The following is a 54,762-nucleotide window of genomic DNA, read 5'->3' as shown; positions in this document are numbered from 1 at the left end:
TTTGACGACCACCCGAACGGGCCGGAGTGCCAGCGCCTTGCGCCGGAGCGCCCGGACGACGGTCGCGGCCCTGGTTGTTTTTGTTTTGGTACGGGCTGACGTAATCAGCGCGGTTACCAAAGTTATCCACATCGTCATCACGGAACTCGTCCGGCGCACGGTTGGCGTCGGCACGAGGGGTTGGCTGACGCTGCTCACGGACAGGCTGGGCGCTGCGTGGCTTTTGCTCACGGGCTGGACGCTCGCCGCGTGCCGCTGCAGGTTTTTCTTTGCCCTTGTCTTTGCCTTTGTCTTTACGACCGCCGCCACCGCCCGGATTACCCGGACCGTCGCCGCGTGGGCCACGTGGCGGGTTGCGCGGGTTACGCACATCCGGACGCTCGCGCACTTCAGGCTTTTCAGCTTCTACGGCACTGGCGTCAAAACCCATCAGGTCGCCATCAGCGATCTTCTGTTTGGTCATGCGCTCAATGCTTTTGAGCAGTTTTTCTTCGTCGGGTGCGACCAGGGAAATCGCTTCGCCCGAACGACCGGCACGGCCCGTACGGCCGATACGGTGAACGTAGTCTTCATCTACGTTCGGCAGTTCGAAGTTGACCACGTGCGGCAACTGGTCGATGTCCAGGCCACGCGCTGCAATGTCGGTGGCAACCAGAATGCGCACAGAACCGGCTTTAAAGTCGGCCAGGGCTTTGGTACGCGCGTTTTGGCTCTTGTTACCGTGGATGGCCACAGCGCTCAGGCCGTGTTTGTCCAGGTATTCAGCCAAACGGTTGGCACCGTGCTTGGTACGCGTGAACACCAGCACCTGCTCCCAGGCACCTGCGGTGATCAAGTGGGCCAGCAAGGCACGCTTGTGGGTCGCAGGCAGGCGGAAAACACGCTGCTCGATGCGCTCAACCGTGGTGTTGGGCGGCGTCACTTCAATGCGCTCAGGGTTGCGCAGCAACTTGCCGGCCAGGTCGGTGATGTCCTTGGAGAACGTCGCCGAGAACAGCAGGTTCTGACGTTTGGCAGGCAAACGCGCGAGGACTTTTTTCACGTCATGGACAAAGCCCATGTCGAGCATCCGGTCGGCTTCATCGAGCACCAGAATTTCTACGTGAGAGAGGTCAACGCTGCCCTGGCCACACAGGTCGAGCAAACGACCCGGGCACGCCACCAGCACGTCAACACCGCGGGACATGGCTTGAACCTGCGGGTTCATGCCGACGCCGCCGAAGATGCAGGCACTGACGAACTTCAGGTCGCGGGCATAGAGCTTAAAGCTCTCGTGCACTTGGGCTGCGAGTTCGCGAGTCGGGGTCAGGACCAGCACGCGGGGTTGGCGTGGGCCGTGACGCTGGGATTTGTCCGGGTGGCCGTTGGGAAACAGCTTTTCCAGAATCGGAAGAGCGAAGCCGCCGGTTTTACCAGTACCTGTCTGGGCCGCAACCATCAAATCGCGACCTTGCAACACGGCGGGAATGGCCCGCTGTTGCACCGGAGTAGGCTCGGTATAGCCCGCATCTTCAATGGCGCGGACTAAAGCCTCGGAGAGACCGAGGGAAGCAAAGGACATGAGTAATCCTGTTCTAGTTAGGGCTTGGCCCAAAGGGATAGTCTTGCCTGGCGTGAATGGCGTTTAAGGTGACGCAATCCCGTCCGGTCCTGCTCCAGTCCTGAGGCTCATTCACATCGCTCGCGCGGGCTGGAAGCTGCGCAGTCACGGGGTTGAATGCCGGGTACAAGGACGAGCGGCCGGGCGTAAGCCTGGCGGAAAACCCGGAGTATAACAGAGCAATCACGGCGCGCCGATTTCATGCTGCTCAACGGTTTTGTAGGGGCACAAGCCACATAACCCGTGGGAGCGGGCTTGCTCGCGATGGTAGCACCACGGTTTATCAGCAAACCGGGTGACGCCTATCGCGAGCAAGCCCGCTCCCACAAGGGCAATGCGCTGTGGATCAGCGTGGCAGCTTCAGGTTGTTCCAGATCGCCAGGCTCGGCTCAGACTGGTTCAAGGTGTAGAAGTGCAGGCCCGGTGCGCCGCCATCGAGCAAACGCTCGCACATTTCGCTGATCACTTGCTCGCCAAACGCCTGGATGCTGTTCGCATCATCGCCGTAGGCTTCCAGTTGCTTGCGAATCCAACGTGGGATTTCTGCACCACAAGCGTCCGAGAAACGCGCCAACTTGCTGTAGTTGGTGATCGGCATGATGCCCGGCACAATCGGGATCATGACGCCGGCGGCACGTACGCGCTCAACAAAGCGGAAGTAGCTGTCGGCGTTAAAGAAGTACTGGGTGATCGCACTGTCGGCGCCAGCGTTGGCCTTGCGCACGAAGTTGCTGATGTCGTCTTCGAAATTGCGTGCCTGAGGGTGCATCTCAGGGTATGCCGCCACTTCAATATGGAAATGATCGCCGGTTTCTTCACGAATGAAGCTCACCAGGTCATTGGCATAGCGCAACTCACCGCTGGCCATCCCCATACCCGAAGGCAGGTCGCCACGCAGCGCGACAATACGTTTGATACCTGCACCCTTGTACTGGGTCAGCAGGCCACGCAAGTCGTCCTTGCTGTCACCGACACACGACAAGTGCGGGGCGGCAGGGACCTTGGCTTCGCTCTCCAGTTGCAGCACGGTGTTGATCGTGCGGTCACGGGTCGAGCCACCGGCACCGTAGGTGCAGGAGAAAAAATCCGGGTTGTAGGTCGCCAGCTGGCGAGCCGTGTTCATCAGTTTTTCATGTCCAGCATCGGTCTTGGTCGGGAAGAACTCGAAGCTGTAACGACGGTCTTGGGACATGGTCAAATCCTTGGCAATACAAAAGCCGAATACAAGCCCGCCCCCATCAGGGGGCGGGCTTGGCGATCCAATCAGTAACGGTACGCTTCAGGTTTGAACGGACCTTCAACCGTCACGCCGATGTAGTCGGCTTGTTGCTGGGTCAGTTGAGTAACCACGCCACCGAAGCCGCGAACCATTTCCAGGGCCACTTCTTCGTCCAGTTTCTTCGGCAGTACTTCTACGGTCAGACGCTCAGCTTGCAGTTCAGCAGGCAGGTCAGCGTATTTTTGGGCGAACAGGAAGATCTGCGCCAGAACCTGGTTGGCAAACGAACCGTCCATGATGCGGCTTGGGTGACCTGTGGCGTTGCCCAGGTTTACCAGACGGCCTTCGGCCAGCAGGATCAGGTAGTCGTCGTTCTGTGGGTCGAACTCGCCAGCGCCAGTGCGGTGTACCTTGTGCACTTGTGGCTTCACTTCTTCCCATGCCCAGTTTTTGCGCATGAAAGCGGTGTCGATTTCGTTGTCGAAGTGGCCGATGTTGCACACCACAGCGCGTTTTTTCAGTGCAGCCAGCATGTTCTTGTCGCACACGTTGACGTTACCGGTGGTGGTCACGATCAGGTCGATCTTGCCCAGCAGGGCCTTGTCGATGCTCGCTTCTGTGCCATCGTTCTGGCCGTTGATGAACGGCGAAACCACTTCAAAGCCGTCCATGCACGCTTGCATGGCGCAGATCGGGTCAACTTCGGAAACTTTAACGATCATGCCTTCCTGACGCAGGGACTGGGCCGAGCCCTTGCCCACGTCACCGTAGCCGATCACCAGCGCTTGCTTGCCGGACAGCAGGTGGTCAGTACCACGCTTGATCGCATCGTTCAGGCTGTGACGGCAGCCGTACTTGTTGTCGTTTTTGCTTTTGGTCACCGAGTCGTTCACGTTGATCGCCGGGATCATCAGCTCGCCTTTGGCCAGCATGTCCAGCAGACGGTGTACGCCGGTGGTGGTTTCTTCAGTCACGCCGTGGATCTTTTTCAGCATGGCCGGGTATTTCTTGTGCAGCAGCTCGGTCAGGTCGCCGCCGTCGTCGAGGATCATGTTGGCGTCCCAAGGCTGGCCATCCTTCAAGATGGTTTGCTCCAGGCACCACTCGTACTCTTCTTCGGTCTCGCCTTTCCAGGCAAATACCGGGATACCGGCAGCAGCGATAGCGGCAGCGGCCTGGTCTTGAGTCGAGAAGATGTTGCACGACGACCAACGCACTTCGGCACCCAGGGCAACCAGGGTTTCGATCAGCACGGCAGTCTGGATGGTCATGTGGATGCAGCCCAGAATCTTCGCGCCCTTGAGCGGTTGTTCTGCGGCATACCGACGACGCAGACCCATCAGGGCCGGCATTTCGGATTCAGCGATGAAGGTTTCGCGACGGCCCCATTGGGCGAGGGACATATCAGCGACTTTATAGTCGGTAAAACCTGCAGGCGTGTTTACAGCGCTCATTAAGAGCCTCCATTCGTTTAATCGCGAATGGGCGCCGTTGTGCGTTTAGTGCTTGCCCAGGGAACCCTGAACAAACAACGCCCCATCCGAGCCTGACAGGTTAAACCTGCTGCAGCGCCCCTCGGACAGGTGGCGGGAAAACGGTACCGGGTGAACATGACCGTTTTTGAAGCGAGGGAGATTATAGCCATCCGCGCCTGGGTTCCCAAGGGTTTATCCAAGGCTTTTTTATTTGCTTAATCGAGACCATAGTCCAAGGTTAATAGAGCTGAGGGCCGAGGTCTGACATCATGGCCGGCATCTAAGGCAAGACGGTCAGGAGCGAACATGAATTTTCACACCCGCAAATGGGTTAAACCCGAAGACCTCAACCCCAACGGCACCCTGTTCGGTGGCAGCCTGCTGCGCTGGATCGACGAAGAAGCGGCGATCTACGCCATTGTTCAGTTGGGCAACCAGCGCGTCGTGACCAAGTACATCTCCGAAATCAACTTTGTCAGCGCCTCGCGCCAGGGCGACATCATCGAGCTGGGCATCACCGCCACCGAGTTTGGTCGCACCTCGATCACCCTGACCTGTGAAGTGCGCAACAAGATCACCCGCAAAAGCATCCTGACGGTCGACAAAATGGTCTTCGTCAACCTCGGTGAAGACGGCCTGCCAGCACCGCACGGCCGCACCGAGATCAAGTACGTCAAAGACCAGTTCCAGGATGAAAATCAGGCCTGATTACCTTTGATCTTGTCCCCGCTGCCGCGGGCTGCGGCAGCGATTACAGGTTTTCAGTGAACAGCTACCGATGGCGCGTGTCGTACGCTTATACACGCCACCGGTCATGCGCTCATGAACACTGAAAACAGCGGTAAAACGCCCAATCTGTCGCCTGATGAAAAGCACGACATCAGCAAAAACCAGCCACCGCGTGCCGCTGTCCTGCACGAAATCATTCGCCTGCAAGGTGATCAGGAGCTGGAGCGCAGCATTGCCGCCCTGTTCTGGTCAGCCCTGGCGGCGGGCCTGACCATGGGCTTGTCGTTAATGGCCATGGGCTTGCTCAACTCTCGCCTGCCCGACGCCGAAGGGTTCAAGGTCATCGCCAGCTTTGGTTACTGCGCGGGCTTTTTGGCGGTCATTCTCGCTCGCCAGCAATTGTTCACTGAAAACACCCTGACGGCGGTATTGCCGATCATGAGCAAACCCACTCTGAATAACTTCGGGCGGTTGTTCCGGCTCTGGTCCGTGGTGCTGATCGGCAACCTGATGGGTACTTTTCTGGTGGCCTACGTGATGCTGCATTTGCCGATTTTCGATACCCCGACCGACGAGGCCTTTCTGGAAATCGGGCGCAAGGTCATGGAAAACGACGTCAGCCAAATGTTCGCCAAAGGCATTGTCTCGGGCTGGATGATTGCAACCATGGTCTGGATGATCCCGTCCATGGAGAGCGCCAAAATGTGGATCATCATCCTCATCACCTACCTGATGGCGCTCGGTGACTTTACCCACATCGTGGTCGGCACCGCTGAGGTGTCCTATCTGGTCTTTGCGGGCGAATTGCCGTGGAAAGACTTCTGGCTGATCTTTGCCGGTCCGACACTGGCCGGCAACATCGTCGGCGGCAGTTTTATCTTCGCCCTGATCAGCCACGCGCAAATCCGCAGCGACACCAAAAAGCCGCTGAAAAAAGCGTAATACGGCCTTTTGATCTTGGCTATTGAGCGGGTTTACGGCCGCTGCGCGCCCGATCGCAGCACCGCAAATCGGTAGGAGCGAGCTTGTCTCGCGATCTTTTGATCTTTTTAAAAGTTCACAAGACAAGCGGGCGCCTATAGTCGTCTAAATCACGTAATGCGCGATGGCCACAAAGTGCAGCTGGCTGCCGCAGATGACGAACAAGTGCCAAATGCCGTGGGCATGCCGCAGGCGGCGATCGAGGGCAAAGAAGATAATCCCCACGGTGTACATCACCCCGCCCGTGGCCAGCCAGATAAAGCCCGCGGTCCCTAGTGCAGCCAGCAAAGGCTTGACCGCCACCAGCACAATCCAGCCCATCACCGCGTAAATGACGATCGACAAAATGCGCGCTTCAGAACGCGGCTTGATCTCTTGCAGCATGCCGATCACCGCCATGCCCCAGACAATCCCGAACAGCGACCAGCCCCACGGCCCGTGCAGCGTCACCAGGCAAAACGGTGTGTAACTGCCGGCAATCAACAAGTAAATCGACAGGTGATCAAACTTCTGCATGATCACCTTCGAACGCCCACGCACACTGTGGTAAACCGTCGACACGCTGTACAGCAGCACCAGCGTCACGCCATAAATGGCCGCGCTGACAATTTTTTGCGGACTCCCGTCCAGACACGCCACCACCAACAACCAGATACTGCCTGCCGCAGCCGCCACAGCCCCCACCAAATGGGTCCAGGCGTTGAGCTTTTCCCCGTGATACATGTGCAACATCCTCAATAGCCGATAGTGCGACGGTGCCACTTGTTACAACATAAGGGCCAAGGTCGTGACCTTAAAGGGCAAGGGGTGATCCTCAGGCGCCACACCTGAACGGGCGCCACTTAACTGGCCCGCAGGCCAGGCTTTTGAGCGATTGAACGATCACCGTCAATAAGTCTAACTACCAAAAGTCTGACTCTTTAACCCCGTGACCCGTTCAAGCAGGTGTTGAGTGCTGCTGATCAAACCCTGCAGCAATGCCTCATCTTCATCCATGTAGCCTTCGTATTCAGCGAGATTGCGCCTTTCATGACACAAGGCAAAAAGTCGGACCTGCACTTTGTCTGTGCCTGCGGTGTGAATGAGGCTTTGAAAGACTAAATAACGTCGGTCTGACCGATAGCCACAGAGGCGCAAAGCGGTGAGCGCAATGCCATGGGCTGCGTTGTACGCGAGGTCAAAGCGGCTGGAAAACGACAGTTGTGCATTGCTTGCATCTTTCAGGCGATCAATTGCAGAACGCATCAGCCCTTCGCACTCTTTGCCGTCGGGTGGTTCAGCTTTCAGCCCTCCACTGCGTACGAGATTTTCCAGACTGTCATTTTTCTCCATCCTTGGGCTCCAGTGGATCTCGACCTATCAGCGTGATTTTTTCCTGCTGCCCTACCCGCTGTACAAAACTGTTCCCCGCAGCCATTTTGGCGGCCCAGTCTTGCGCGCTGTAAAGCGTAGGATTGATGGTGCGACCGAGCGCTTCTTCAAGCGGCATCAGGCACTCCATAACGTCACTGTAGTGCAGGTCTTCACCAATGAGCATGAGGTCAATATCGCTGGCCGCATGGGCCTGGTCCTTGGCAATCGAGCCATACACAAACGCCCATTGCAGTCGCTCGAAAAAGGGCTCAAGGGCTGCACGCAGCGGATCAGAGAGCCCGGCAGTCTTGCGCACAATGCCCAGCAACTCATTGAAGATGGGGCACAAAGCATTTGCCTGATAGTGAGCCTGATTTCCTCGGCGGGTGACCGTGAGGATTCCTGACTGCTCAAGACGTGTTAGTTCACGCATCAAGCTGCCTTTTCCTACCTGCGCCCAACGCGCTATTTCATTCACATAAAAACTCTGGTCAGGCTTGCCAAACAGCAAGCCCAATACTTTCTGTTGCGTATTAGTAAACAGCGCATCGCTTAGAGACAACATGGTTACAACCCACAATAAGTCCCAAAAAGGGAACGATAGGTCCCTTTTTGGGACTTATCAAGTCGCCACTTATGGTTTAAAGACTGCACAGCCCCCTGTAGGAGCGAGCTTGTCTCGCGATCTTTTCAACGATCAAAAGATCGCGAGGCAAGCTCGCTCCTACACGGGGTCGGGTGTTTCGGGCTCGCTACCCGACAGCACCAGCCTCTCCAATCCCAGTAAATCCGGGATTTTTGCCACGCTCTCGCCCACTTGCACCGCCGCCCGTTCGAACGGGCTGAGGGGCACGTCGACGAAGCTCAGTTGGCTGTCGAGCCGGTAGGAACGCGGGATGCCTTGCACCACCAGGCCGATGAATTTGAGGCGCGGGTCGCCGCTCAGGGTGTTGAGGATGACGATGCGCGCACGCTCGCCGATGACCAAGGGGCCGCCGCAGGCCGCTTCGAAGCTGATCAGGGGCAGTTCGCGGTCGCGCCAGTTGATTTGCCGGACGTGCCAGGACGGTGAGTCGATGCTCGGCTCGCCACGCTGCCAGTCGATCAGTTCGGCAATCGCCACGTTGGGCAGGAGCAGGTAGCGGTCGGCCAACGGCAAGAGCAAGCAGGTCAGGCTGCCGACGCGGTGATCAAGCATGGAAGTTGCTCCAGTAGGCAATGCGCTCCAGCAACACCGACTCTTGATACGGCTTGCCCAGGTAGTCGTTGACGCCAATCGCCATCGCGCGGTTCTGGTGCTTTTGCCCGGTACGCGAGGTGATCATGATGATCGGCAGGTCTTTGAGACGCGGGCTGTTGCGCACGTGGGTGGCCACTTCAAAGCCGTCCATGCGCGGCATTTCGATGTCCAGCAGCATCAGGTCCGGGATATGGTCTTCGAGCACGCTCATGGCGTCGACGCCGTCTTTGGCCGTGATGACGTTCATGCCGTTGCGCTCGAGCAAACGGCTGGTCACCTTGCGTACGGTCACTGAGTCGTCGACCACCAAAACCAGCGGCGGGCGCACCGCCGGGGTGAATTCAAGTACGCCGTTGGCTTCATTGATTGCCTGCTGCAAGGGCTGACGCGCCTGATGCGCACGCAGGTAGGCCAACAGGTCAAGGATCAGCACCACGCGGCCGTCGCCCAAAATGGTCGCCCCCGACACACCTTGCACCCCGGTAAATTGCGGCCCAAGGCTTTTGACCACGATTTCACGCGAGCCCGCCAGCGCATCCACGTGCAAGGCCACCCTCTGGTCATTGCAATGCACCAGCAACACCGGCTGCGAATGGTTTTGCCCGATCAGTTGGGGCTTACCCACGGTTTGCAGCAGTTCGCCCAGGTAACGCAGGTCGTAATCCTGGCCCGCGTAGTGGTACATGGGCGGGTCGAGCTGGTAATAGTCTTCAAGCTCGTTGGGCATCACGCGCACCAGGCCCTCAACGGTGTTAAGCGCGATGGCGTATTGCTCGTCGCTGCACTGCACCATCAAGGCACGGTTGAGTGACACGCTGAACGGCAGTCGGATCTGAAAGTGCACCCCTTGGCCCGGCACCGAGTCGATGGTCATGTTGCCGCCCAGTTGGCGCACTTCTTCGTGAACCACGTCCATGCCGACGCCGCGCCCGGAAATCTGGGTGATTTTTTCAGCGGTAGAGAAGCCCGGCTGCAAGATGAACTGCAACACGTCACGGTCGCTGACCATCATTTGCGGGTCCAACAAACCGCGCAGGATGGCCTTGCGCCGCACCGCTTCGAGCGGCACCCCGGCGCCATCATCGCGAATGTCGAACACCACGTCGCCGCCTTCGTTGGACAGCTCCAGGGTAATCAGCCCCTGCGCCGGCTTGCCGCTGGCCTCGCGGACGTCGGTAGGCTCAAGCCCGTGGTCCACGGCATTGCGCAGCATGTGCTCAAGCGGCGCGACCATGCGTTCCAGTACATTGCGGTCGATTTCAGCTTCGGCGTTGATCACGCTGAACTCGACCTGCTTGCCCAGCTCGGAGGCCACTTGGCGCACCACACGTTTGAGGCGCGGCAACACCCGTTCGAACGGCACCATGCGGGTGCCCATCAGACCTTCCTGCAATTGAGTGTTCACCCGCCCCTGTTTCTGCAACAGGCTGTAGGCGTCCTGATTGCGCGCCGCCAGGGTGGCCTTGAGGTCGAGCAAGTCCGAGGCTGACTCAAACAGCGCCCGCGACAATTGTTGCAGTTGGGAATGGCGGTCCATTTCCAGCGGGTCAAACTCGTCGTAAGCCAGGCCATCGACTTCGGCGTGCTGACGGCTGTGAATGCGGCTTTGGGTCTCGGTGTCGAGCCGACGCAACTGGTCGTGCATGCGCTCAAGGGTAGTCTGCATTTCGTTGAGGGCGATTTTGCCGTCATTGACCTGCTGCTCCAGACGCCCGCGAATCATCGAGGTTTCGCCCGCCAGGTTGACCAGGTCTTCGAGCAGTTCGGCCGGGACCTTGAGCATGTCCAGCCCCGTGCGCTCGGCTTCGGGAAGCAACCCGGCGGCGGGGTCAGGCTTGTTCACCGCCGGGCTCTGCACGGCTTGCCGGACGCTGCGCTCAACCCGCTGGATATGCTCGATCAACACCTGCGGCGACGGCACCGGCTGGCCGCTGCGCAAGGCGTCGAGCATTTGCGCCAACTGGTCGTGGCTGCGTTGTAGCAAGGTAAACAATTCAGCGCTGGGCGACAGAAAACCCAACGAAATGTCTTCAACCAGGGTTTCCAACTCGTGGGCAAAATCCCCAATGGCGCTGATTTCGACCATCCGCGCCCCGCCTTTGAGGGTGTGCAGGTCGCGCAGCAGGTTTTCGTCTTCAACGGTGTTTTGCGGCTCGGCCTGCCAACGCACCAAGGCCGCACCGGAGCTTTCCAGCAGGTCAAACGCCTCTTCCAGAAAGATATCCAGCAGCTCCGGGTCGATGCCGTTTTGCGGCCCGGCAGGCGTTGCCGCTGGCGTGGCGTTACTCGGCTCTACAGAGGCCGCGCTGCTGTGCCGAAGGGTACGAATGGCCTCGATCAGTTCAGTGGGTTCGTCCAGAGGCGTGTGGTGACGCAGTTGTTCGAGCATCACCAGCAGTTGCGCATGGCAGAGTTCCAGCAGGCGCGCCAGCGTCGGGCTCTCGCTCAAGCGGCGGTCCAGCAGCCCTTCATATAAGTGCTCCAGCTCGTGGGCCAGGTCGCCAATCGGTACGATACCGGCCATGCGCGCGCCGCCCTTGAGCGTGTGCAAGTCGCGTTGCAGCGAGGACAACGGCGCCAGGTTGTCAGGCTCATTGATCCAGCGCCGCAACGCATGGCTGGTGCTGTCGAGGATATCCACCGCCTCTTCGATAAAGATGGCGACGATTTCATCGTCCTGCTCGGCATCCAGCTGCGCCGTGGCGGCGCCCAGTTCTGTGATGTCCAGGGTCTGGTTGCCTTCATGGCGGATCAAGCCGGTGGCGTCCGGCGCCAAGCCTTCATGCAGCAGCGCCTGTAGCGCGTCGATGCGTTGCGGTTGTGGGGTGATCTCTTGCCCGGCGGCCAATTGGTCGAGCATGTTGATCAGCGCTTCCTGGGCCTCGTCGGCCTCTTGAAAGAACCGCTCGCTGACCACCAGGCTGCTTTCTTCTACCGCGCCATACAGGTCGAGCAAGGCTTCGCACAGCGCATCGACGGGCTGCAGGTCGAGCAAAAAGGCCGACTCGCCCAGGTCGGTCAGTTGGTCCAGAAGACGCTTTAGGCCGTCGCGCTCATGGGGGTGTTGCCGCCAGTGGCGCAACAATGTTTCGGCCTCGAACAGAATGTCCATGCTCTGGCCCAAAAACTCGCTGACAAGCTGCGGGTCCCGCGGGGCCGTCAACGTGCCCGAAGGCGCATTCAGGGCCATGTCCAGGCGTTTGCTGACCCATTGCCCGGTGCGTTCGATCAAGGCCCGGGCACCACGGATCTCGGCCAGCGGGTCGAGGTCCAGCTGTTTGAGGCCGCGATGCAGCAAGCTGTCGGCCTCAAGCAGCAAGTCGATTTCTTCGACGTCCAGCTCAAGGTGATGGGCCTTGTACTCACGTACCAGGTAATCCAGCGGCGCCGCCAGCTCGGCCATTCTCAGCACGCCCGCCATGTGCGCGCTGCCTTTGAGGGTGTGCATGGCCAACTGTAAATCGTCATTGGCGTACAGCGGTACGTGCTCGCTGGCCAGGTCCAGAAAGTGGTTGAGGCTGTTGAGGTGGGTTTGCGCTTCCTGGCGGAAGATATCCAGCAATTGCGGATCAAAACTGGCGCTCTGCTGCTCGATCTGCAGCGGCTGCGGGCGCCCCTTGGACAGGCTGTGGGCGCGGGCCGCGAGCTGGTCGACATCGTGATGCTGACGCTGGCTGTGGTCGGCAAATTCCTGGATCAATTGCGGCAAGAGCACCAGCGCCTCTTCCAGCAACTGATCAATCGCAGGGGACGGCGCGACCTTGCGTTCGATCACCCGGTTGAGCAAGTTCTCAACGGCCCAGGCCAGTTCCGCCAGCACCAGCGCTCGCACCATGCGCCCGCTGCCCTTAAGCGTATGAAAGGCACGCCGCAGTTCGGCCAGCGCAGCGCTGTCTGCCGGGTTGGCAGCCCATTGCGGCAAGGCGTCGTGCAGGGCAATCAAGACTTCGTCAGTCTCTTCCAGAAAAACTTCCAGCAGTTCTTCGTCCACCGGTTCTTCGTCTACCGGCGGCGGCAACAAGCTCTGCGGAATATGCTGCGCGGGCGGGTTCAACGGCAGCGGGCCGGCCAAGACCTGCGCCAGGTTTTGCATCACCTGCGGGCCTTGCGAGGTCTGCACCGCAGGCTTGGCCTTGGCGGGAGGCAAACTCAGCGACTCATCGAGCACCAGCACATTGCGCTTGGCGGGCGCGTATCCCAGCGCTGTCAGGCTCTTTTCTGCGCGCTCCAGCACCTTCTCGCTCGCAGCGCCGGGGTCCAGCGCCAAACGTTCCAGGTAGTACTCGATGCTGATCAACGCATCCGCCAGTTGATCAAGCTGCGCGTCGGCGGGCAGCGGGCCCGCCAACAGATGCTCTTCGACAAAGTCGTGGCAGCTGTTGAGCAAGCCAGAAACCCGGCGCAGCGGGATCATCGCCAGCGCGCCACGGATCTGCGTCAGCAAGCCCAGCAACGGTTGCAGGTGCTGGCGGTCGTGGCCGTCAGCCAGAAAATCAGTGATCAGGTCTTTGACCTCTTCAAGGCCAATGCGCGCCTCTTTGATCACCAGTTGGTGAATCTGAATCAGGTCCGTGGTGGGCAGGCGGCTTTCTTCTCGCGAAGACGGCTCGACATTGCCGACCATCCCGGCCAGCGTGGCTTCGACGTACAGCAAGGCGGCGGCCACATCCATCAACACCGCGTCTGTCGGTTCGCGCTGCCCTTGGGCGATGCCCTGAACCACCGCCAATTGGTCGATGATGACTTTTCGCGGCTGGCCAAAACCGAGCACCGCCAAGGTGTCGGCGATCTGGCGCAACGGCGCCATCAGGCTGCTCAACTCGGAGACGTGCAAACGGTCACTGCGCACAAACAGATCGAGGCGTTCCTTGACCCGCACCAGCTCTTCGCACAAGGCCGACACCACGGAACGCATGGCGTCACGGTCTGGCCCCGCCAGCCGCGCCCGTTCTTCGTCGACCATGGCCGCATCGGGCATGGCTTCGTCCAGCTCGTAGCGGTTTTTCAGCGCGAGCATTTTGGTGGTCGGCTGTTCGGCCTTGGCGATGTAAAACAGCAAGCTGGTGAGCAGTTCATCCGGCGCTGGCTGGTTGACGCCCTCAATACCTTGCGCCAGCAAGCGATTGAGCTCTTTGTCGGACTCATTGAGCAGGCTGCGCAACGCCGGGCTATTGGCCACACGTCCGCGCAACATGCCGTCCAGCAAGGCCGAGGCGACTTTCCACAAGGCGTTGATGGGCGCGCCCTGGCACAGGCTTTCAAGTTGGCTGAAAACGTTGGCCAGGCGCTCCAGATTGCCGCGCACATCTTCCTCACCCTGCAAACCGTTTAACGCGGCTTGCAGGGCGTGGCGCAGGGTCATGATCTGGCGCGGCCATTCGGCGGGGATCAAGTGCGCGAGGGCGGCTTGGTCCAGTGTCGGCAATGTCTGTAAATCGGGGCTGAACAGGCTGGTTTCTGACAGCAGACTTTCGCCACGGGCGGTGCGTAAATCGTTGATTAACGGCAGCACCACCAGTGGCCAGTCACGCCGGGCCGTGTGAACGCGGTCCAGGTACAGCGGCAACTGGTTGAAGGCTTGCATCAACAGGCGCAGGGCTTCTTCGCTCTGGCTGACCCGGCCCTCCTGCAAGGCGACCACCAAGTGTTCGGTTTCTTCGGCCAGCAGGGCGGCGCCATAAAACTCCACCATCAGCAGGCTGCCGTGCACCTGATGAATACATGCCAGGCACTGCTCCAGCGCCTCGGCAGAGGGCTGCAAGACATAGTCCTCAAGCGCCGTGCGCGCCTGTTTCAAGGTGTCGGCAATCTCGTCTTTAACCCATTCGAGGGCTACGTAGTCGCGCCGGTCAACCATAACAACTCCAGTCTGAATGTCGCACTACTGCGGCTCTCGGGGTTTTGGCGAGGCGGGCAAGGTGAAACCGGACACCGAGCGGCGCAGTTGGCTGGCCATCTTGGCCAGGTTACCAATGCTGTCGGCGGTGGCGGTCGAGCCGGACGAAGTTTGATGGGTGATTTGCTGAATGACGTTCATGGTCAGGGAGATCTGCGCAGCCGAGCTGGTTTGCTCTTGCGCCGCATTGGAGATGCGCTGAATGAGGTCAGCGAGGTTTTGCGACACCCCTTCGATCTCTTCCAGCGCCACCCCGGCATCGTGGGCCAAGCGCGCACCGCGCACCACTTCGGTAGTGGTTTGCTCCATGGAAATCACCGCTTCATTGGTGTCGGCCTGAATGGCCCGCACCAGCGTCTCGATTTGCCGGGTCGCCGCCGACGAGCGCTCAGCCAGACGCTGCACTTCGTCCGCCACCACGGCAAACCCGCGCCCGGCATCACCGGCCATGGACGCCTGAATAGCGGCGTTCAACGCCAGAATGTTGGTCTGGTCGGCAATGTCATCAATCAGGCTGACAATGTCGCCGATTTCCTGCGAAGACTCGCCCAACCGTTTGATGCGCTTGGCCGTGTCCTGGATCTGGTCGCGAATGTTGTCCATGCCGCGAATGGTGTTGTGCACCACTTCGTTGCCTTTGTTGGCAATCGCCACCGAACGCTCGGCCACCGCCGAGGATTCAGAGGCGTTGGCCGACACTTGATCAATCGACTGCGCCATATGCTGCACCGACCCGGACGCCTCGGCGATCTGCTGCGCCTGATGCTCCGAAGACTCCGCCAGTTGCATGGCCGAGGCCTGGGTTTCCTGCACGGCAGCCGCCACCTGGCCTGCTGTCAGGTTGATGGTGGCCACCAGTTCGCGCAGTTGGTCGATGGAATAGTTGATGGAGTCGGCAATCGCCCCAGTAAAGTCTTCGGTAACCGAGGCGGTCACGGTCAGGTCGCCGTCGGCCAGGTCTTCGATTTCGTCGAGCAGCCGCATGATCGCGTTCTGATTGCGCTCGTTCTTTTCAGCGGTTTCACGCAGTTGCCGATTGGTCTCGCGCACCATCACCAGCCCGATCAGGATGATTGATGCCAGCGCCAGCAAGCCCAGAACGTAGCCACCGATGATGTCCAGCGAGCGACCGTTGGCCAGATTCTCAAAACCGTTGGCCAGGGTTGAGGCTTCATCGAGCAGGGTCTGCGACAGGCTGAAAATGGTGTTGGCCGCTTCACGCACGTGGAACAACTGGGGCGAGGTTTCGAGAATTTCATCCACCGAGCCCGAGACAAACTGGAACAGTTCGGAAATCTCCAGCAGGCGTGCCCGGGCGTCCTTGTCTTCGACTTTAGGAATGCGCAGCCCGTCATTGCCTTCGAGCATGGCATTAAGCACTTGGCCGAAACGATTGGCATCACGGCCAAACGCATCGGCCGCCTGCGCCGCCGTTTCATCGCCCGCCAGCACCGTGTTGACCGCGCCTAATATGCGCTCGGCCAGCAACGACTGGCGCTGGGCCAATGCCACCTGGCTGGCCGGGGCGCCGCGCTGCAGCAAAATTTCGACAACTTTTTCGTACTCAACCTGGAGCTGCGGCACGGTCTCGGCCAAGGTGGCCGCCACTTGGTGCAGCGACAGCACGGTTTGCTCGCTGGCCAGAATCGCGTTGGTGCTGTCCAGCAACTGTTCCCAGTCGCGCTGAACCGACTGCATTTCTTTGTGTACCGCTACCGGCGCAGGCGGCAGTCCGGTGCTGGGGTCACCTTTTTGCAGGTACTCCCAACGCTGGCTGAAGTCGTTGCGCGCATCGCCCAGCAACTTGAACGCGGCGGCTTTGCCAGCGGCAGCTTCGGTGGCGTTTTTGGCGATGCGCTGGGACAGCACGCGCAGCTCGCCCGCGTGGCTGATGTATTGCTTGTCGTAGTTGGACTGGGTGTTGAGGTAAGCAAAGTTGGCGAACAACAGCATGATGAACACGATCAGGGCGATAAAAAGCACGATGATCTGCGAACGACTGCGCGACCCTTCCAGTGGTTTAGCGGTATTGGCTGTGCTCATCAGTCAGGCCTTGGCATCCCGTAGTAAAGCAAAAGGTAAAACGCGTGCCCCACTCACACCGCGACGGCCCAGAACTGGGGCGCCTGGGCCAGCACGAACGGGCTGAACACCCACCACTCTGGCTGGCCGGCAAAGCGTCCCTGGATAAAAGGCACCAACATCAGGTTGGGTAACGCCTGCACCTGGGTGTCCAGCTCAGTTTGGTCAAAGTGCTGCATGCCCAGCACTTCATCCACCTGCAAGCCGACAAACACGTCTTTGTATTCCAGCACCATCACCCGCCGTTGCTTGCGCAGGGGCGACGGCTCAAGCCCGAAAAAGCTGCACAGATCAATGATCGGCAGCAATTGCCCACGCAGGTTGGCCACCCCTTTAACCCACGGCTTTACCCCAGGCAGCAAGGTAAACCGTGGCTCGTGGAGGATCTCGGCGATTTCGCCCATGGGCGCCACAAAACAATGCTCGCCCATCCGAAAACCGATGCCGCTCCAACTCCCGGCCTGTGCCTGCACCGGCGCCAGACCTGCTGCCAAAGCGCGGCAGCGTTGGTCTATCTCAAACAGCAGTTCGAAGGCGGTCAGTGAGTCAGGCATTGGCAGGCCGTCATTGAGGGCGGCTGTCAGCCAGCACGTTCTTGAGCGTCAGGATCAGCTTTTGTTCGTCCACCGGTTTGGTGATGTAAGCCTTGGCGCCCTGACGCGTTGCCCAGACCATGTCGGTTTCCTGGTCTTTGGTGGTCACCATGATGACCGGAATATGGTTGGTTTCCGGGTCTTTGCTCAGTTGGCGCGTGGCCTGAAACCCATTAAGACCGGGCATCACGATGTCCATCAGCACCGCATCGGGTTTTTCCTGACGGGCCAGGGCCACGCCATCTGCGCCGTTTTCAGCCTTCAGCGCAACATGACCATGTTTTTCCAACATACCGGTCAGTTTGAACATTTCGGTCGGCGAGTCATCGACGATCAGAATGCGAGCCATGGTGTTCCCCATCTAAAAGGTAATCGGCCCTCGGGGCCGAGCGTCATTGAACGTTCGGGACGATATCAAAACCCGGTACATGGGCCTTGATGGCATTCAGCAGTTCATCTCTGCTGAAGGGCTTGGTCAAAAATTGATCAGAGCCGACAATGCGTCCCTTGGCCTTGTCAAACAAACCGTCCTTGGAGGACAACATGATCACCGGGGTCATTTTGAACGCCCGGTTGTTCTTGATCAGGGCGCACGTCTGATAGCCATCCAGGCGCGGCATCATGATGTCGACAAAAATAATGTGTGGATGATGATCAACAATCTTGGCCAACGCATCAAAACCGTCGATGGCCGTAATGACCTCGCAGCCCACGTTTTTCAGCAAGGTTTCAGCGGTCCGGCGAATGGTTTTCGAGTCATCGATCACCATCACCTTCAAGGCGCTGGAATGCGTGTCCATATGTGCCCTACCATCGCCACGGCGACCCGTTTTGTTACAACTGTGTCGCCTAAAACCGCAAATCCTTGAAGGACAAGGGCTGTAAGCACTGTGCGAGCCTTTTTAGCACAGTCGCGACCTGCAATACACACCTCTCACTGATCGCTGAAACACATCGTAGGAGCTGCCGAAGGCTGCGATCTTTTGATGTTGGCAGATCAAAAGATCGCAGCCTTCGGCAGCTCCTACGCGGTTTTTGGCCAGCAATCGACACTATGTCGCTTGACCAAGCCCCTGCTCAGCGCCACTCTGGCGCCACTTTTCTACGCCTTTTGCCCACTATTTAATCGAGGAATTTGCCATGAGCGTTCGAGTCGGGATTGTCATGGACCCCATTGCGGACATCTCCTATAAAAAGGACAGCTCGCTGGCCATGCTGCTGGCCGCACAGGCACGTGGCTGGACCCTGTTTTATATGGAGCAGCAAGACCTTTACCTGACCGAAGGCAAGGCCCGCGCGCGCATGAAGCCGCTGAAAGTGTTCGCCAACCCTGAAAAGTGGTTTGAGCTGGAGGCCGAGGCCGACACTGCCCTGAGCGATCTGGATGTGATCCTGATGCGCAAGGACCCGCCCTTCGACATGGAATTTGTGTACACCACCTATCTGCTCGAACAAGCCGAACGCGACGGTGTGCTGATCGTCAACAAGCCGCAGAGCCTGCGTGACTGCAACGAAAAACTGTTCGCCACCCAATTCACCCAGTGCACGCCACCAACCGTGGTCAGCCGTCGCGCCGATGTGTTGCGTGAATTCGCGGCGCAGTACGGCGATGTGATCCTCAAGCCGCTGGACGGCATGGGCGGCACCTCGATCTTCCGCCACCGGGTCGGTGATCCCAACCTGTCGGTGATCCTCGAAACCCTGACTGCCAACGGCACCCAGCAAATCATGGCGCAAGGCTACTTGCCGGGCATCAAGGACGGCGACAAGCGCATCCTGATGATCGACGGCGAGCCGGTGCCTTATTGCCTGGCGCGGATCCCGGCACAAGGCGAAACCCGTGGCAACCTGGCCGCTGGCGGCCGTGGCGAAGCCCGCCCGCTGAGCGAAAAGGACCGTTGGATTGCAGCCCAGGTCGGCCCAACCCTGCGTGAAAAGGGCCTGTTGTTTGTAGGATTGGACGTTATCGGTGAGCACCTGACCGAAATCAACGTCACCAGCCCGACCTGCATCCGGGAAATCGACAACGCCTTTGGTACCAACATCGGCGCACTGTTGATGGATGCGATTGAGCGCAAGCTTGAAGCTGCAAGCCACAAGCCGCAAGTTTAAAGCGGACCGGCTTTAACTTGCCGCTTGTAGCTTGCCCCTTGCAGCTAAAAACCAACATTGCGGTATCATGCCGAACCGCAAAACCCGCGATGTTGGTTTTTTATGACACTCCCCAGCGACCTGCCCCCTGAACTGCGCCACACCGGCGTGCGCGCAGCTGATCGCCTGGGTTTTGCCCTGTTTATCGCAGCCCTGCTGCATATCGCGGTGATTGTGGGCGTGGGTTTCAGCGCCAGCGAGCCCAAGCAAATCAGCAAAACCCTGGAAATTACCCTCTCGACGTTCAAGAGCGAAAAAGCCCCGGAGAAAGCTGACTTTCTGGCGCAGGACAATCAGCAAGGCAGCGGCACGCTGGACAAAAAAGCCGTGCCCAAGACCACTGAAGTGGCGCCGTTCCAGGACAACACCGTCAAAAAGGTCACCCCGCCCCCGGCCGCCAAGCCGGAGCAACCCAAGGCCGCGCCCAAAGCCGCCGTGACCACTGTGGCGCCCAAGCCTAAAAAAGCCCCGAGCGAGCCGCAAAAAACCAAGACTGAGGCGGCGCCCAAGGCCAATATTCCGACGTTCGACAGCTCGCAGCTGTCCAGCGAGATTTCCAGCCTCGAAGCCGAACTGGCCAACGAGCAGCAGTTGTATGCCAAGCGCCCTAAGATCTACCGCATGAGCGCAGCCTCGACCATGCGCGACAAAGGCGCCTGGTACAAAGAAGACTGGCGCAAGAAAATCGAGCGCGTGGGCAACCTCAATTACCCCGAGCAGGCCCGCCGCGAAAAAATCTACGGCAAGCTGCGCTTGCTGGTGTCGATCAACCGCGACGGTTCGTTACACGAGGTGCTGGTGCTTGAGTCCTCGGGGCAACCGCTGCTGGATCAGGCCGCGCAACGCATCGTGCGGCTGGCAGCACCTTTTGCACCGTTTACCGGCGACCTGGCCGATATCGACCGTTTAGAGATCATTCGTACCTGGCGCTTCGGCCCGGGGGATCAGTTGTCGAGTAATTAAGCGGCAATCTTCATCCCCTCAACTTGTCAGTTGCCCTTGTCAGCGCCACACTTACGCCCATGAAAAAGCACACGCCAACGTACCTCAAGCACCAATTGCTGATGGCCATGCCGCATATGGCCGACCCTAACTTTGCCCACACGTTGACGTATATCGTCGAACACACGGCCAATGGGGCCATGGGGCTGGTGATCAACCGCCCGATGGATCTGAATCTGGCGGACATTCTTGAGCAGTTGCGCCCCGACGTGCTTTCGTCGCCTTTGTGTCAGCACATTCCGGTCTACGGTGGCGGCCCGGTGATGGTTGATCGCGGTTTTGTCTTGCACCCCGCCACGATGAACTTTGACGCCACGGTCGAGCTGCAGGACGGGCTGGCCCTGACCACTTCGGTCGACATCCTGTTCAGCATTGCTGACGGTCGCGGCCCGCAGCGCAGCCTGATCTGCCTGGGCTACGCCGGGTGGGACGCCGGCCAACTGGAGGCCGAACTGGCCGACAACGCCTGGCTGACCTGCCCGTATTCAAGCGACATTCTGTTTGCAACCTCCAGCGAACTGCGCCTAGACGCGGCCGCCAAACACCTGGGAGTGAACCTCAATTTGTTAACCAGTCAAGCAGGCCATTCCTGATGGCCAGCCTTCGTTTATTGCTGGGTTTCGACTACGGCACCCGCTCCATCGGTGTCGCCGTGGGCCAGATGGTCACCGGCCAGGCCCGCGAGTTGTGCAACCTGAAAGCCGAAAACGGCATTCCCAAGTGGGAAGAAATCGAAAAGCTGATCAAAGAGTGGCAGCCCGACGCCATGGTGGTCGGCATGCCGCTGAACATGGACGGCACCCCGAGCGAGTTCTGCGCCCGCGCGCAAAAATTTGCCAATCGCCTCAATGGCCGCTTCAATCTGCCCGTGTTTACCCACGATGAACGCCTGACGACCTTCGAAGCCAAGGGCGAACGCCGGTCTCAGGGCGGCCAGCGTGGCAGTTACCGCGACAACCCCGTCGATGCCATCGCCGCCAAACTGGTGCTGCAAGGCTGGCTCGACGAACACCCGGCACCACCTCAAGCCTGACGCTGCGTTTGCCTCACTGACGCGCCCCATTGTTTGCGCCCGCCGCCGCACGCTTTGCCACGCGGGCCTGTTAAGGAGCCACCATGATATTGCCTGTCCCCGCTGAACTGATCTCCCAGATGGCCGTTGACCTCAAAACCCATCTGGAACGTCGCGGCATCACCGAGCCGCGTTTTATCGGCATTCGCACGGGCGGTATCTGGGTTGCTCAGGCGCTGCTGCGCGCGCTGGGCAGCGACTCGCCGCTGGGCACGCTGGACGTGTCGTTCTACCGCGACGACTTCAGCCAGAACGGCCTGCACCCGCAAGTGCGCCCCTCGGACCTGCCATTCGAAATCGAAGGCCAGCACCTGGTGCTGATCGATGACGTGCTGATGAGTGGCCGCACCATCCGCGCCGCGCTCAACGAGCTGTTCGACTATGGCCGCCCGGCCAGCGTGACCCTGGTCAGCCTGCTGGACCTGAACGCCGCCGAGCTGCCGATCCGCCCGAACGTGGTCGGCGCGACCTTGTCACTCAAGCCCACCGAGCGGGTGAAATTGTCCGGCCCGGCGCCGCTGACCCTCGAACTTCAAGATTCATCTCTAGAACCCGCCCTTTAAGAGACCATTGCGATGACGCCTCCAGACGCCAAGCGCCCGCTACAGCTCAATGATCAGGGCCAGCTGCGCCACTTCCTGTCGCTCGACGGGTTGAACCGCGAGTTGCTGACTGAAATCCTCGACACCGCAGACTCGTTCCTTGAAGTCGGCGCCCGAGCGGTTAAAAAAGTCCCGCTGCTGCGCGGCAAGACCGTGTGCAACGTGTTCTTTGAAAACTCGACCCGCACCCGCACCACGTTCGAAATGGCCGCCCAGCGCCTCTCGGCTGACGTGATCACGCTGAACGTGTCGACCTCGTCGGCGAGCAAGGGCGAAACCCTGCTCGACACCCTGCGCAACCTGGAAGCCATGGCCGCTGACATGTTCGTGGTGCGCCACGGTGACTCCGGCGCCGCGCACTTTATTGCCGAGCACGTATGCCCGCAGGTCGCGATCATCAACGGCGGCGACGGCCGCCACGCGCACCCGACCCAGGGCATGCTCGACATGCTCACGATTCGTCGGCACAAAGGCGGCTTTGAAAACCTTTCGGTGGCCATTGTTGGCGACATTCTGCACTCACGGGTGGCGCGCTCGAACATGATCGCCCTGAAAACCCTGGGCTGTAAGGACATCCGCGTGATCGCGCCGAAAACCCTGTTGCCGATCGGAATCGAGCAATACGGCGTGAAGGTGTACACCGACATGAACGAAGGCCTGAAAGACGTCGACGTGGTGATCATGTTGCGCCTGCAACGCGAGCGCATGGCCGGTGGCCTGCTGCCGAGCGAGGGCGAGTTCTACCGCCTGTTCGGCCTGACCACGGCACGTCTGGCGGGCGCCAAGCCAGACGCCATCGTCATGCACCCCGGCCCGATCAACCGTGGCGTGGAGATTGAGTCGGCGGTGGCCGACGGCCCGCACTCGGTGATCCTCAACCAGGTGACTTACGGCATCGCGGTGCGCATGGCGGTGTTGTCCATGACTATGAGCGGGCAAACCGCCCAGCGCCAAATCGAACAGGAGAAGGCCCAGTGAAACTCAGCATTCTCGGCGCCCGCGTCATCGATCCTGCCAGCCAGTTGGATCAAATCACCGACCTGCACCTGGAAGCAGGCAAAATCGTCGCCATTGGCGCCGCACCTGCCGGCTTCACCCCAAGCCAGACCCTCGACGCCAAAGGCCTGGTAGCCGCACCGGGGCTGGTTGACCTGAACGTCGCCCTGCGCGAGCCGGGTTACAGCCGCAAAGGCACCATCGCCAGCGAAACCCGTGCCGCTGCGGCCGGTGGCGTGACCAGCCTGTGCTGCCCGCCACAGACCAAGCCGGTGCTCGACACCTCGGCTGTGGCTGAACTGATCCTCGACCGCGCCCGTGAGGCCGGCAACTGCAAAGTGTTCCCGATTGGCGCCCTGAGCAAAGGCCTCGACGGCGAACAACTGGCCGAGCTGATTGCCCTGCGTGACGCCGGTTGCGTAGCCTTCGGCAACGGCCTCAACAGCTTCGCCAATACCCGCACCCTGTGCCGGGCGCTGGAATACGCGGCGACGTTCGACCTGACGGTGATCTTCCATTCCCAAGACCGTGACCTGGCAGAAGGCGGCATCGCCCATGACGGCCCGATGGCGGCTTTCCGTGGTTTGCCGGGCATCCCGGAAACCGCCGAGACCGTGGCCCTGGCCCGCGACCTGTTGCTGGTTGAGCAAAGCGGCGTACGTGCGCACTTCAGCCAGCTGACCAGCGCACGCGGTGTGGCGCTGATTGCTCAGGCGCAGGCACGCGGCTTGAAAGTGACCGCCGATGTGGCGCTGTATCAGCTGATTTTGACGGATGAGGCGCTGGTGGATTTCTCCAGCGTGTACCACGTGCAACCGCCGCTGCGCACCCGCGCAGACCGCGACGGATTGCGTGCAGCGGTGAAGTCGGGCGTGGTGCAGGCGATTTCCAGCCATCACCAGCCACACGAGCGTGACGCCAAACTGGCACCGTTCGGCGCGACTGAACCGGGCATGAGCAGCGTTGAACTGCTGCTGCCATTGGCAATGACGTTGGTAGAAGACGGTTTGCTGGACTTGCCGACCTTGCTCGCACGCCTCAGCGCGGGCCCGGCCCAGGCCTTGCGCCTGCCCGCTGGCAGCTTGACGGTGGGTGCACCGGCTGACCTGGTGTTGTTCGACCCGGCCGCGTCGACCGTGGCCGGTGAGAAGTGGTATTCCAAGGGCGACAACTGCGCGTTCCTCGGCCACTGCCTGCCGGGCGCCGTGCGTTACACGCTGGTGAATGGGCGGATCAGTTACGAGGGCTAAGGCCCCATCTGACCTTTGTAGGAGCGAGCTCGTCTCGCGATCTTTTGATTGTTTAAAAGATCGCGAGGCAAGCTCGCTCCTACAGGTTTTGGCGTTGGCTTAACGACGATCAGCGTTCTCAATCGAGATCTGGTCGTTCAAGGTCCAGAAGTCATACAGCACGCCAATCAGGAAGAAACCGCCCGTCAGCAGGTAAAGGATCCCGGTGATCCACTTGCCCATGTACATGCGGTGCACGCCAAACACTCCCAGGAACGTCAGCAGGATCCACGCCACGTTGTAGTCCGTGCTCCCCGCGGTAAACCGCAGGTCGGCTTCACGGTCCATGCTCGGGATCAGGAACAAGTCGATCAGCCAGCCGATCCCCAACAAACCAAACGTGAAAAACCAGATCGTCCCGGTCACCGGCTTGCCGTAATAGAAGCGGTGCGCCCCCAGAAAACCAAAAATCCAGAGCAAATAACCCAGCACCTTGCTGTGGGTATCGTGCTGTGTTGCGTCTCGATAGCCGCTCATAAATGCCCTCTTTGCCAGTGATAGAAAAAATTTCTGATTTTTTTTGTGACTTTTTTACTGTCTCGCAACAGGTAAAAGTGTCTTACAAAAAATGGCTCAAAGCCTTGTACTACCTGACCTGTACCGTTTTCCTGTGACAATTTGTCACCGTCCTACGCCCTTTTGACCCTCAAGTCGAGTCGACAAACGGCCTGAGAAAGGACAAAAAAGCTGTTATAAAGTTTCGCGCTAATAACCATTGAGCCCTGCCGAATGCGTCCTTTATTCAAGACATGGCTAACCATTTGCCTTTTAATGCCACTGGCCGCCCACGCCACCAACCGTGAGCAACATCTTCCGTCCGGCTTCACTGGCTACACCGCAAAGTCATCTGCGAGTGCGCCTTATGTTGCCACTAACAGCAAAACCAAGGTTGTATCACGCCCAACAGCGAGTAAAGCCCACCGCAAGGCCCCCGGCAAAATTGCCACTGCTTCTTTGGCAGCCGCCAACAAGCAAAGCAGTGCCGTACTGAGCCGCGCCGTGAACGTGTTGGGTACTCCTTATCGTTGGGGCGGTAGCAGCCCAAGTAAAGGGTTTGATTGCAGCGGTTTGGTGAAATATGCGTTTAACGACGTTAAAGCCGTTAATTTGCCGCGCAGTTCCAGCGAAATGGCCAGCGGCCATGGGCAAAAAGTTGATCGCAAGGATTTGAAACCCGGCGACTTGCTGTTTTTCAACATCAAGAGCCGCAAGGTCAACCACGTCGCCATTTATCTGGGCAACGACCGGTTTATCCACGCGCCGCGCCGCGGTAAGTCGGTGACCATCGACACCCTGAAAAAGCCTTACTGGCAGAGCCACTACGTGGTTGCCAAGCGCGTGTTGCCTAAAGAGACCCTGCGGGTCGCTCAGCGCTAAATCCTGCCTGTAAGAGCGAGCTTGCCTCGCGATCTTTTGACTGTTTAAAAGATCGCGAGGCAAGCTCGCTCCTACACGGTTATATCAAGCCGTTTTCCTTCAGCCGCTTCAGGCTCATCTCCAGTGTCTGCATCCCTGCCGCCGCGCCGGTCTGGATCGCCGAGACCATCTGCGCCACTTTGTTTTCCCGGATCAGGTTACGAATCGCAGGCGTGGCCAGCATGATTTCGTGCGCCGCGACCCGGCCTTCGCCCACCCGCTTGACCAATGTTTGCGCAATCACCCCTTGCAGTGACTCAGACAACATCGTGCGCACCATGGCCTTTTCATCGGCGGCGAACACGTCAATGATGCGGTCGACGGCTTTGGCCGCTGATGCGGTGTGCAACGTCGCCAGCACCAGGTGCCCGGTTTCTGCCGCCGTCAGCGCCAGGCGGATGGTCTCCAGGTCGCGCAGTTCTCCGAGCATGATCACGTCCGGGTCTTCACGCAGCGCCGACCGTAGCGCCGCCGCCACGCTGTGGGTGTCGCGGTGCACTTCGCGCTGGTTGATCAGGCACTGGCGGGGCGCGTGCAGGTACTCAATCGGGTCTTCGATGGTAAGGATGTGCTGTTGGCGGGTTGCGTTGATGTGATCAATCATTGCGGCCAGGGTGGTGCTCTTGCCCGAGCCCGTCGCGCCGGTGACCAGCACCAGCCCCTGTGACAGGCCACAGAGCCCTTTAAACACCTCACCCAGCCCCAACCCTTCCAGGCTGGGGACTTGCGACGTAATGCTGCGAAACACCGCCCCGGCTCCGCGCTGCTGCTCAAAGGCATTGACCCGAAAGCGTCCCAGTCCGGGCACTGCGTACGAAAAATCAGCTTCGTGGGCGGATTCAAAGGCTGAACGCTGCGCGCTATTCATCACGCTGTGGATAAGTTCACGCACCGCGGCCGGGGTCAGCACCGGCAGGTCGCTACGCTGTATGTCACCATCCACCCGCAGCATGGGCGCCACGCCCGCTGACAGGTGCAGGTCTGATGCCCCGTGTTTGACGCTGAACGCCAACAGGTCGGCGATATCCATACCCCCTCCCAATTCCAGTAGAATGCCGCAGACTTTTACAACGGCGGGCTTAATTGAATGTCCACGATAGCAGGCAACATTGCTCAGGTTGAGGCGCGTATCCGTGCAGCGGCAGAGGCTGTGCAACGTGATGTAACGAGCATTCACTTACTCGCGGTCAGCAAGACCAAACCCGCAGCCGCCCTGCGCGAGGCGTACGCCGCCGGCATTCGCGATTTTGGCGAGAATTATCTGCAAGAAGCCCGTGCCAAACAGATCGAATTAACCGACCTGCCCTTGAGTTGGCACTTCATCGGCCCCATTCAATCGAACAAGACGCGTGAGATCGCCGAGCATTTTGCGTGGGTGCATTCCGTAGACCGCTTGAAGATTGCCCAGCGCCTCTCGGAACAACGCCCGGCCGACTTGCCCCCGCTCAATATCTGCATTCAGGTTAATGTCAGCGGTGAGGCCAGCAAGTCAGGCTGCACGCCTGAGGACCTGCCAGCCCTGGCGGCGGCAATCCAGGCGTTGCCACGTTTGACGTTGCGCGGTTTGATGGCGATTCCGGAACCCACCGAGGTGCGCGCCGAGCAAGACGCCGCGTTTGCCAAGGTACGATCATTGCAACAAAGCCTGAACATGGGGCTCGATACACTCTCCATGGGCATGAGCCACGACCTGGAGTCGGCCATTGCCCAAGGCGCGACGTGGGTGCGTGTCGGCACCGCGTTGTTTGGCGCCCGCGATTACGGCCAGGCTTGAGACACTCGCCCAACTTTTATAAGGATCGGTTATGAGCAAAACGCGTATTGCCTTTATCGGGGCCGGCAACATGGCTTCCAGCCTGATCGGCGGCCTGCGGGCCAAAGGTCTGGATGCTGCACAGATCCGCGCCTGCGATCCCGGCGCCGAGACCCGGGCCAAGGTCGCGGCCGAGCACGGCATTGAGGTTTTCGCCGACAACGCGCAGGCCGTGCAAGACGCTGACGTGATTGTGATTGCGGTCAAACCGCAAGCCATGAAGGCCGTGTGCCTGGACCTGCGCCCGCACCTCAAACCGCATCAATTGTTGGTGTCGGTAGCCGCCGGCATCACCAGCGCCAGCCTGCTGAACTGGGTCGGTGCACAGCCGCTGGTTCGCTGCATGCCGAACACCCCGGCCTTGCTGGGCAAGGGCGTGAGCGGTCTGTTCGCCACTGAGTCGGTGACCGCCGAACAGCGTCAGCAAGCCGACGAGCTGCTGTCTGCCGTGGGCATCGTGGTGTGGGTCGACACTGAAGCACAGATCGACGCAGTAACCGCCGTGTCGGGCAGCGGCCCGGCGTATTTCTTCCTGCTGATCGAAGCCATGACCGCCGCTGGCGTCAAGCTCGGCCTGCCCCGTGAAGTGGCCGAGCAACTGGCGCAACACACCTCGCTGGGGGCTGCCCACATGGCCGTGTCCAGCGGCATCGACGCGGCTGAGCTGCGCCGCCGGGTCACTTCGCCCGCGGGCACCACCGAAGCGGCGATCAAGTCGTTCCAGGCAGACGGCTTTGAAGCCATCGTCGAAAAAGCATTGAGTGCCGCCGCGCACCGCTCGGCCGAAATGGCCGAACAATTGGGTCAATAAAGGAGCACATGATGTCTGGACTTAATGGCGCTGCCATTTTTGTGATTCAAACCCTGGGTAGCCTCTACCTGCTGATCGTGCTGCTGCGTTTTATCCTGCAACTGGTCCGCGCCAACTTCTACAACCCGCTGTGCCAGTTCACCGTGCGCGCCACGCAACCGTTGCTCAAGCCGATGCGCCGGGTGATCCCGAGCCTGTTCGGGCTGGACATGTCATCGCTGGTGCTGGCCATTCTGGTGCAGATGGTGATCTTCGCCGTGGTCCTGACGCTGAGCTACATGTCCTTCAACATCCTCGGGCTTCTGGCCTGGGCGTTGATCGGCGTGTTTACGCTGTTTTTGAAGGTGTTCTTCTTCGCCATCATCATCAGCGTGATCCTCTCGTGGGTTGCACCGGGCGGCGCCAGCCCGGCCGCTGAGCTGGTTAACCAGATCACCGAGCCTGCCCTGGCTCCGTTCCGCCGTATGCTGCCGAGCATGGGCGGCCTGGATATCTCGCCGATTCTGGCGTTCATGGTCATCCAGTTGCTGCAAAGCTACGTCATCCCGCCTTTGGCGATGTACGTCGGCATGCCGGTCGTGCTGTTCGGCCTGATCTAACGAAAAAACCTGTAGGAGCGAGCTTGCCTCGCGATCTTTTAAAACATCAAAAGATCGCGAGACAAGCTCGCTCCTACAGAGGTTTGAGCATTGCTTGCCGCTCTGCCCCCCGCTCATTAGACTTACGCCTCATTTGAATGAGAGCAGGGTCAATGCCAGCTGCCTTTCCCCCCGATTCCGTTGGTCTGGTCGTGCCGCAAATCGCGCACTTCAGCGAACCGCTGGCGTTAGCCTGTGGCCGTTCACTGCCTGCCTATGATCTGATTTACGAAACCTATGGCCAGCTCAATGCAACGGCCAGCAATGCCGTGCTGATCTGCCATGCGCTTTCCGGGCATCACCATGCGGCCGGTTACCACAGTGCCGACGAGCGCAAGCCCGGCTGGTGGGACAGCTGTATCGGCCCCGGCAAGCCGATCGACACCAACAAGTTCTTCGTGGTCAGCCTCAACAATCTTGGCGGCTGCAATGGCTCAACCGGCCCAAGCAGCCTCAACCCTGAAACCGGCCGCCCGTTTGGCGCCGATTTCCCGGTGCTGACTGTGGAAGACTGGGTGCACAGCCAGGCTCGCCTGGCCGACCGTCTGGGCATCAACCAGTGGGCAGCCGTGATCGGCGGCAGCCTGGGCGGCATGCAGGCGTTGCAGTGGAGCATCAGCTACCCGGATCGCCTGCGCCATTGCCTGGCCATTGCCTCGGCGCCCAAATTGTCCGCGCAGAACATCGCGTTCAACGAAGTGGCGCGTCAGGCCATCCTCACCGACCCTGAGTTCCACGGCGGCTCGTTCCAGGAACAAGGCGTGATCCCCAAGCGTGGCCTGATGCTGGCGCGCATGGTCGGGCACATCACTTACCTGTCCGATGACTCCATGGGCGAAAAATTCGGCCGTGGCCTGAAAAACGAAAACCTCAACTACGACTTTCACAGCGTCGAGTTCCAGGTAGAAAGCTACCTGCGCTATCAGGGCGAGGAGTTTTCCGGGCGTTTCGACGCCAATACCTACCTGTTGATGACCAAAGCGCTGGACTACTTCGACCCGGCCGCCAACTACAACGACGACCTGGCCAAAACCTTTGCCGGGGCCAAGGCACGCTTTTGCGTTATGTCATTCACCACCGACTGGCGCTTCTCGCCGGCGCGCTCGCGTGAACTGGTGGATGCGCTGATGGCGGCGAAAAAAGACGTTTGCTACCTCGAGATCGATGCACCGCAGGGCCATGACGCCTTCCTGATTCCGATCCCGCGCTACCTGCAAGCCTTCAGCAATTACATGAACCGAATAGACCTGTGAGAACGCCATGAGAGCCGACCTGGAAATCATCCAAGACTGGATCCCCGCTGGCAGCCGCGTACTCGACCTCGGTTGTGGTGATGGCGAACTGCTGAGCTGGCTGCGCGACAACAAGCAAGTCACCGGCTACGGCCTGGAAAACGACCCGGACAACATTGCCGAGTGCGTGGCCAAAGGCATCAACGTGATCGAGCAAGACCTGGACAAAGGGCTGGGCAACTTTGCCAGCAACAGCTTCGACATCGTGGTCATGACCCAGGCGCTGCAAGCGGTGCACTACCCTGACCGGATCCTCGACGAGATGCTGCGCGTCGGCCGCCAGTGCATCATCACCTTCCCGAACTTCGGTCACTGGCGTTGCCGCTGGTATCTGGCCAGCAAAGGTCGCATGCCTGTTTCCGAATTTCTGCCGTACACCTGGTACAACACGCCGAACATTCACTTCTGCACCTTCGAAGACTTTGAAGAGCTGTGCCGTGAGCGCGAAGCCCGCGTGATCAACCGCCTTGCTGTAGATCAACAACACCGGCACGGATGGGCGAGTAAGTTATGGCCTAACCTGTTGGGTGAGATTGGCATTTACCGTGTCAGCAGTCCTGGCCTGCAGGATCATCAAATCGCGGTTTAAATCAGGGTTCACAAGGAGAAGGGCTATGGGTCGGATTGGATTACTGCTGCTGTCGATGTGCTTCGCCGTTCAGGCGATGGCTGCGGGGGCCACCCAGGTGGGCGGCACCGTGGTGAACTACAACGCCTTCATGACCAACTTCCTGAGCCCTGAGATCACCGCCAGGTACGGCCTGCAACGCAGTGACCAACTGGGTGCGCTGAACTTCAACCTGTCCAAAGATGATCAAAAAATAGCCAGCACGATCAAGGGCACTTACCGCGAAACTGGTGATAAAAAAGCTAAACCGCTCACCTTCAAACAGGTGATCAATGACCAGGGGGCGATTGATTACTTCGCCCAGTTCCCGGTCCAGCCCGCTAAAGTCTATGTGTTCGCCATTGAGCTTAAGGTCAACGGTGAAACCAAAGACATCGAATTTTCCCAAGAGGTCGCTCCGCTCCAATGATTAACCTTACGCAACTGGTTTTGGCTAGCCACAACGCCGGCAAACTCAAAGAACTTCAGGCCATGCTCGGCGAGTCGGTGCAGTTGCGCTCGATTGGAGAATTCAGCAGCGTTGAGCCGGATGAAACCGGCTTGTCGTTCGTTGAAAACGCGATTCTTAAAGCGCGCAACGCGGCACGTATCTCGGGCTTGCCGGCACTGGCAGACGACTCGGGGCTGGCGGTGGACTTTCTCGGGGGCGCACCGGGCATTTACTCGGCCCGTTATGCCGACGGCAAAGGCGATGCGGCGAACAACGCCAAGCTGCTCGACGCCTTGAAAGACGTGCCAGAAGCCGAGCGCGGCGCGCAATTTGTGTGCGTGCTGGCGCTGGTACGCCACGCTGACGACCCGCTGCCAATTATCTGCGAAGGCTTGTGGCACGGCCGCATCCTGCACGCGGCCAGCGGCGAGCACGGTTTTGGTTACGACCCGCTGTTTTGGGTGCCGGAGCGCAACTGCTCCAGCGCTGAACTCAGCCCGGCCGAGAAAAACCAGTTGAGCCACCGCGCCCGCGCCATGGACTTGCTGCGTCAGCGTTTGGGCCTGAAATGACCCATGACACCCCTTCACAGCCGCTCTATCTGGGTGCGGCTGGCTTTACTCAGCAGGCGCCGCGCGCGCCGCTGACGCAACTGCCACCCCTGTCGCTCTACATCCATATTCCGTGGTGCGTGCGCAAATGCCCGTACTGCGACTTCAACTCGCACACTGCAAGCCCGGTGTTGCCCGAAGAAGAATACGTCGACGCGCTGCTGGCCGACCTCGATCAAGACCTGCACGCGGTCTATGGCCGCGAGCTGAGCTCGATCTTTTTTGGCGGCGGCACGCCGAGCCTGTTCAGCGCCCAGGCGCTGGGCCGCTTGCTCAAGGGGGTCGAAGCGCGCATCCCGTTTGCCAGCGACATCGAAATCACCCTCGAAGCCAACCCCGGCACATTTGAGCAAGAAAAGTTTGTGGCCTACCGCCAACTGGGGATCAATCGCCTGTCGATTGGCATCCAGAGTTTTCAGCAAGAAAAACTCCAGGCACTGGGCCGTATCCACAACGGTGACGAAGCCGTGCGCGCCGCCGGGATGGCGCGTCAGGCGGGCTTTGATAACTTCAACCTCGACTTGATGCACGGTTTGCCCGATCAGAGCCTGGAAGACGCCCTGAGCGACCTGCGCCAGGCCATTGCCCTCAAACCGACACATCTGTCGTGGTATCAACTGACGCTGGAACCCAACACGGTGTTCTGGAACAAGCCGCCTGATTTGCCCGAAGACGACACCTTGTGGGACATCCAGGAAGCGGGCCAGGCGTTGCTCGCCGAACACGGCTACGCCCAATACGAAGTGTCGGCCTACGCCCAGCCGGGTCGCCCGGCGCGGCACAACCTGAACTACTGGAGCTTTGGTGACTTTATCGGTATTGGCGCTGGCGCTCATGGGAAATTGAGCCATCCTGATGGCCGAATCGTCCGCACCTGGAAGACCCGTCTTCCAAAGGACTACCTCAATCCAGCCAAAAACTTTCAAGCCGGTGAGAAAACCCTGACAGCGGAAGAGCTACCTTTTGAGTTTCTAATGAACGCCTTGCGTCTTACCGACGGCGTCGACTCATCGCTCTACCCGCAGCGCACCGGTTTGCCCCTTCAGAGTTTGAATGAGGGACGGCAGGCGGCAGAACAAAGCGGCTTATTGCAGGTCGAACCGACACGCTTGGCGGCGACCGCCCGAGGGCAGTTGTTTCTCAACGACTTGTTACAGCACTTTCTGATCTAAGGAACGCGAATGGACTTGGTACTTGACCTGCTTGCCACCGTGTCACGCTGGAGCCGCAGCCATCTCTCCGAGATATCCCTGGCCCTGATTGGCTGCCTGCTGGTGCTGTTTGGTGCGGACTTTAAAGGGTGGGTCGAACAGCGTCTGGGCAGCATCGCCGGTGCCTTGCGCGTTCCCTTGATGGCCCTGCTGTGCCTGATCGGCAGCGGCGCCGCCCTGATCTACGCCACCCCATGGGTTGAGCGCGGCCTGAGCCAATTCAACAACTACAGCCTTGCGCCGGTGTTGTTGGTAGTACTGGTGTTGATCGGCGTAGTCGCAGATCGCCGCGGATAACCCCGCATAAACCATCCGTAGCAGCTGCCGAGCTCCGCGAGGCTGCGTCCGATTGCGTAGCGATCGTAAATGCTGAATGCCAGATCTAACTGAAGCACCGTGGCAACCCATTTACGACGACTGCGTCGTCGGACGTAGCCTCGCGGAGCTCGGCAACTGCTACGAGGTTTCTGGCACGTAATACGACTATGGGAGCTGGCAAGCCAGCTGCCTCAGATTTAACGTTTACGCCAACTTCTCGAACTTCAAATCCCACACGCCATGCCCAAGACGTTCGCCACGGCGTTCGAATTTGGTCACCGGGCGCTCGGCCGGGCGCGGGACGCACTGGCCGTCTTCGGCCAGGTTGCGGTAACCCGGCGCGACGTTCATGACTTCCAGCATGTACTCGGCATACGGTTCCCAGTCGGTCGCCATGTGCAGCACGCCACCCACTTTCAGCTTGGAACGCACCAGTTCGGCAAACGATGCCTGGACGATGCGGCGCTTGTGGTGACGGCTCTTGTGCCATGGGTCCGGGAAGAACAGCAGCAGGCGGTCGAGGCTGTTGTCAGCCACGCAGCGGGTCAGGACTTCGATCGCGTCGCAGTCGTATACCCGCAGGTTAGTCAGGCCCTGGGTCAGCACGCCGTTAAGCAGCGCGCCCACACCCGGACGGTGAACCTCGACGCCGATGAAGTCTTGCTCAGGCGAAGCCGCCGCCATTTCCAGCAGGGAGTGACCCATGCCGAAGCCGATTTCCAAGGTGCGCGGGGCCGAGCGACCAAACACCTGGTCGTAATCGACCGGCGCATCGGCCAGCGGCAGCACGTACAGCGGCGCGCCTTGATCCAGGCCGCGTTGCTGGCCTTCGGTCATGCGCCCGGCACGCATCACAAAGCTCTTGATGCGGCGGTGCTGGCGGTCGTCGCCTTCTTCCAGGGTTGGGGTGTCGAGTGATTCAGTCATCAGTGGCTCTTACTTGATCAGACCATCCAGCGGCGAGGAGGCGCTGGCATAGAGTTTTTTCGGCATGCGCCCGGCCAGATACGCCAGACGGCCCGCCACAATGGCGTGCTTCATGGCTTCGGCCATGATGATTGGATGCTGGGCGTTGGCGATGGCTGAGTTCATCAGCACGGCTTCGCAGCCCATTTCCATGGCGATGGTGGCGTCGGAGGCAGTGCCTACGCCCGCGTCCACCAGCACCGGGATTTTCGCTTCTTCCAGAATGATCCGCAGGTTGTACGGGTTGCAGATGCCCAACCCCGTGCCGATCAGGCCCGCCAGCGGCATGACCGCGATGCAGCCCATGGCTTCAAGCTCGCGGGCGATGATCGGGTCATCGCTGGTGTACACCATCACGTCAAAACCGTCCTGGACCAGCACTTCGGCGGCCTTGAGGGTTTCGATCACGTTCGGGAACAGGGTTTTCTGGTCTGCCAGCACTTCAAGTTTGACCAGGTTGTGGCCGTCGAGCAGCTCACGGGCCAGTCGGCAGGTACGCACGGCTTCAACCGCGTCGTAGCACCCGGCGGTGTTCGGCAGGATGGTGTAGCGATCTGGCGGCAACACGTCGAGCAGGTTCGGCTCGCCGGGGTTTTGCCCGATGTTGGTACGACGCACAGCGACGGTGACGATTTCTGCGCCCGAGGCTTCGATGGCCAGGCGGGTTTCTTCCAGGTCACGGTATTTGCCGGTGCCTACCAGCAAACGCGACTGGTACGTACGGCCGGCCAACACGAAAGGCTTGTCGCTGCGAACATTGCTCATCGGGAATCCTCTTCTGATTGTGTGCACTGTGGACAGGAGTGAAGCGGGGCCAGGTGACTAGCCGCCACCGATGGCATGAACCACTTCGACCTGATCGCCTTCTTTGAGCACCGTTTCGCCATGCTGGCTGCGCGGCACGATGTCCAGGTTAAGCTCGACGGCGACACGACGGCCTGTCAGTTCCTGGAGGGCCAACAAGCCAGCGACGGTCTCGCCGTCCGGCAGTTCAAAGGATTCACCGTTCAACTGAATGTGCATGCGCGACGCTGCCATCATTTTTAGGGGTCAGCATTCTAGCCCGATCAGTCAGGGCGACCCAAGCCATTCGTCCTACAGACTTAACTAACGCGCCAGGCGGCCAGCCCCAGGCATAACCAGCCCGCCAAAAAGCCGAGGCCACCGATGGGGGTAATCATCCCCAGCTTGCTGATGCCGGTCATTGTCAGCACGTACAAACTGCCGGAGAACAGCACAATGCCCAGCGCAAAACAGATACCGGCCCACGTCACCAGCCGGCTTTGCAGTTGCGTTGCCAGCAGCGCGACGCCGATCAAGGCCAGAGCGTGGACCAGTTGATAGGTCACGCCGGTATGAAAAATAGCCAGGTATTGCTCACTCAGGCGGCCTTTCAGGCCATGGGCCGCGAATGCGCCGAGGGCAACGCCGGTAAAGCCAAAGAAGGCGGCCAACATCAGGAAAACACGCAACATGGTTCACTCCCTTCAGGGTCATCGAATAGCGCAGGGTCTGTATAATGGCCCGCTCAACGGGTTCGGCCAAGCCATCTATGCTGCGTAATCTTCTACATCGCGTCCTTAAAGCCCTGCTGTGGTTTGCAGCGGGCAGTGCGTTGCTGGTGCTGATTTTCCGCTGGGTGCCGCCGCCGGGCACCGCGCTGATGGTCGAGCGCAAGGTTGAATCGTGGTTCGACGGCCAGCCCATTGACCTGCAACGCAGCTGGCGGCCCTGGGATGACATCTCCAACGAGCTGAAAGTCGCGGTGATTGCCGGCGAAGATCAGAAATTCGCCGAGCACTGGGGCTTTGACTTCAGCGCGATCAGGGCGGCGTTCGTGCATAACGAAAAGGGCGGCACCGTGCGCGGCGCCAGCACGCTGAGCCAGCAGGTGTCGAAAAACCTGTTTTTGTGGTCGGGCCGCAGTTGGCTGCGCAAAGGGCTCGAAGCCTGGTTTACCGGGTTGATTGAGCTGTTGTGGCCCAAGCAGCGGATCCTTGAGGTGTACCTCAATAGCGCCGAATGGGATGAAGGGGTGTTTGGCGCACAGGCCGCGGCACAGCATCACTTTGGCGTCGACGCCAAAAACCTCTCGCGCCAGCAGGCCAGCCAGCTGGCCGCCGTATTGCCCAACCCGCGTAACTGGAGCGCCAGCCACCCGACGCCCTACGTGGCCAGCCGCGCTGCCTGGATTCGCCAGCAAATGCGCCAATTGGGCGGCGACAATTACCTCACCACCCTGAACACCTCCCGCAGCGACAAGCCCTGGGCGGAGTAAACCAACTGGAACTGCCGCACCGTCTTCGACGCCGCGCTGTCGCGCAGCAAACAGGCTACCGACTATCTCTAGCATCCCCCAATCGGTTCCCTCTCCTTCGGGAGAGGCGTGGTGAGAGGCGTCTTAGATCAAGATCAAAAGATCGCGAGGCAAGCTCGCTCCTACAGGGTATTTGCCCACAAACAAAAACGCCCCGATCAGATCGGGGCGTTTTTTGACAGTCGCGTTAAGCGGCGATCGAGAGTTTGAGCTTGTTCATCGCGCTTTTTTCCAGCTGACGAATACGCTCTGCAGACACGTTGTACTTTTGCGCCAGGTCGTGCAGCGTGGCTTTCTCTTCAGCCAACCAGCGCTGATACAGAATGTCACGGCTACGGTCGTCCAACACTTCCAGCGCTTCGTGCAGGTTGGTGTTGGAGTTGTCGGTCCAGTCAGCATCTTCCAGTTGACGCGCCGGATCGTACCGGTGGTCTTCCAGGTAGTTGGCTGGCGACTGGAATGCACTGTCGTCGTCAGCTTCTGCTGCCGGATCAAAGGCCATGTCCTGACCGGTCAGGCGGCTTTCCATTTCGCGCACTTCGCGAGGCTCTACGCCCAGGCTTTCAGCCACGCGATGGACTTCTTCGTTGTTCAGCCAGGCCAGACGTTTTTTCTGGCTGCGCAGGTTGAAGAACAGTTTGCGCTGCGCCTTGGTGGTCGCGACTTTCACGATCCGCCAGTTACGCAGAATGAACTCGTGGATCTCTGCCTTGATCCAGTGCACGGCGAACGACACCAGACGCACACCCATTTCGGGGTTGAAGCGTTTGACCGCCTTCATCAGGCCGACGTTACCTTCCTGGATCAGGTCTGCCTGAGCCAGGCCATAACCCGAGTAACTACGGGCAATGTGTACAACAAAACGCAGGTGGGCGAGCACCATCTGCCGAGCCGCCCCCAAATCCTGCTCATAGTAGAGACTCTCGGCCAGTTCACGCTCCTGCTCAGGTGTCAGCAGTGGAATGCTGTTCACCGTGTTGACATAGGCCTCCAGGTTCGCACCGGGGACCAACGCATACGCAGGTTGCAAAGAAGTGGTCATACGAATAAACCTCCGTCTCACATAACTCGTGCAGTTCAGCACTGCGAAAGTTGACCGGAAACTGTGAAAAAAGTTCCGAAAAAAGCTGAAAAGGTCAACATGTATAAAGCAATTACTTAGGCGAAAGCTCACGTAAGTGACGTGCGACTGCAATCCATGCACCGATATACCCTAACAGCACCGCGCCAAGCAATAGCGACAGACCATCGGCTACCGGCACTCCGGCCAGCGCAAAATCGCTGCCATACAATCCCGCCAGCCCGACAACCGCGTCGTTGAGCCAGTTCAAACCGAATGCCAACACCCCCCAGGAAAGAATCCCGGCGCCAAACCCGTAAAGCGCGCCCATGTACAGAAACGGCCTACGCACGTAGCTGTCTGTACCACCGACCAGCTTGATCACTTCAATTTCGATCCGACGGTTCTCGATGTGCAGACGAATGGTGTTACCGATCACCAGCAGCAACGCCGAGACCAGCAAAACGGTCAAACCGAACACAAAACGGTCACCCAGCTTGAGGATCGCCGCCAAGCGTTCGACCCAGACTAGATCAAGTTGCGCCTGTTGCACTTTCGGCAACTCGGAAAGTCGTTCGCGCAGGGCTTCAAGGGTGGCTTTATCGACCTCATTGGGGGTCACCAGCACCACGCCCGGCAACGGGTTGTCCGGCAGCTCTTTGAGCGCTTCGCCCAAGCCAGACTGCTGCTGGAACTCATCCAGAGCCTTTTCGCGGCTGATGAATTCAGCGTCCGCGACCCCCGGCATACCTTTTATCTGATTGCTTAATTGTTCGCCCTGCGAGTTGCTGGCATCCATTTGCAGGTACAGCGAAATTTGCGCAGCGCGCTGCCATGAACCGCCCAGGCGCTCGACGTTGTTCAGCAACAGCGACAAGCCCATCGGCAAGCTCAGCGCGACGGCCATCACCAAACAGGTAAAAAAGCTGCCAATCGGCTGCTTGCCCAAGCGGCGCAAGCTGTCCAGCAGACTGGCGCGGTGCGACTCGACCCAGGCGTGGAACAACATCCCAAAGCTGGGGCCGTCGTCTTCGTCGTGTTTTTTCTTTTTCGGCGGCTGTGGATCGGCCGCCTTGGGTGCCACACGCTCGGACACCTTGGAACTGCGAGTGGCACTCATTGCCCGGCCTCCCCGTCGCCAATCAATCGGCCACGCTGCAAGGTCAGCATACGGTGGCGCATGCGCGCGATCAGTGCCAGGTCGTGGCTGGCGATCAGTACGCTGGTGCCCAAACGGTTGATGTCTTCAAATACGCCCATAATTTCCGCCGCCAAACGCGGGTCGAGGTTGCCGGTAGGTTCATCTGCCAGCAGCAAGGCTGGACGATGGACGATGGCTCGGGCAATGCCGACGCGTTGTTGTTGGCCGGTGGACAAGTCGCCAGGGTACAGCTCGGCTTTGTCCGACAGCGACACGCGGTCCAGCGCGGAGTCGACGCGCTTGGCAATTTCCGGCTTGGACAAGCCCAGAATCTGCAACGGCAGCGCGACGTTGTTGAACACCGTGCGATCAAACAGCAACTGGTGGTTCTGGAAGACCACGCCGATCTGGCGACGCAAAAAAGGAATCTGCGCGTTGCTGATCTGGCTCAGGTCCTGGCCCGCCAGCAGCAATTTGCCGCTGGTAGGGCGCTCCATCGCCAGCAACAGCCGCAACAGCGTGCTTTTGCCCGCGCCGGAGTGGCCGGTGACAAACAGAAACTCGCCGCGCCGGACCCGGAAGCTCAGCTCGTGCAGGCCCACGTGTCCATTTGGATAGCGTTTACCGACCTGCTCGAAACGAATCATGGACGCTCCCGCTCCGCAAACAGAGCCTGAACAAAAGGTTCGGACTCAAAGGTACGCAAATCATCGATGCCTTCACCGACGCCGATAAAGCGGATCGGGATGTTGAACTGCTTGGCCAGGGCGAAGATCACCCCGCCTTTGGCCGTGCCGTCGAGCTTAGTCAGCGCCAGGCCGGTCAAGGCTACGGTCTGGTTAAACTGCTTGGCCTGGTTGATAGCGTTTTGCCCGGTACCGGCGTCGAGCACCAGCAGCACTTCGTGCGGCGCCTCTTCGTCGAGCTTGCCGATCACCCGGCGGACTTTTTTCAGTTCTTCCATCAGGTTGTCTTTGGTGTGCAGACGACCAGCGGTGTCGGCGATCAACACGTCGATGCCCCGCGCCTTGGCGGCTTGCACCGCGTCAAAGATCACCGAGGCCGAGTCGGCGCCCGTGTGCTGGGCGATCACCGGGATCTGGTTACGCTCGCCCCAGACCTGCAACTGCTCGACCGCTGCGGCACGGAAGGTATCACCGGCCGCCAGCATGACTTTTTTGCCTTCCAGTTGCAGTTTTTTCGCCAGCTTGCCAATGGTGGTGGTTTTACCCGCACCGTTGACGCCGACCACCAAAATTACAAACGGCTTGTTGCGGGCTTCGATTTTCAGTGGCTGCTCAACCGGCTTGAGCATGGCGGCCAGCTCGTCCTGCAACGACTTGTACAGCGCGTCGGCGTCGGTCAGTTGCTTGCGCGCGACCTTCTGCGTCAGGTTTTTGATGATCACCGAGGTCGCTTCAACGCCCACGTCGGCCGTCAGCAAACGGGTTTCGATTTCGTCCAGCAGGTCGTCATCAATGACTTTTTTGCCGAGGAACAGGCTGGCCATGCCTTCGCCAATGCTGGCGCTGGTTTTGGACAAACCTTGTTTGAGGCGGGCAAAGAAACCAACTTTGGCTTCTGCCACAGGAGCAGGTGCAGGCGGCTGGACCACGGGCGCAGGTGCAGCCACCACGGCAACCGGAGCGGCAACAGGTGCTGGAGCTGGAGCTGGAGCAACCGGCTCAGGCTCAGGCAGGGTCTCAACCACCTCAAGCACCGGCTCAACGACTTCAACCACCGCAACCACAGGCTCTGGCTCTGGAATCGGCGGCACGATGTGCGGCGCTTCCACGTCTTCGACCAGGGCAACCGGCTCCTCGGGCACCGGCAACGGCGGCCATGGCTCAGGTTTGGCCGCTTCAACCACAGGGGCAGCGACCACTTCTGACACGGGCTCGACCACCACCGGTGTGGCTTCGATCAACGGCTCGGGGGTGACTTCAGGCGCAGGCGCTGGCTGTTCAACGACGGTTTCCTGCGGTTTTCTGCGCAGCCATCCGAACAGGCCTTTCTTCTCGCCAGCCGCAGCTGGGTTCTTCTTGTCGTCGTTGGAACCAAACATGGAGGACGGCTATCTCATCGTAGCGACGCGCCACTGTGGCGCCCCGGCAAATAATATTCGGTGTGAAAAAGACTGTTTTTTTGTCAGCTCGTTCGCACACAGCTTATTCAGGGTGTAAAGAAACACCTCTATAACTTCGTCTTATCTCGGACATGGAACGGGAAATACGGCAAAAAAAGGAAATTTACCGGGATACCTCCACACTTCCAAGTCGGCTCCTATACTGCCCGATCACAGGTTGTCTGATCGTGGCGGGCTTGATAGGCGTGGCCGCCAGTAAAACGGATCAGTATCCTAGCACCTCCTCCCCCGCAGACGCTAAGGCCAAGCGGGCAGCCCAACAGGTTTAAAAACGAATGAATCATCTCGCCCGCTGCGCTGCTGGCCTGTTGCTCAGCACCGTTTTGCTCCCGCTATCGGCCTTTGCCGCCGATGCGCAACCCACCCATGAGTTCCGTCTGGACAATGGCCTTAAGGTCATCGTGCGCGAAGACCACCGCGCACCCGTGGTGGTCTCGCAGGTCTGGTACAAAGTCGGTTCCAGTTACGAGACGCCCGGCAAGACCGGCCTGTCCCACGCCCTTGAGCACATGATGTTCAAAGGCAGCAATAAAGTCGGACCCGGTGAAGCCTCGTTGATCCTGCGCGACCTCGGCGCCCAGGAAAACGCCTTCACCAGCGATGATTACACCGCGTATTACCAGGTGTTGGCCCGCGACCGCCTGGGCGTTGCCTTTGAGCTCGAAGCCGACCGCATGGCCAGCCTTCGCCTGCCGCCCGAAGAGTTCAAGCGCGAAATCGAGGTGATTAAAGAAGAGCGTCGCCTGCGCACCGACGACCAGCCGATGAGCAAGGCGTACGAAATTTTCAGCGCCATGGCCTACCCGTCCAGCGGCTACCACACACCCACCATCGGCTGGATGGTTGACCTGGAGCGCATGAACGTTGCCGAACTGCGCGCCTGGTACGAAGAGTGGTACGCCCCCAACAACGCCACCTTGGTGGTAGTCGGCGACGTAACCCCGGATGAAGTCAAAGCCTTGGCCCAGCGCTACTTTGGCCCGGTGCCAAAACGTGACATCCCGATTGCCAAAGTGCCGCTTGAACTGGCCACGCCCGGCGAGCGCCTGCTCAAGATCAACGTGCAGACCCAACTGCCTAGCCTGATGATGGCTTTCAACGTGCCGAGTATCGCAACCGCCAAAGACCCGCTCAGCGCCAACGCGCTGCGCCTGATCGCGGCGCTGCTGGACGGCGGCTACAGCGCGCGCATGTCCTCGCAGCTTGAGCGCAAAGAGGAGTTGGTGTCGGGCGCCTCGTCCAACTACAACGCCTTCACCCGTGGCGACAGCCTGTTCCTGATTACAGCCATGCCTAACAGCCAGAAAAAAGTCACCCTGGCCCAGACGGAAGCCGGTGTATGGCGCCTGCTGGACGACCTGAAAAAGACCCCGCCGTCAGCCGAAGAACTCGAGCGTGTGCGCGCTCAAGTCATTGCCAACCTGGTGTACGAGCGCGACTCCATTACCTACCAGGCCACCTCGATTGGCCAACTGGAAACCGTCGGTCTGTCTTGGAAGCTGATGGACAGCGAACTGGCTGACCTGCAAAAAGTCACCCCGGCCGATATTCAGCAGGCCGCACGCACCTATTTCACTCGCGACCGTCTGAGCGTTGCGCACGTACTGCCCGAGGAGAAAACCCATGAGTGAGCGTAAAGGTCCACGCTTCGCCCTGCTGGCCCTGACCACGGCGGTTCTGGTGGGTGCACTCGGCTACTCCTTCATCAGCCCGAGCGAGTCGGTTGCCGGCCCAACCCTGGATTCAGCCAAAACCGAGCGCAAGCTTGAGTCTCTGGCAGAACTCGACGGTAAGGCGCCGACCAACCGCAAGCTGGACATCCAGACCTGGCAAACCGCCGAAGGCTCCAAAGTGCTGTTCGTCGAAGCCCGGGAATTGCCGATGTTCGACCTGAGCCTGACCTTCGCGGCGGGCAGCAGCCAGGATGGCAACACGCCAGGCATCGCCGTGCTGACCAACGCCATGCTTAATGAAGGCGTGGCCGGCAAAGACGTCAGCGCCATTGCCCAAGGCTTTGAAGGCCTCGGTGCAGCGTTTGGCAATGGCGCCTACCGCGACATGGCCATCACCTCGTTGCGCAGCCTGAGCGATAAAGACAAACGCACCCCGGCGCTCAATCTGTTTGCTGAAGTGGTGGGCAAACCGACGTTCCCGGCCGACTCGCTGGCGCGGATCAAAAACCAGCTGCTGGCCGGTTTTGAAGTCCAGAAACAAAACCCCGGCAAACTGGCCAGCAACGAGCTGTTCAGCCGCCTGTACGGCAACCACCCGTACGCCCATCCAACGGATGGCTCTGCGCAAAGCATCTCGGCCATTACCCTCGACCAGATCAAGGCCTTCCACAACAAGACCTACACCGCAGGTAACGCGGTGATTGCGATTGTGGGTGACCTGTCCCGTGCCGAGGCCGAGGCCATGGCGTCGCAAGTGTCAGCAGCCCTGCCAAAAGGCCCGGCCGTGGCCAAGATCGCCGAGCCGGTTGAGCCCAAAGCAGGCGTCAACCACATCGAGTTCCCGTCCAAGCAGACCCACTTGCTGCTGGCCCAACTGGGCGTTGGCCGCGATGACCCTGACTACCCGGCGCTGGTGCTGGGCAACAAGGTTCTGGGTGGCGGTGGCTTCGGGACGCGCCTGATGACCGAAGTGCGTGAAAAACGCGGCCTGACCTACGGCGTGTACTCCAACTTCAGCCCGATGGAGGCCCGTGGCCCGTTCCAGATCAATCTGCAAACCCGTGCCGAATTGAGCGAGGGCACGCTCAAACTGGTCGAAGACATCCTGGCTGACTACCTGAAAAACGGCCCGACACAAAAAGAACTCGACGATGCCAAGCGTGAGTTTGCCGGCAGCTTCCCGCTGTCGACCGCCAGCAACGCCGCCATCGTCGGCCAACTGGGCGCGATAGGCTTCTATGACCTGCCGTTGGATTACCTGGAAAAACTCCGCGAGCAGTCCCAGACTCTGACCACCGAGCAAGTCAAGAACGCCATGAGCAAGCACTTGAGCGCCGACAAAATGGTCGTAGTGACCGCCGGCCCAACCGTGCCGCAAAAACCACTGCCACCTCCTACCGACAAACCTTCAGAGCAACCTCTTGGGGTTCCGGAGCATTAATGGCAAAGCCAAAAAACACATCGCACTCAGGTGCAGGTCAATTACGCATCATTGCCGGGGAATGGCGCAGTCGCAAACTCGACTTCCCCCATGTAGAAGGTCTGCGCCCAACGCCAGACCGTGTTCGTGAAACGCTGTTCAACTGGCTCGCACCGTACATTCAGGGCGCCAGGGTACTGGACGTGTTCGCCGGCAGCGGCGCACTGTTTCTGGAGGCCCTGTCACGCGGTGCGGCCAAGGGCCTGGCCCTGGACAGCAACCGTGAGGCCATCTCCAACATCCGCGAAAACATGGGCATCTTGCGCTGCACCACCGGCCAGGTGCAGCAAACGGACGCCCTGCGTTATCTGGACGCGACCCCGAGCGATACCTTTGACGTGGTGTTCCTCGACCCACCGTTTAACAAAGAGCTGCTCAAGCCTGCCTGCGACCTGCTGGAGCAGCGTGGCTGGCTGACAGATGACGCCTGGATCTACACCGAAAGCGAGCTGCGCCCGTCCGAGTTGGGCTTGCCCGGCAACTGGCGTCTGCACCGTGAACAAAAAGCCGGGGGAGTGAACTACGCCCTGTGGCAGCGCGATGCGGTTCAGGCACCCGCAGCGCAATAACAGCCGCTGATCTGTGCAATCGTTGCCGCACATTACGGCAACGATTGCACACACCCTTGCTCTATCTATGTACCGCACCCCGCGCCCTGCGCCATCGCATTCTGTCCGTTCTCACTGATCATTCGCCCCGTGTGCCTCCGCACATCGGCTGGCGTGTTCAAAAACAACGGAATGTGAAACATGACCATTACTGCTGAAAAACCCACTCACGCCTACACACTGGATAACGGCCTGCAGGTGATCCTGCGCCAGGACCACCGTACGCCAGGCATCTGCGCCTCGCTGTTCCACAAGGCGGGCACCGACCATGAACGAGCAAACCAGCGCGGGCTGGCGTACCTGGCCGGTGGCGCGACCTTCAAGGACAAAGACCTTGAGCGAAAAATCGGCGCCACTGCCAATGGCTGGATCGATTACCACCTCAGCGCCTACAGCCTCGAAGCACCCAGTGCCGAGCTTGCCACCGTGCTGCAATTGCTCGCTGCCCGAATGGAGCCTCAAACCCTGTCCCGGGAGCGCCTCGATAAAGGCATTAAACACGCCTGCAAGCTCGAAGAAAGCGAACCGTACTTCAGCTCCGATTACTGGATTACCTCGACATTCGAGGAGCTGATTTTTCCCCAGGCACGCACCGTGTACAAATTCGGCAATGTCGACGACCTTGCACGCATCACGGTGGCCGACGTGCTGAGTTGGCATGAAGAAGGCTACGCACCCAACAACTCGATTCTGGTCATTGCAGGCGATATAGCGCTCGATGACGTCCAGCCGCTGATCCAGCACCTGTTTGCCGACCTCGCACCTTTCGAAGGTTTTGCCCCGGCAGAGCAGCCCGCACATTCGTTTACAGGCGAGGAACGCAGGCTGGTTCAACGTCTTGATACGCCACTGCCACGGCTGCAAATGGCCTTTAACACGCCAAGCCTCGCAACCCCGGGCGCCATCGGCGACATCCGCGCCCTGCAAGTGATCAGCGCCCTGCTGACCAGAGGCCCGCAGGCATGGCTGCCACTGCGTTTGTCTGAAGACAAGCACACGTTGTCCAGCGTGATCAGCCGTCTTCCGGCCTATCGCCGCAACGATGACCTCTTCCTGCTGGCGGCCACCCTGGGCGTAGACACCTCGCTGTCGGTGCAACAGGTAGAGCTGGAAATCAAACAACTGCTGGAATCACTCAAAACCCATGCACTGGATGCCGAGACCTTGAAGTACGGCCAACAGCAGGCCCTTGAAAGCCTGGAAGAACAAGACACCCTCGAAATACAAGCCTCGATCCTGGGCAACCTGGCCGCCATCGACCTGCCATGGACGCTGATCGACAGCGAAGCCGGGCAGATCCACAACGTCACGGCAGATGACATCCAGCGCGTGGCCAACAGCTACTTCAGCCCGGAGCGCCTGAGCGTCGCACACAGCCTGCCGCGCGAAGACTGATACCCGAATGCCCCAGGCGCGCTACGTATATACCGCCTAGCAGTACCCGCCTTGATCCAACCTGTTCTGACCTTATTTACAGAACACTCAAGGATCCTTGCGGATGAAATCCTCTCTTTTGTTTCGCTGGCTAATCACCTTGTGGTTGCCAGCGACCGCCTGCGCCCACGCGGCACCGGTTACCCACACGTTTACCCTCGACAACGGCCTAAAGGTCATTGTTCGCGAGGACCACCGCGCTCCCGTGGTGGCCTCGCAGCTTTGGTACAAAGTCGGCGCCAGTTATGAGCAGGAAGGGCAAACCGGCTTGTCCCATGCTCTGGAACACATGGTCTTCAAAGGCAGCAGCAAACTGCCCCGGGGCGAAGCCTTAAAAGTGCTTGAATCGCTGGGCGTCAGCGCCAACGCAATCACGCGCCCCGATGCAACGCTTTACACACAGTTGCAGGCCACCAACCGCCTTGCGGTGTCACTCGAAATCCTTGCAGACCAAATGGTCAGCGCACGCTGGAGTGACGCCCAATTAAACATCGAACGGCTGATCATCCAGAGAGAACGCCGTTCGACAGTCGACAGCAACCTGTGGAACTTGCTCAATGAGCGGGTCAAAACCATTGGTCATGTGGCCAGTACCTACAAGAACCCTGTGCTGGGCTGGATGCATGACATCAACCGGCTGAACAACCCGCTGCTCATGCAGTGGTATCAAGACTGGTATGCACCCAACAATGCCGTGCTGGTCATCGTCGGCGATGTGACGCTGGAGCAGGCCAAAGCACTGGTGACGCAACAGTTCGGCGCAATCGCTGCGCGCCCCTTGCCCACGGTCAAGCGCCCCATTGAATTGACCCATCTGGGCCGACGCGGGCTGCACCTTCGCTTGCCCAGCCCCAATGCAAAGCTGGTGATGGCCTTTAATGTGCCCAGTTTAAACACCGCACAAGACCCGCAAACCGCCTTTGGCCTGTTACTGCTCAACGAACTGCTGGCCAGCAGCGACAGCTCGCTCATCAAAGCCAGCCTGATGCATCAACAAGGCGTGCTGGCCGGGACGTACTCCCATTACGACCTGCTGAACCGGGGCGATGGCCTGCTCAGGATCTGGGCCGAAATCAGTCCGTCACGCACCGAGTCACCGGAGGCGGTTGAAGCCTTGATCTGGACACAGCTCAAAGCGCTCAAAGCCGCCCCGGTCAGTGCGCAAACGCTGGACCGCGCCAAGCGCAGGATCATCACCAAACGCCTGTACGCCCACGACCAGATCGAGAAGCAGGCCAGCGAAATAGGTGAATTGGAAAGCATCGGGCTGCCCTGGTCGACCCTCGACGCACAGGAACTAGCCCTGCAAACCCTGACGCCTGCTGACATCCAGCAATTGGCCACAACCTACCTCACCGAAAACCGCTTCAGCGCCGCCTACATGCCAAGGCCGGAGAAAAAACATGACTAATGCCTTCACGTTGACACGCCACCCTTTGGTGCCATTGGCACTTATTGCCACCCTGCTGCTGAGCCTTTGCCTGAACGCTCAGGCACAGGCAACAGAAGGCCCAACAACGGCCTTGCAGAGTTTGCAAACCCTGGATGACAGTCAAATTGCAGCTCGCCCGCTGAGCATTCGTGCCTATGCGACCCACGAACGCACCCGCGTGCTTTTTATTGAGACCCACGCGCTGCCCATCGTCGATATCAGCGTGCGTTTCTCGGCGGGCAGCAGCCGTGATGGCGATTTACCAGGGCTGGCGAACCTGACCTTGAAGCTCTTGAACCAGGGCGTTGAAGGCATGGACGCCAAGGCTATCGCCGAGACATTTGATCAATTGGGCGCACAACTGACGGCGTCAGTAGACAAGGATGAAGCACGGTTAACCCTGCGCACACTGAGTGACGGCGAGACACGCAAGGCGGCGATTGACCTGTTCACGCGGCTGATCGCACAGCCCGCTTTTGCCCCTGACGCCGTCGAGCGGGCCAAAGCGTCGGCGCTCAATGCCATCGGGCTGGTACAGCAAAACCCGACAGCGCGTCTGCAACAGACGCTGCATGCACAGGTGTATGGCAATCACCCTTACGCCCGCCCCGTCGAAGGCAACGCCCAGAGTCTGGCCTTGATAGACGCCGGGAAAGTCCGGGGCTTTCATCAAAACGCCTACACCGCGGCCAACGCGCTGCTGGTCATCGTGGGGGACATTTCAAATGATGAAGCCACAGACCTGAGCATCGCGATCAGCCAGGCCCTGCCCCAAGGCCCCGCACTGGCGCCTGTTGAACTGGCCATGGACCTGACATCACCGCCCGGCCACACACACCTCGAAGCCCCCTACAGCCAGACCTTGATCATGCTGGCGCAGCCGAGCGTACCGGCGAACCACCCGGATTACGTGGCGTTGCAAGTGGCCAGCTTGATATTCGGCGGTTCCAACAGCAGCCGTCTGATCAATGAGCTGCGCCACACGCGCGGGCTGAGCTACGCCGCCTCAGCCTTTATACCGCTCTGGCAAGCAGGCGGGCCCTGGACCATCAGCCTGCAAACCGCCCCCGATCAGCAGGATGCCACCCTCGCGCTGGTCAAAACGCTGTTTGCCGAGTGGCTGCGCGACGGCCCCACCGAAGAGGAACTGGTCGCCGTCAAACGACGGTTGGCAGGCAACTTGCCGCTGACCAGCGCCAGCAATGCACAAATGGTTCAACAGTTGCTGCTTATGGGGGCCCACGACCTGCCCCGCAATTTCGACGCGCTGGTCATAAACGCCCAAAAGCTGTCGCGACAAGACATCAAAGACGCCATCAATCGTTACTCCAGGGCCGATAAATGGAAGGTCGCAAGCCTCGGCCCAACGGTCGAACAACGCCCCTTGTCAGCCGTTCAGCCCTGAGCGTATTGCGTACTTATGTAACGCACCTGCCGCCCGGGTTTACCGCAACCTGTCCTGACGAACCCTCGTCAGGACACCCACCATGAAAAGACTCATCGCCGGGCTGCTGCTCGGCGTCATGCTCCATCCTCTGCTGGCATCGGCCAGCAGCCCACCGCCCATTCATGAGTTCACACTCGATAACGGGCTCAAAATCATTGTTTACGAAGACCACAACGCCAGCCTGGTGCTGACCCACTTGTGGTATCGCATCGGGTCAAATCAGGAAGAGCCGGGCCAAACCGGCGTGTCCCATGCGGTGGAGCACATGCTGTTCAATGGCAGCAGCAAGCTCTGCACAGGCGAGTCAGGCCATATTTTGCAGAATCTGGGCGGCAGCCAAAATGCCATGACCCTGAATGACGCCACGCTGTTTTTCCACACCGTGCCCCCGCATGCGCTGGGTGTCAGCTTTGAAATGCTGGCGGACCAAATGAGCACGGCTCACCTGTCTGCGACGGTTTGGAGCGGCGAACGTGAAATCATCAAAAACGAGCGCACCGAAGCCTCTGATCACCACCCCATCAAGCGCGCCATCGAAGTCCCCCGGCGCCTGGCCCTGCCAGCCAGCGCAGCAGGCAACCCGATCATTGGCTGGCGACATGATCTGGACCGCCTGCAAACCGAAGAGGTAAAGCGCTGGTATCAACGCTGGTATGCCCCCAACAACGCGGTGCTGGTGGTCGTCGGTGACATCACCCTCCAGCAGGTCAAACAACTGGCCGAGCGGTATTTCGGCCCTATTGCCCGCCGGGCGCTGCCCTACAGCTCAACCCCCATCGACCTGACGATGCCCGGCGAGCGCAGCATCACGCACTACATCCCCCAGCAAATACCCGTGCTGTACATGGCCTTCAATGTGCCGAGCCTCGCCACTCAAACAGACCCGCGAACAGCACCGGCACTGGAGCTGATTTCCGAAATGCTGGGCGGCGCAAACAGCTCGCTGTTCGAGTCGTTATTGGTGCGCAAGGAAGGCCTGGCAGACACCACCACCGTTCATTACCAGGCGGTCAGTCTCGGCGATGAGCTGTTCAACATCAGCGTGCTGCCCAACCTCGAAACAACCGCTTCGCTTGAAACGCTCAAGGCGCTCCAGACACGGATTCTGGCCATTATCGACTCATTGAAAACCGCCCCGCCAAGCCTTGAAGACCTCGAACGCGCGCGGACTCAGATCACGGCACGGCGCGTTTTCGACCAGGATGAGCCGCAAAACCGCGCCCTGCAGATTGGCATGCTGGAAATGGCCGGGCTGTCCTGGCGCACCGAACAGGCACGGCTCGATGCCTTGAACGCCATCACCCCGCAAGACATTCAACGCACAGCGCAGACCTTTCTGGTCGCAGACCGGTTAATCACCAGCTACGCGCTGCCTGAGGAGTCAGCTCATGAATAATGCCCAACGTATCGCACGCGGCACCCTCGTCTGTCTGTTCGCACTGTCGGGCATTTTTTTGGCGGCGGGCTGTTACGTGCGTGCAGCAGACATGCCCGGCCCCACATTACCGTTGCAATCGCTGCGCGAACTTAAAGAACCCGCAAGCGTGCCCCACGCGCCCAGCATCCAGTCATGGACACTCAAGCAAGGCAGCCGCGTGCTGTTTGTGGAAAATCATCATTTGCCCATGGTCGACCTGAAAATCAGCTTTGCCGCGGGCAGTTATTACGATGGCGAAACACCGGGGCTGGCGGCCATGACCCAGGCCCTGTTCAGCGTCGATTCGGCGCGCAAACCTGCCGACGAGATCGCCCGCGGGTTTAACCGTTACGGCGCGCTAATAACCCACGGGATCAATGCCGAGCAAAGCTACCTGACCCTCAGAAGCCTGAGCGCACCCGAGGTGCTTGCCCCGGTGCTGAGCCTGTTTACCGAAACCCTGACACAGCGCTCTTTCAGCGAGCAGAACTTGTCTCGAATAAGGCGATCCTTGCAGGCAGACCTCACGCTTGAGGACATCCTCGGGGAGGCGCGAGCGCTGGCCAACATTCGCGCAGAACTGTACCCCGGTCAGCCGTTATCGCGATCAGTCAACGGCACCCACGACAGCCTTCAACGCATACAAGCCGCGCAGGTTCGCAGTTTTTTTCAGCGGGCCTATACCGCAGCCAACGCCCAAATGGTGATCGTCGGCGACCTCACGCCCGAGCAAGCCAAATTACTCAGCCAAACCTTAGCCGACGCGCTGCCGCAAGGGCCGGCGCTGCCCGCGCCGCAAAGGTTTGTCACTCAGGTCAACACTGGCAGAACCCTGCACATTGAAGACAGCACGAGCCAGACCTTGCTGGTCATGGCACACAATGTTGTGCCCAATCAGCACCCGGATTCACTGGCCCTGCAGGTAGCCAATGTGATGTTCAATGGCGTTTTAAATAATCAACTACGCGAGAAACACAGCGTCACCTACGGAGTGCAGTCCGATATCGAACATGCCCAAGGCGCCACGGCCTGGATCACCCAGTTCAATACGCCGCCCCACTACAGTGAGCAGGCCTTGGCCCATGCCAAAACGCTGTTTGAGCAGTTCCTCAAGGATGGGCCCACGCAAGAGCAGCTGGACAGCATCAAGAAATACCTGCGTCAGGCGCTGCCACAACTGCTCGCGACCAACAGGAACCTGCTCAAGGAACTGGAGGACATCAACCGTTTCGACCAGACCCTGGACTTCACTCACACAATAACCGAGATCCAGAAAATGACCGCCGGACAGATAAAAGCCGCCATGAACCGGCACATGAACGCCGATGCCTGGGTCACCCTCACACTCGGCCCCAGCGTTGCCCAGCAAGCTCTGCCCGAGGTCAGCATGAGTGAGAACAACGGACAGCCGCTGTGCAATTCGACCAATTGGATGAGCACCGCACAACACACACTGCTTGGGCCGCAGGCCGCGTTGTGGCAACTTAAGCACTTTCTGATACCTGTCACCGACTGAGAACTTAAGTGCGCGCCCTCGCTTCCCCTGCGTTACCCGTAGAACTGTTCACACCAGCTTCTGGCCTCGGCAACCCTCATTTGCAAACGCTGTGGGGGCCGCTGTGGCGCACCAAACCTGTTGTTGAACATCAACGCGAGCGCCTGTGGCTCGAAGATGGCGACTTTCTCGACCTCGACTGGCACGGCACGCCGTCAGCCCATGAACCGCTGGTGCTGGTGCTGCATGGCCTGACCGGCTCCTCGGCTTCGCACTACATCGCAGGCCAGCAAAGCGCCCTGGCAAAACAGGGCTGGGCCAGCGTGGCCCTGAACTGGCGCGGGTGTTCGGGGGAGCCCAACCTGCTGGCACGCAGTTACCACTCCGGTGCCAGTGAAGACCTGGCCGCAACCGTTGCGCATTTGCGGGCGCGCTACCCGCTGGCGCCGATCTATGCCGTGGGGTACTCGCTGGGCGGCAACGTGCTGCTTAAATACCTGGGCGAATCGGGCAGCGCCAGCGGCCTGCAAGGTGGCGTCGCGGTTTCGGTGCCGTTTCGCCTCGACCAGTGCGCCGACCGCATCGGCATGGGCTTCTCCAAGGTGTACCAGGCGCACTTCATGCGTGAAATGGTGGCCTACGTCAAAATCAAACAGCGCCAGTTTCAACACGACGCCAAGCACGAAGCGCTGGCCGCACTGGCCAAGCTGGGCACCCTCAAATCGCTGAGCAAACTGCGCACCTTTTGGGAGTTCGACGATCGGGTCACCGCGCCGCTCAACGGTTATCAGAGCGTCGACGACTATTACCGCCGCGCCTCCAGCCGCTACTTCCTGGGCGCCATTGAAACGCCCACGCTGATCATCCAGTCCGAGGACGATCCGTTTGTGTTCAAACACAGCATCCCCGAAGCCAGCGAATTGTCGGCCTGTACAGAACTTGAGCTGCACACCAAGGGCGGCCATGTGGGGTTCGTTGAAGGGTCGCCGAGAACGCCCAGGTACTACCTGGAACGGCGCATTCCACAGTGGTTGGCCAGCCTCAAGCCTGAGTCTGCGTAATGAAGGTGGAGCAAGGTGAGTCCATCCATTTTTGGCAAACGGCGCCGCTGACCGGCGTCGAATTGCTCACCGCGCGCTACATCGAACACCGCTTTGTGCCCCATGTGCATGATGGTTTTGTGATCGGCATGATCATGGACGGCGCCCAGCGTTATCGCTATCGGGGTGCAGAGCATCTGGCCGGCACCGGCACACTGGTGTTGATCAACCCGGACGAAGTGCATAACGGCCACAAAGGCCACGATGCCGGTTGGCGCTACCGCGCGTTCTACCCGGACAACGAGCAGATCCAAAGCCTGCTGGAAGAGTTGAACCTGCCCGGCACCCACCTGCCCACCTTCAACGACACCCTGCTGCACGACCCGGAGCTGTTCCACGGGTTGCAGCAACTGCATCATTTGCTGGAAGGCCCGGAGTCGGCGCTGCATCAGCAAACGCTCTGGCGGCAAATGATGCTTGCCCTGCTCAATCGTCATGCCCGCCTGCCGATGCCGGGCAAGCCGGGCGTGGAACACCGGGCGGTGCGCCAGGCCAAAGAGCTGCTGCAATCGCGACTGGCGGAACCGCCCTCGCTGGAAGAACTGGCGGCGGCGGTCAACTTGTCGCCGTTCCACTTTGCCCGCGTGTTCCAGCGCGCTACCGGCATGCCGCCCCACACCTGGCTGATGCAACAACGCATCGCCCATGCCCGCGGATTGTTGCAACAAGGCTGCTTACCGCTGCAAGTCGCTACACAACTGGGTTTTGCCGACCAAAGCCATTTGAGCCGCCAGTTCAAAAAAGTCTACGGCGTCGGCCCGGCGGCCTACCGTGCGGCCAGTGCGCAGCACGCACAAAGCCTGTAGACGGTGGTGTTGCAGATTTTTGGTGCCCACAAAATTGCCGGATTATTCGCACAGCATTGTCAATTGCTGCCATTGCGCCGTGGCGCCTATAGTCAGCGTTCGCCTAAAAGGGCGACCGGGTTTGGCGACCTGGAGATTGAATTTTGGAAACCTAATGGTTGTTGTATTGGGCTAAGCGTGTATTTTGCTCGCAATGCTTTATGGCTACTGTGCGTGGGAGATCTTCGGGTCTGCCGGTTGTTTCCTAAATTCTCCCGGTTCGCCAACCCGCGCACGGTAGCCACCCATTTTTTGTTTGGCGACGAAAAGTGAGTGGCCTGAATGAAGAGTTTAGGAGCAGCACTTATGAACGAATTGACTTACATCCCGCTTACCGCCATCGACTGCCTCACCCCCGCTTTGCTCATCAATCGCAACGCCCCTCTCGACGTATTGCACGCCAATGCCACCGCCCGCGTACTGGCTGTGACCCAAATGATGGAAACCTTCTCCAGTCGCGAAGTTCAAGACGCCGATGCCATTGATCTTAAACAGTTAGCCACCACCGCAATGATATTGCTGCGTGACGGTTGCGATCTGCTGAATGTTTTGGGCTGGCGTTTGCAACCGAAATAATTCACGCGAAGGCAAAACCGTGCAGGAGCTGTCGCCCCGTCCTCTACGCCGCGCTGGCGTAGCAAACAGGCCACCGATAATCGACAGCATCCCCCAATCAGTTCCCTCTCCTTCGGGAGTGTATGGACCGGGGACATAGCGAACACTTTGTTCGGAGACATAGCGAACAGTTAACGA

General features: G+C 59.7%; 53 protein-coding genes and 1 riboswitch. Of the genes, 31 read left to right on the top strand and 22 right to left on the bottom strand.

The genetic code is table 11. The features are described from left to right. The 3 genes from GHO25_RS15365 to ahcY form a co-directional block, all read right to left on the bottom strand. Positions 1 to 1,561, bottom strand: a 1,561-nt coding sequence (locus GHO25_RS15365; protein WP_153391153.1) for a DEAD/DEAH box helicase, incomplete at its 3' end; no start/stop codon positions are given. Positions 1,562 to 1,946: 385 nt separating this feature from the next. After that, a complete protein-coding gene (gene metF, locus GHO25_RS15360) occupies positions 1,947 to 2,792 on the bottom strand; it encodes a methylenetetrahydrofolate reductase [NAD(P)H] (protein ID WP_153327180.1) in 846 nt (281 codons plus the stop codon). A 71-nt stretch (positions 2,793 to 2,863) separates the two neighbouring features. Further along, a complete protein-coding gene (ahcY, locus tag GHO25_RS15355) occupies positions 2,864 to 4,273 on the bottom strand; it encodes an adenosylhomocysteinase (protein WP_153336378.1) in 1,410 nt (469 codons plus the stop codon). Between the two features lie 22 nt (positions 4,274 to 4,295). After that, positions 4,296 to 4,402, bottom strand: a riboswitch (S-adenosyl-L-homocysteine riboswitch). Between the two features lie 198 nt (positions 4,403 to 4,600). Here ahcY and GHO25_RS15350 point away from each other — a divergent pair. Continuing rightward, complete coding sequence (locus tag GHO25_RS15350) at positions 4,601 to 5,002, top strand: acyl-CoA thioesterase (protein ID WP_047279442.1); 402 nt, start codon at positions 4,601 to 4,603, stop codon at positions 5,000 to 5,002. A 114-nt stretch (positions 5,003 to 5,116) separates the two neighbouring features. Next, the gene (locus GHO25_RS15345) at positions 5,117 to 5,965 is read left to right on the top strand and encodes a formate/nitrite transporter family protein (RefSeq protein ID WP_153391152.1); all 849 of its coding nucleotides are present in this window, start codon (positions 5,117 to 5,119) and stop codon (positions 5,963 to 5,965) included. A 144-nt stretch (positions 5,966 to 6,109) separates the two neighbouring features. Here GHO25_RS15345 and GHO25_RS15340 read toward each other — a convergent pair whose 3' ends face one another. The 9 genes from GHO25_RS15340 to pilG all read right to left on the bottom strand — a co-directional run bounded on the left by GHO25_RS15340 (position 6,110) and on the right by pilG (position 17,968). Continuing rightward, entirely contained in the window at positions 6,110 to 6,727 is a 618-nt protein-coding gene (locus GHO25_RS15340) for a hemolysin III family protein (RefSeq protein ID WP_153391151.1), read from the bottom strand. Positions 6,728 to 6,901: 174 nt separating this feature from the next. Then, complete coding sequence (locus tag GHO25_RS15335) at positions 6,902 to 7,336, bottom strand: hypothetical protein (protein ID WP_153391150.1); 435 nt, start codon at positions 7,334 to 7,336, stop codon at positions 6,902 to 6,904. Continuing rightward, the gene (locus tag GHO25_RS15330) at positions 7,323 to 7,922 is read right to left on the bottom strand and encodes a transcriptional regulator (RefSeq protein ID WP_153391149.1); all 600 of its coding nucleotides are present in this window, start codon (positions 7,920 to 7,922) and stop codon (positions 7,323 to 7,325) included. The genes GHO25_RS15335 and GHO25_RS15330 overlap by 14 nt, the downstream gene beginning before the upstream one ends. A gap of 159 nt (positions 7,923 to 8,081) precedes the next feature. After that, a complete protein-coding gene (locus GHO25_RS15325; protein ID WP_153336376.1) occupies positions 8,082 to 8,555 on the bottom strand; it encodes a chemotaxis protein CheW in 474 nt (157 codons plus the stop codon). Next, positions 8,548 to 14,454, bottom strand: coding sequence for an Hpt domain-containing protein (locus GHO25_RS15320; protein WP_153391148.1), 5,907 nt, complete (start codon positions 14,452 to 14,454; stop codon positions 8,548 to 8,550). The genes GHO25_RS15325 and GHO25_RS15320 overlap by 8 nt, the downstream gene beginning before the upstream one ends. Before the next feature lie 24 nt (positions 14,455 to 14,478). Beyond that, on the bottom strand, positions 14,479 to 16,536 hold the full coding sequence (locus tag GHO25_RS15315) for a methyl-accepting chemotaxis protein (RefSeq protein WP_153391147.1): 2,058 nt from the start codon (positions 16,534 to 16,536) through the stop codon (positions 14,479 to 14,481). Between the two features lie 53 nt (positions 16,537 to 16,589). Then, on the bottom strand, positions 16,590 to 17,129 hold the full coding sequence (locus GHO25_RS15310; RefSeq protein ID WP_153391146.1) for a chemotaxis protein CheW: 540 nt from the start codon (positions 17,127 to 17,129) through the stop codon (positions 16,590 to 16,592). Between the two features lie 10 nt (positions 17,130 to 17,139). Beyond that, positions 17,140 to 17,517: a twitching motility response regulator PilH gene (gene pilH / locus GHO25_RS15305; RefSeq protein WP_153391145.1), complete on the bottom strand. Its 378-nt coding sequence runs from the start codon at positions 17,515 to 17,517 to the stop codon at positions 17,140 to 17,142. Between the two features lie 43 nt (positions 17,518 to 17,560). After that, the gene (gene pilG / locus GHO25_RS15300; protein WP_048370938.1) at positions 17,561 to 17,968 is read right to left on the bottom strand and encodes a twitching motility response regulator PilG; all 408 of its coding nucleotides are present in this window, start codon (positions 17,966 to 17,968) and stop codon (positions 17,561 to 17,563) included. Between the two features lie 340 nt (positions 17,969 to 18,308). Here pilG and gshB point away from each other — a divergent pair, with 340 nt between their 5' ends. From gshB to GHO25_RS15265, 7 genes are all read left to right on the top strand, one after another. Then, on the top strand, positions 18,309 to 19,280 hold the full coding sequence (gene gshB / locus GHO25_RS15295) for a glutathione synthase (protein WP_153327168.1): 972 nt from the start codon (positions 18,309 to 18,311) through the stop codon (positions 19,278 to 19,280). Between the two features lie 102 nt (positions 19,281 to 19,382). Continuing rightward, on the top strand, positions 19,383 to 20,282 hold the full coding sequence (locus GHO25_RS15290; protein ID WP_153367951.1) for an energy transducer TonB: 900 nt from the start codon (positions 19,383 to 19,385) through the stop codon (positions 20,280 to 20,282). 59 nt (positions 20,283 to 20,341) lie between these two features. Continuing rightward, on the top strand, positions 20,342 to 20,914 hold the full coding sequence (locus GHO25_RS15285; protein WP_048385075.1) for a YqgE/AlgH family protein: 573 nt from the start codon (positions 20,342 to 20,344) through the stop codon (positions 20,912 to 20,914). Beyond that, positions 20,914 to 21,354 (top strand): Holliday junction resolvase RuvX, encoded by a 441-nt coding sequence (ruvX, locus tag GHO25_RS15280; protein ID WP_048370946.1) that lies wholly within the window; start codon positions 20,914 to 20,916, stop codon positions 21,352 to 21,354. The genes GHO25_RS15285 and ruvX overlap by 1 nt, the downstream gene beginning before the upstream one ends. Before the next feature lie 83 nt (positions 21,355 to 21,437). Further along, positions 21,438 to 21,956: a bifunctional pyr operon transcriptional regulator/uracil phosphoribosyltransferase PyrR gene (pyrR, locus tag GHO25_RS15275; protein ID WP_123750809.1), complete on the top strand. Its 519-nt coding sequence runs from the start codon at positions 21,438 to 21,440 to the stop codon at positions 21,954 to 21,956. Between the two features lie 12 nt (positions 21,957 to 21,968). After that, positions 21,969 to 22,973, top strand: coding sequence for an aspartate carbamoyltransferase catalytic subunit (locus GHO25_RS15270; protein WP_153391144.1), 1,005 nt, complete (start codon positions 21,969 to 21,971; stop codon positions 22,971 to 22,973). After that, complete coding sequence (locus GHO25_RS15265) at positions 22,970 to 24,241, top strand: dihydroorotase (protein ID WP_178110102.1); 1,272 nt, start codon at positions 22,970 to 22,972, stop codon at positions 24,239 to 24,241. Before GHO25_RS15270 ends, GHO25_RS15265 begins: the two co-directional genes overlap by 4 nt. Before the next feature lie 99 nt (positions 24,242 to 24,340). On the opposite strand, the gene GHO25_RS15260 is transcribed toward GHO25_RS15265, so the two are convergent. Continuing rightward, positions 24,341 to 24,757: an NINE protein gene (locus tag GHO25_RS15260; RefSeq protein WP_048370954.1), complete on the bottom strand. Its 417-nt coding sequence runs from the start codon at positions 24,755 to 24,757 to the stop codon at positions 24,341 to 24,343. 252 nt (positions 24,758 to 25,009) lie between these two features. Here GHO25_RS15260 and GHO25_RS15255 point away from each other — a divergent pair, with 252 nt between their 5' ends. Continuing rightward, on the top strand, positions 25,010 to 25,657 hold the full coding sequence (locus GHO25_RS15255; RefSeq protein ID WP_153391143.1) for a C40 family peptidase: 648 nt from the start codon (positions 25,010 to 25,012) through the stop codon (positions 25,655 to 25,657). Positions 25,658 to 25,736: 79 nt separating this feature from the next. On the opposite strand, the gene GHO25_RS15250 is transcribed toward GHO25_RS15255, so the two are convergent. Then, the gene (locus tag GHO25_RS15250; protein WP_153391142.1) at positions 25,737 to 26,726 is read right to left on the bottom strand and encodes a type IV pilus twitching motility protein PilT; all 990 of its coding nucleotides are present in this window, start codon (positions 26,724 to 26,726) and stop codon (positions 25,737 to 25,739) included. Positions 26,727 to 26,783: 57 nt separating this feature from the next. Here GHO25_RS15250 and GHO25_RS15245 point away from each other — a divergent pair, with 57 nt between their 5' ends. From GHO25_RS15245 to GHO25_RS15205, 9 genes are all read left to right on the top strand, one after another. Further along, the gene (locus GHO25_RS15245; protein WP_153391141.1) at positions 26,784 to 27,470 is read left to right on the top strand and encodes a YggS family pyridoxal phosphate-dependent enzyme; all 687 of its coding nucleotides are present in this window, start codon (positions 26,784 to 26,786) and stop codon (positions 27,468 to 27,470) included. A gap of 31 nt (positions 27,471 to 27,501) precedes the next feature. Beyond that, positions 27,502 to 28,320 carry a pyrroline-5-carboxylate reductase gene (gene proC / locus GHO25_RS15240; RefSeq protein ID WP_048385087.1) on the top strand — a complete coding sequence of 273 codons (819 nt, stop codon included), beginning with the start codon at positions 27,502 to 27,504 and terminating at the stop codon, positions 28,318 to 28,320. Between the two features lie 11 nt (positions 28,321 to 28,331). Beyond that, the gene (locus GHO25_RS15235; protein WP_048370963.1) at positions 28,332 to 28,919 is read left to right on the top strand and encodes a YggT family protein; all 588 of its coding nucleotides are present in this window, start codon (positions 28,332 to 28,334) and stop codon (positions 28,917 to 28,919) included. A 152-nt stretch (positions 28,920 to 29,071) separates the two neighbouring features. After that, entirely contained in the window at positions 29,072 to 30,211 is a 1,140-nt protein-coding gene (locus GHO25_RS15230) for a homoserine O-acetyltransferase (RefSeq protein WP_048385090.1), read from the top strand. Positions 30,212 to 30,218: 7 nt separating this feature from the next. After that, positions 30,219 to 30,839 (top strand): methionine biosynthesis protein MetW, encoded by a 621-nt coding sequence (gene metW, locus GHO25_RS15225; RefSeq protein ID WP_048370967.1) that lies wholly within the window; start codon positions 30,219 to 30,221, stop codon positions 30,837 to 30,839. Between the two features lie 25 nt (positions 30,840 to 30,864). Further along, positions 30,865 to 31,287 carry a DUF4426 domain-containing protein gene (locus tag GHO25_RS15220; protein ID WP_048370974.1) on the top strand — a complete coding sequence of 141 codons (423 nt, stop codon included), beginning with the start codon at positions 30,865 to 30,867 and terminating at the stop codon, positions 31,285 to 31,287. Continuing rightward, on the top strand, positions 31,284 to 31,880 hold the full coding sequence (rdgB, locus tag GHO25_RS15215; RefSeq protein WP_048370975.1) for an RdgB/HAM1 family non-canonical purine NTP pyrophosphatase: 597 nt from the start codon (positions 31,284 to 31,286) through the stop codon (positions 31,878 to 31,880). The genes GHO25_RS15220 and rdgB overlap by 4 nt, the downstream gene beginning before the upstream one ends. Beyond that, a complete protein-coding gene (gene hemW / locus GHO25_RS15210; protein WP_153327157.1) occupies positions 31,877 to 33,091 on the top strand; it encodes a radical SAM family heme chaperone HemW in 1,215 nt (404 codons plus the stop codon). The genes rdgB and hemW overlap by 4 nt, the downstream gene beginning before the upstream one ends. Before the next feature lie 9 nt (positions 33,092 to 33,100). Further along, on the top strand, positions 33,101 to 33,427 hold the full coding sequence (locus tag GHO25_RS15205; RefSeq protein ID WP_019409176.1) for a DUF3392 domain-containing protein: 327 nt from the start codon (positions 33,101 to 33,103) through the stop codon (positions 33,425 to 33,427). 225 nt (positions 33,428 to 33,652) lie between these two features. Here the strand turns inward: GHO25_RS15205 and trmB are convergent, their stop codons facing one another. The 4 genes from trmB to GHO25_RS15185 form a co-directional block, all read right to left on the bottom strand. After that, a complete protein-coding gene (trmB, locus tag GHO25_RS15200; protein WP_048370979.1) occupies positions 33,653 to 34,375 on the bottom strand; it encodes a tRNA (guanosine(46)-N7)-methyltransferase TrmB in 723 nt (240 codons plus the stop codon). Between the two features lie 9 nt (positions 34,376 to 34,384). Beyond that, positions 34,385 to 35,179, bottom strand: a complete 795-nt coding sequence (locus GHO25_RS15195; protein ID WP_153367941.1) for a thiazole synthase — start codon at positions 35,177 to 35,179, stop codon at positions 34,385 to 34,387. Between the two features lie 57 nt (positions 35,180 to 35,236). Next, positions 35,237 to 35,437, bottom strand: coding sequence for a sulfur carrier protein ThiS (gene thiS, locus GHO25_RS15190; RefSeq protein WP_048371198.1), 201 nt, complete (start codon positions 35,435 to 35,437; stop codon positions 35,237 to 35,239). Between the two features lie 80 nt (positions 35,438 to 35,517). Beyond that, entirely contained in the window at positions 35,518 to 35,889 is a 372-nt protein-coding gene (locus GHO25_RS15185) for a DUF423 domain-containing protein (RefSeq protein ID WP_048370985.1), read from the bottom strand. A 44-nt stretch (positions 35,890 to 35,933) separates the two neighbouring features. Here GHO25_RS15185 and mtgA point away from each other — a divergent pair, with 44 nt between their 5' ends. After that, positions 35,934 to 36,692: a monofunctional biosynthetic peptidoglycan transglycosylase gene (gene mtgA, locus GHO25_RS15180; RefSeq protein WP_082148745.1), complete on the top strand. Its 759-nt coding sequence runs from the start codon at positions 35,934 to 35,936 to the stop codon at positions 36,690 to 36,692. A gap of 226 nt (positions 36,693 to 36,918) precedes the next feature. Here the strand turns inward: mtgA and rpoH are convergent, their stop codons facing one another. The 4 genes from rpoH to ftsY form a co-directional block, all read right to left on the bottom strand. Continuing rightward, entirely contained in the window at positions 36,919 to 37,773 is an 855-nt protein-coding gene (gene rpoH / locus GHO25_RS15175) for an RNA polymerase sigma factor RpoH (RefSeq protein ID WP_048370987.1), read from the bottom strand. A 112-nt stretch (positions 37,774 to 37,885) separates the two neighbouring features. After that, positions 37,886 to 38,911 carry a permease-like cell division protein FtsX gene (gene ftsX / locus GHO25_RS15170; protein WP_048370988.1) on the bottom strand — a complete coding sequence of 342 codons (1,026 nt, stop codon included), beginning with the start codon at positions 38,909 to 38,911 and terminating at the stop codon, positions 37,886 to 37,888. Then, complete coding sequence (gene ftsE / locus GHO25_RS15165) at positions 38,908 to 39,579, bottom strand: cell division ATP-binding protein FtsE (protein ID WP_048370989.1); 672 nt, start codon at positions 39,577 to 39,579, stop codon at positions 38,908 to 38,910. The genes ftsX and ftsE overlap by 4 nt, the downstream gene beginning before the upstream one ends. Then, the gene (ftsY, locus tag GHO25_RS15160; RefSeq protein ID WP_153391140.1) at positions 39,576 to 40,997 is read right to left on the bottom strand and encodes a signal recognition particle-docking protein FtsY; all 1,422 of its coding nucleotides are present in this window, start codon (positions 40,995 to 40,997) and stop codon (positions 39,576 to 39,578) included. Before ftsY ends, ftsE begins: the two co-directional genes overlap by 4 nt. Before the next feature lie 356 nt (positions 40,998 to 41,353). On the opposite strand from ftsY, the gene GHO25_RS15155 reads away from it, so the two are divergent. The 11 genes from GHO25_RS15155 (at position 41,354) to GHO25_RS15105 (ending at position 54,585) form a co-directional block, all read left to right on the top strand. Beyond that, positions 41,354 to 42,709, top strand: a complete 1,356-nt coding sequence (locus GHO25_RS15155) for a pitrilysin family protein (RefSeq protein WP_048370991.1) — start codon at positions 41,354 to 41,356, stop codon at positions 42,707 to 42,709. Further along, positions 42,702 to 44,192, top strand: a complete 1,491-nt coding sequence (locus tag GHO25_RS15150) for a pitrilysin family protein (RefSeq protein ID WP_153391139.1) — start codon at positions 42,702 to 42,704, stop codon at positions 44,190 to 44,192. The genes GHO25_RS15155 and GHO25_RS15150 overlap by 8 nt, the downstream gene beginning before the upstream one ends. Further along, positions 44,192 to 44,800 carry a 16S rRNA (guanine(966)-N(2))-methyltransferase RsmD gene (rsmD, locus tag GHO25_RS15145; RefSeq protein ID WP_048385106.1) on the top strand — a complete coding sequence of 203 codons (609 nt, stop codon included), beginning with the start codon at positions 44,192 to 44,194 and terminating at the stop codon, positions 44,798 to 44,800. The genes GHO25_RS15150 and rsmD overlap by 1 nt, the downstream gene beginning before the upstream one ends. Before the next feature lie 180 nt (positions 44,801 to 44,980). Next, positions 44,981 to 46,234, top strand: coding sequence for a pitrilysin family protein (locus GHO25_RS15140; RefSeq protein WP_153391138.1), 1,254 nt, complete (start codon positions 44,981 to 44,983; stop codon positions 46,232 to 46,234). A gap of 103 nt (positions 46,235 to 46,337) precedes the next feature. Then, a complete protein-coding gene (locus tag GHO25_RS15135; protein ID WP_048370997.1) occupies positions 46,338 to 47,684 on the top strand; it encodes a pitrilysin family protein in 1,347 nt (448 codons plus the stop codon). Continuing rightward, entirely contained in the window at positions 47,677 to 49,110 is a 1,434-nt protein-coding gene (locus tag GHO25_RS15130) for a pitrilysin family protein (protein WP_153391137.1), read from the top strand. The genes GHO25_RS15135 and GHO25_RS15130 overlap by 8 nt, the downstream gene beginning before the upstream one ends. 82 nt (positions 49,111 to 49,192) lie before the next feature. Beyond that, positions 49,193 to 50,548, top strand: coding sequence for a pitrilysin family protein (locus GHO25_RS15125; RefSeq protein WP_153391136.1), 1,356 nt, complete (start codon positions 49,193 to 49,195; stop codon positions 50,546 to 50,548). Beyond that, the gene (locus GHO25_RS15120; RefSeq protein ID WP_153391135.1) at positions 50,541 to 52,085 is read left to right on the top strand and encodes a pitrilysin family protein; all 1,545 of its coding nucleotides are present in this window, start codon (positions 50,541 to 50,543) and stop codon (positions 52,083 to 52,085) included. The genes GHO25_RS15125 and GHO25_RS15120 overlap by 8 nt, the downstream gene beginning before the upstream one ends. Before the next feature lie 8 nt (positions 52,086 to 52,093). Then, positions 52,094 to 53,125 (top strand): hydrolase, encoded by a 1,032-nt coding sequence (locus GHO25_RS15115; protein ID WP_178110101.1) that lies wholly within the window; start codon positions 52,094 to 52,096, stop codon positions 53,123 to 53,125. Further along, complete coding sequence (locus GHO25_RS15110) at positions 53,125 to 53,970, top strand: AraC family transcriptional regulator (protein WP_153391134.1); 846 nt, start codon at positions 53,125 to 53,127, stop codon at positions 53,968 to 53,970. Before GHO25_RS15115 ends, GHO25_RS15110 begins: the two co-directional genes overlap by 1 nt. A 345-nt stretch (positions 53,971 to 54,315) precedes the next feature. Continuing rightward, positions 54,316 to 54,585, top strand: coding sequence for a short-chain dehydrogenase (locus tag GHO25_RS15105; RefSeq protein ID WP_153391133.1), 270 nt, complete (start codon positions 54,316 to 54,318; stop codon positions 54,583 to 54,585). Positions 54,586 to 54,762: the final 177 nt, after the last annotated feature.

This window comes from Pseudomonas sp. FSL R10-1350 (assembly GCF_009600525.1).
Classification (GTDB): domain Bacteria; phylum Pseudomonadota; class Gammaproteobacteria; order Pseudomonadales; family Pseudomonadaceae; genus Aquipseudomonas; species Aquipseudomonas helleri.
The sequence above is the reverse complement of the archived record's forward strand: the minus strand, read 5'-3'. Positions and strand labels throughout refer to the sequence as shown.

Coding starts and splice junctions, on each gene's coding strand:
- metF (WP_153327180.1), bottom strand. CDS start 2,792: ATGTCCCAAGACCGTCGTTACAGCTTCGAGTTCTTCCCGACCAAGACC.
- ahcY (WP_153336378.1), bottom strand. CDS start 4,273: ATGAGCGCTGTAAACACGCCTGCAGGTTTTACCGACTATAAAGTCGCT.
- GHO25_RS15350 (WP_047279442.1), top strand. CDS start 4,601: ATGAATTTTCACACCCGCAAATGGGTTAAACCCGAAGACCTCAACCCC.
- GHO25_RS15345 (WP_153391152.1), top strand. CDS start 5,117: ATGAACACTGAAAACAGCGGTAAAACGCCCAATCTGTCGCCTGATGAA.
- GHO25_RS15340 (WP_153391151.1), bottom strand. CDS start 6,727: ATGTATCACGGGGAAAAGCTCAACGCCTGGACCCATTTGGTGGGGGCT.
- GHO25_RS15335 (WP_153391150.1), bottom strand. CDS start 7,336: ATGGAGAAAAATGACAGTCTGGAAAATCTCGTACGCAGTGGAGGGCTG.
- GHO25_RS15330 (WP_153391149.1), bottom strand. CDS start 7,922: ATGTTGTCTCTAAGCGATGCGCTGTTTACTAATACGCAACAGAAAGTA.
- GHO25_RS15325 (WP_153336376.1), bottom strand. CDS start 8,555: ATGCTTGATCACCGCGTCGGCAGCCTGACCTGCTTGCTCTTGCCGTTG.
- GHO25_RS15320 (WP_153391148.1), bottom strand. CDS start 14,454: ATGGTTGACCGGCGCGACTACGTAGCCCTCGAATGGGTTAAAGACGAG.
- GHO25_RS15315 (WP_153391147.1), bottom strand. CDS start 16,536: ATGAGCACAGCCAATACCGCTAAACCACTGGAAGGGTCGCGCAGTCGT.
- GHO25_RS15310 (WP_153391146.1), bottom strand. CDS start 17,129: ATGCCTGACTCACTGACCGCCTTCGAACTGCTGTTTGAGATAGACCAA.
- pilH (WP_153391145.1), bottom strand. CDS start 17,517: ATGGCTCGCATTCTGATCGTCGATGACTCGCCGACCGAAATGTTCAAA.
- pilG (WP_048370938.1), bottom strand. CDS start 17,968: ATGGACACGCATTCCAGCGCCTTGAAGGTGATGGTGATCGATGACTCG.
- gshB (WP_153327168.1), top strand. CDS start 18,309: ATGAGCGTTCGAGTCGGGATTGTCATGGACCCCATTGCGGACATCTCC.
- GHO25_RS15290 (WP_153367951.1), top strand. CDS start 19,383: ATGACACTCCCCAGCGACCTGCCCCCTGAACTGCGCCACACCGGCGTG.
- GHO25_RS15285 (WP_048385075.1), top strand. CDS start 20,342: ATGAAAAAGCACACGCCAACGTACCTCAAGCACCAATTGCTGATGGCC.
- ruvX (WP_048370946.1), top strand. CDS start 20,914: ATGGCCAGCCTTCGTTTATTGCTGGGTTTCGACTACGGCACCCGCTCC.
- pyrR (WP_123750809.1), top strand. CDS start 21,438: ATGATATTGCCTGTCCCCGCTGAACTGATCTCCCAGATGGCCGTTGAC.
- GHO25_RS15270 (WP_153391144.1), top strand. CDS start 21,969: ATGACGCCTCCAGACGCCAAGCGCCCGCTACAGCTCAATGATCAGGGC.
- GHO25_RS15260 (WP_048370954.1), bottom strand. CDS start 24,757: ATGAGCGGCTATCGAGACGCAACACAGCACGATACCCACAGCAAGGTG.
- GHO25_RS15255 (WP_153391143.1), top strand. CDS start 25,010: ATGCGTCCTTTATTCAAGACATGGCTAACCATTTGCCTTTTAATGCCA.
- GHO25_RS15250 (WP_153391142.1), bottom strand. CDS start 26,726: ATGGATATCGCCGACCTGTTGGCGTTCAGCGTCAAACACGGGGCATCA.
- GHO25_RS15245 (WP_153391141.1), top strand. CDS start 26,784: ATGTCCACGATAGCAGGCAACATTGCTCAGGTTGAGGCGCGTATCCGT.
- proC (WP_048385087.1), top strand. CDS start 27,502: ATGAGCAAAACGCGTATTGCCTTTATCGGGGCCGGCAACATGGCTTCC.
- GHO25_RS15235 (WP_048370963.1), top strand. CDS start 28,332: ATGTCTGGACTTAATGGCGCTGCCATTTTTGTGATTCAAACCCTGGGT.
- GHO25_RS15230 (WP_048385090.1), top strand. CDS start 29,072: ATGCCAGCTGCCTTTCCCCCCGATTCCGTTGGTCTGGTCGTGCCGCAA.
- metW (WP_048370967.1), top strand. CDS start 30,219: ATGAGAGCCGACCTGGAAATCATCCAAGACTGGATCCCCGCTGGCAGC.
- GHO25_RS15220 (WP_048370974.1), top strand. CDS start 30,865: ATGGGTCGGATTGGATTACTGCTGCTGTCGATGTGCTTCGCCGTTCAG.
- rdgB (WP_048370975.1), top strand. CDS start 31,284: ATGATTAACCTTACGCAACTGGTTTTGGCTAGCCACAACGCCGGCAAA.
- hemW (WP_153327157.1), top strand. CDS start 31,877: ATGACCCATGACACCCCTTCACAGCCGCTCTATCTGGGTGCGGCTGGC.
- GHO25_RS15205 (WP_019409176.1), top strand. CDS start 33,101: ATGGACTTGGTACTTGACCTGCTTGCCACCGTGTCACGCTGGAGCCGC.
- trmB (WP_048370979.1), bottom strand. CDS start 34,375: ATGACTGAATCACTCGACACCCCAACCCTGGAAGAAGGCGACGACCGC.
- GHO25_RS15195 (WP_153367941.1), bottom strand. CDS start 35,179: ATGAGCAATGTTCGCAGCGACAAGCCTTTCGTGTTGGCCGGCCGTACG.
- thiS (WP_048371198.1), bottom strand. CDS start 35,437: ATGCACATTCAGTTGAACGGTGAATCCTTTGAACTGCCGGACGGCGAG.
- GHO25_RS15185 (WP_048370985.1), bottom strand. CDS start 35,889: ATGTTGCGTGTTTTCCTGATGTTGGCCGCCTTCTTTGGCTTTACCGGC.
- mtgA (WP_082148745.1), top strand. CDS start 35,934: ATGGCCCGCTCAACGGGTTCGGCCAAGCCATCTATGCTGCGTAATCTT.
- rpoH (WP_048370987.1), bottom strand. CDS start 37,773: ATGACCACTTCTTTGCAACCTGCGTATGCGTTGGTCCCCGGTGCGAAC.
- ftsX (WP_048370988.1), bottom strand. CDS start 38,911: ATGAGTGCCACTCGCAGTTCCAAGGTGTCCGAGCGTGTGGCACCCAAG.
- ftsE (WP_048370989.1), bottom strand. CDS start 39,579: ATGATTCGTTTCGAGCAGGTCGGTAAACGCTATCCAAATGGACACGTG.
- ftsY (WP_153391140.1), bottom strand. CDS start 40,997: ATGTTTGGTTCCAACGACGACAAGAAGAACCCAGCTGCGGCTGGCGAG.
- GHO25_RS15155 (WP_048370991.1), top strand. CDS start 41,354: ATGAATCATCTCGCCCGCTGCGCTGCTGGCCTGTTGCTCAGCACCGTT.
- GHO25_RS15150 (WP_153391139.1), top strand. CDS start 42,702: ATGAGTGAGCGTAAAGGTCCACGCTTCGCCCTGCTGGCCCTGACCACG.
- rsmD (WP_048385106.1), top strand. CDS start 44,192: ATGGCAAAGCCAAAAAACACATCGCACTCAGGTGCAGGTCAATTACGC.
- GHO25_RS15140 (WP_153391138.1), top strand. CDS start 44,981: ATGACCATTACTGCTGAAAAACCCACTCACGCCTACACACTGGATAAC.
- GHO25_RS15135 (WP_048370997.1), top strand. CDS start 46,338: ATGAAATCCTCTCTTTTGTTTCGCTGGCTAATCACCTTGTGGTTGCCA.
- GHO25_RS15130 (WP_153391137.1), top strand. CDS start 47,677: ATGACTAATGCCTTCACGTTGACACGCCACCCTTTGGTGCCATTGGCA.
- GHO25_RS15125 (WP_153391136.1), top strand. CDS start 49,193: ATGAAAAGACTCATCGCCGGGCTGCTGCTCGGCGTCATGCTCCATCCT.
- GHO25_RS15120 (WP_153391135.1), top strand. CDS start 50,541: ATGAATAATGCCCAACGTATCGCACGCGGCACCCTCGTCTGTCTGTTC.
- GHO25_RS15110 (WP_153391134.1), top strand. CDS start 53,125: ATGAAGGTGGAGCAAGGTGAGTCCATCCATTTTTGGCAAACGGCGCCG.
- GHO25_RS15105 (WP_153391133.1), top strand. CDS start 54,316: ATGAACGAATTGACTTACATCCCGCTTACCGCCATCGACTGCCTCACC.